Origin of the sequence: Serratia liquefaciens ATCC 27592 (assembly GCF_000422085.1) — a bacterium.
Classification (GTDB): Bacteria; Pseudomonadota; Gammaproteobacteria; order Enterobacterales; family Enterobacteriaceae; genus Serratia; species Serratia liquefaciens.
The window spans coordinates 1,662,473-1,720,143 of sequence record NC_021741.1; the positions used below are offsets into that span (position 1 = coordinate 1,662,473).

At 56.1% G+C, this 57,671-nt stretch carries 46 protein-coding genes and 1 pseudogene (1 of these 47 cut by a window edge); 20 read left to right on the forward strand and 27 right to left on the reverse strand.

All coding sequences use genetic code 11. The features are described 5' to 3' along the window. Positions 1-52: 52 nt before the first annotated feature. Positions 53-1,180 (forward strand): 23S rRNA (uracil(747)-C(5))-methyltransferase RlmC, encoded by a 1,128-nt coding sequence (gene rlmC, locus M495_RS07735; protein WP_020826083.1) that lies wholly within the window; start codon positions 53-55, stop codon positions 1,178-1,180. A 64-nt stretch (positions 1,181-1,244) separates the two neighbouring features. On the opposite strand, the gene artJ (M495_RS07740) is transcribed toward rlmC, so the two are convergent. From artJ (M495_RS07740) to M495_RS07765, 6 genes are all read right to left on the reverse strand, one after another. After that, positions 1,245-1,979 carry an arginine ABC transporter substrate-binding protein gene (gene artJ / locus M495_RS07740; RefSeq protein WP_020826084.1) on the reverse strand — a complete coding sequence of 245 codons (735 nt, stop codon included), beginning with the start codon at positions 1,977-1,979 and terminating at the stop codon, positions 1,245-1,247. A gap of 207 nt (positions 1,980-2,186) precedes the next feature. Then, positions 2,187-2,855: an arginine ABC transporter permease ArtM gene (gene artM, locus M495_RS07745; protein WP_020826085.1), complete on the reverse strand. Its 669-nt coding sequence runs from the start codon at positions 2,853-2,855 to the stop codon at positions 2,187-2,189. Next, positions 2,855-3,571: an arginine ABC transporter permease ArtQ gene (gene artQ, locus M495_RS07750; protein WP_041414381.1), complete on the reverse strand. Its 717-nt coding sequence runs from the start codon at positions 3,569-3,571 to the stop codon at positions 2,855-2,857. Before artQ ends, artM begins: the two co-directional genes overlap by 1 nt. Positions 3,572-3,580: 9 nt before the next feature. After that, positions 3,581-4,312, reverse strand: a complete 732-nt coding sequence (gene artJ / locus M495_RS07755; RefSeq protein WP_020826087.1) for an arginine ABC transporter substrate-binding protein — start codon at positions 4,310-4,312, stop codon at positions 3,581-3,583. A gap of 33 nt (positions 4,313-4,345) precedes the next feature. After that, positions 4,346-5,074: an arginine ABC transporter ATP-binding protein ArtP gene (gene artP / locus M495_RS07760; protein WP_020826088.1), complete on the reverse strand. Its 729-nt coding sequence runs from the start codon at positions 5,072-5,074 to the stop codon at positions 4,346-4,348. 263 nt (positions 5,075-5,337) lie between these two features. Further along, positions 5,338-5,886 carry a lipoprotein gene (locus M495_RS07765; RefSeq protein ID WP_020826089.1) on the reverse strand — a complete coding sequence of 183 codons (549 nt, stop codon included), beginning with the start codon at positions 5,884-5,886 and terminating at the stop codon, positions 5,338-5,340. 161 nt (positions 5,887-6,047) lie between these two features. Here M495_RS07765 and M495_RS07770 point away from each other — a divergent pair, with 161 nt between their 5' ends. After that, positions 6,048-6,371 carry a heavy metal-binding domain-containing protein gene (locus tag M495_RS07770; protein ID WP_020826090.1) on the forward strand — a complete coding sequence of 108 codons (324 nt, stop codon included), beginning with the start codon at positions 6,048-6,050 and terminating at the stop codon, positions 6,369-6,371. Between the two features lie 38 nt (positions 6,372-6,409). Here the strand turns inward: M495_RS07770 and M495_RS07775 are convergent, their stop codons facing one another. Further along, complete coding sequence (locus M495_RS07775) at positions 6,410-7,927, reverse strand: DUF3300 domain-containing protein (protein WP_020826091.1); 1,518 nt, start codon at positions 7,925-7,927, stop codon at positions 6,410-6,412. Positions 7,928-8,116: 189 nt separating this feature from the next. Between M495_RS07775 and M495_RS07780 the strand changes: the two genes are divergently transcribed. Beyond that, complete coding sequence (locus tag M495_RS07780) at positions 8,117-8,953, forward strand: N-acetylmuramoyl-L-alanine amidase (protein WP_020826092.1); 837 nt, start codon at positions 8,117-8,119, stop codon at positions 8,951-8,953. Here the strand turns inward: M495_RS07780 and M495_RS07785 are convergent, their stop codons facing one another. Next, entirely contained in the window at positions 8,954-9,964 is a 1,011-nt protein-coding gene (locus tag M495_RS07785) for an NAD-dependent epimerase/dehydratase family protein (RefSeq protein ID WP_020826093.1), read from the reverse strand. It lies immediately after the preceding gene. 157 nt (positions 9,965-10,121) lie between these two features. Then, positions 10,122-11,561: a DUF2867 domain-containing protein gene (locus M495_RS07790; RefSeq protein WP_020826094.1), complete on the reverse strand. Its 1,440-nt coding sequence runs from the start codon at positions 11,559-11,561 to the stop codon at positions 10,122-10,124. A 145-nt stretch (positions 11,562-11,706) separates the two neighbouring features. Between M495_RS07790 and M495_RS07795 the strand changes: the two genes are divergently transcribed. Next, positions 11,707-12,054: a DUF1294 domain-containing protein gene (locus tag M495_RS07795; RefSeq protein ID WP_020826095.1), complete on the forward strand. Its 348-nt coding sequence runs from the start codon at positions 11,707-11,709 to the stop codon at positions 12,052-12,054. Between the two features lie 36 nt (positions 12,055-12,090). Here the strand turns inward: M495_RS07795 and ltaE are convergent, their stop codons facing one another. The 5 genes from ltaE to M495_RS07820 form a co-directional block, all read right to left on the reverse strand. Then, positions 12,091-13,107, reverse strand: a complete 1,017-nt coding sequence (ltaE, locus tag M495_RS07800; RefSeq protein ID WP_020826096.1) for a low-specificity L-threonine aldolase — start codon at positions 13,105-13,107, stop codon at positions 12,091-12,093. A 172-nt stretch (positions 13,108-13,279) separates the two neighbouring features. Continuing rightward, positions 13,280-15,001: a ubiquinone-dependent pyruvate dehydrogenase gene (gene poxB, locus M495_RS07805; RefSeq protein WP_020826097.1), complete on the reverse strand. Its 1,722-nt coding sequence runs from the start codon at positions 14,999-15,001 to the stop codon at positions 13,280-13,282. Between the two features lie 180 nt (positions 15,002-15,181). Continuing rightward, a complete protein-coding gene (hcr, locus tag M495_RS07810) occupies positions 15,182-16,186 on the reverse strand; it encodes an NADH oxidoreductase (RefSeq protein WP_020826098.1) in 1,005 nt (334 codons plus the stop codon). Between the two features lie 51 nt (positions 16,187-16,237). Beyond that, positions 16,238-17,887, reverse strand: a complete 1,650-nt coding sequence (gene hcp / locus M495_RS07815) for a hydroxylamine reductase (RefSeq protein ID WP_020826099.1) — start codon at positions 17,885-17,887, stop codon at positions 16,238-16,240. A 174-nt stretch (positions 17,888-18,061) separates the two neighbouring features. Beyond that, positions 18,062-18,958 carry a lysine exporter LysO family protein gene (locus M495_RS07820; RefSeq protein ID WP_020826100.1) on the reverse strand — a complete coding sequence of 299 codons (897 nt, stop codon included), beginning with the start codon at positions 18,956-18,958 and terminating at the stop codon, positions 18,062-18,064. Between the two features lie 191 nt (positions 18,959-19,149). On the opposite strand from M495_RS07820, the gene M495_RS07825 reads away from it, so the two are divergent. Beyond that, complete coding sequence (locus tag M495_RS07825) at positions 19,150-20,814, forward strand: ATP-dependent endonuclease (RefSeq protein WP_020826101.1); 1,665 nt, start codon at positions 19,150-19,152, stop codon at positions 20,812-20,814. Here the strand turns inward: M495_RS07825 and M495_RS07830 are convergent. Continuing rightward, positions 20,811-21,779, reverse strand: coding sequence for a VirK/YbjX family protein (locus M495_RS07830; protein ID WP_020826102.1), 969 nt, complete (start codon positions 21,777-21,779; stop codon positions 20,811-20,813). The two genes, M495_RS07825 and M495_RS07830, sit on opposite strands and share 4 nt — an antisense overlap. Before the next feature lie 192 nt (positions 21,780-21,971). Here M495_RS07830 and macA point away from each other — a divergent pair, with 192 nt between their 5' ends. Both macA and macB read left to right on the forward strand, forming a co-directional pair. Beyond that, positions 21,972-23,087, forward strand: coding sequence for a macrolide transporter subunit MacA (gene macA / locus M495_RS07835; protein WP_258557338.1), 1,116 nt, complete (start codon positions 21,972-21,974; stop codon positions 23,085-23,087). Next, positions 23,087-25,033, forward strand: coding sequence for a macrolide ABC transporter ATP-binding protein/permease MacB (gene macB, locus M495_RS07840; protein WP_020826104.1), 1,947 nt, complete (start codon positions 23,087-23,089; stop codon positions 25,031-25,033). The genes macA and macB overlap by 1 nt, the downstream gene beginning before the upstream one ends. A gap of 79 nt (positions 25,034-25,112) precedes the next feature. Here macB and cspD read toward each other — a convergent pair whose 3' ends face one another. Beyond that, entirely contained in the window at positions 25,113-25,334 is a 222-nt protein-coding gene (gene cspD / locus M495_RS07845) for a cold shock-like protein CspD (RefSeq protein WP_004942590.1), read from the reverse strand. A gap of 359 nt (positions 25,335-25,693) precedes the next feature. Between cspD and clpS the strand changes: the two genes are divergently transcribed. Both clpS and clpA read left to right on the forward strand, forming a co-directional pair. Beyond that, on the forward strand, positions 25,694-26,014 hold the full coding sequence (gene clpS / locus M495_RS07850) for an ATP-dependent Clp protease adapter ClpS (protein WP_020826105.1): 321 nt from the start codon (positions 25,694-25,696) through the stop codon (positions 26,012-26,014). A 27-nt stretch (positions 26,015-26,041) separates the two neighbouring features. After that, the gene (gene clpA / locus M495_RS07855; RefSeq protein WP_020826106.1) at positions 26,042-28,321 is read left to right on the forward strand and encodes an ATP-dependent Clp protease ATP-binding subunit ClpA; all 2,280 of its coding nucleotides are present in this window, start codon (positions 26,042-26,044) and stop codon (positions 28,319-28,321) included. Between the two features lie 202 nt (positions 28,322-28,523). Here clpA and infA read toward each other — a convergent pair whose 3' ends face one another. From infA to trxB, 7 genes are all read right to left on the reverse strand, one after another. Next, on the reverse strand, positions 28,524-28,742 hold the full coding sequence (gene infA / locus M495_RS07860) for a translation initiation factor IF-1 (protein WP_002211347.1): 219 nt from the start codon (positions 28,740-28,742) through the stop codon (positions 28,524-28,526). A 106-nt stretch (positions 28,743-28,848) separates the two neighbouring features. Beyond that, positions 28,849-29,574 carry a leucyl/phenylalanyl-tRNA--protein transferase gene (gene aat, locus M495_RS07865; protein ID WP_020826107.1) on the reverse strand — a complete coding sequence of 242 codons (726 nt, stop codon included), beginning with the start codon at positions 29,572-29,574 and terminating at the stop codon, positions 28,849-28,851. A gap of 30 nt (positions 29,575-29,604) precedes the next feature. Then, positions 29,605-31,341 carry a heme ABC transporter ATP-binding protein/permease CydC gene (gene cydC / locus M495_RS07870; RefSeq protein WP_020826108.1) on the reverse strand — a complete coding sequence of 579 codons (1,737 nt, stop codon included), beginning with the start codon at positions 31,339-31,341 and terminating at the stop codon, positions 29,605-29,607. A 2-nt stretch (positions 31,342-31,343) separates the two neighbouring features. Beyond that, the gene (gene cydD, locus M495_RS07875) at positions 31,344-33,110 is read right to left on the reverse strand and encodes a heme ABC transporter permease/ATP-binding protein CydD (protein ID WP_020826109.1); all 1,767 of its coding nucleotides are present in this window, start codon (positions 33,108-33,110) and stop codon (positions 31,344-31,346) included. 176 nt (positions 33,111-33,286) lie between these two features. Then, a complete protein-coding gene (gene gstA / locus M495_RS07880; RefSeq protein WP_020826110.1) occupies positions 33,287-33,904 on the reverse strand; it encodes a glutathione transferase GstA in 618 nt (205 codons plus the stop codon). A gap of 98 nt (positions 33,905-34,002) precedes the next feature. Beyond that, the gene (locus tag M495_RS07885; RefSeq protein ID WP_020826111.1) at positions 34,003-34,890 is read right to left on the reverse strand and encodes a LysR family transcriptional regulator; all 888 of its coding nucleotides are present in this window, start codon (positions 34,888-34,890) and stop codon (positions 34,003-34,005) included. 81 nt (positions 34,891-34,971) lie between these two features. Next, positions 34,972-35,943: a thioredoxin-disulfide reductase gene (gene trxB, locus M495_RS07890; protein WP_020826112.1), complete on the reverse strand. Its 972-nt coding sequence runs from the start codon at positions 35,941-35,943 to the stop codon at positions 34,972-34,974. A 660-nt stretch (positions 35,944-36,603) separates the two neighbouring features. Here trxB and lrp point away from each other — a divergent pair. The 10 genes and pseudogenes from lrp to M495_RS07940 all read left to right on the forward strand — a co-directional run bounded on the left by lrp (position 36,604) and on the right by M495_RS07940 (position 50,687). Further along, positions 36,604-37,098, forward strand: coding sequence for a leucine-responsive transcriptional regulator Lrp (gene lrp / locus M495_RS07895; protein WP_004928318.1), 495 nt, complete (start codon positions 36,604-36,606; stop codon positions 37,096-37,098). A gap of 120 nt (positions 37,099-37,218) precedes the next feature. After that, entirely contained in the window at positions 37,219-40,794 is a 3,576-nt protein-coding gene (locus M495_RS07900) for a DNA translocase FtsK 4TM domain-containing protein (RefSeq protein WP_020826113.1), read from the forward strand. Between the two features lie 197 nt (positions 40,795-40,991). Next, positions 40,992-41,603, forward strand: coding sequence for an outer membrane lipoprotein chaperone LolA (lolA, locus tag M495_RS07905; RefSeq protein ID WP_020826114.1), 612 nt, complete (start codon positions 40,992-40,994; stop codon positions 41,601-41,603). A 7-nt stretch (positions 41,604-41,610) separates the two neighbouring features. Further along, positions 41,611-42,954, forward strand: coding sequence for a replication-associated recombination protein A (locus M495_RS07910; protein ID WP_041414384.1), 1,344 nt, complete (start codon positions 41,611-41,613; stop codon positions 42,952-42,954). Between the two features lie 109 nt (positions 42,955-43,063). Further along, entirely contained in the window at positions 43,064-44,356 is a 1,293-nt protein-coding gene (serS, locus tag M495_RS07915; RefSeq protein ID WP_020826116.1) for a serine--tRNA ligase, read from the forward strand. Positions 44,357-44,626: 270 nt separating this feature from the next. Further along, positions 44,627-47,080, forward strand: a complete 2,454-nt coding sequence (ynfE, locus tag M495_RS07920; protein ID WP_020826117.1) for a selenate/tellurate reductase subunit YnfE — start codon at positions 44,627-44,629, stop codon at positions 47,078-47,080. A 137-nt stretch (positions 47,081-47,217) separates the two neighbouring features. Further along, positions 47,218-47,836: pseudogene (locus M495_RS07925) on the forward strand (DMSO/selenate family reductase complex B subunit). Position 47,837: 1 nt separating this feature from the next. Then, entirely contained in the window at positions 47,838-48,698 is an 861-nt protein-coding gene (locus M495_RS07930; RefSeq protein WP_020826118.1) for a dimethyl sulfoxide reductase anchor subunit family protein, read from the forward strand. A gap of 52 nt (positions 48,699-48,750) precedes the next feature. Then, complete coding sequence (gene dmsD, locus M495_RS07935; protein WP_020826119.1) at positions 48,751-49,368, forward strand: Tat proofreading chaperone DmsD; 618 nt, start codon at positions 48,751-48,753, stop codon at positions 49,366-49,368. A gap of 173 nt (positions 49,369-49,541) precedes the next feature. After that, positions 49,542-50,687, forward strand: a complete 1,146-nt coding sequence (locus tag M495_RS07940) for an MFS transporter (RefSeq protein ID WP_041414385.1) — start codon at positions 49,542-49,544, stop codon at positions 50,685-50,687. A 53-nt stretch (positions 50,688-50,740) separates the two neighbouring features. On the opposite strand, the gene pflA is transcribed toward M495_RS07940, so the two are convergent. From pflA to ycaO, 4 genes are all read right to left on the reverse strand, one after another. Further along, the gene (gene pflA, locus M495_RS07945; protein WP_020826121.1) at positions 50,741-51,481 is read right to left on the reverse strand and encodes a pyruvate formate lyase 1-activating protein; all 741 of its coding nucleotides are present in this window, start codon (positions 51,479-51,481) and stop codon (positions 50,741-50,743) included. 304 nt (positions 51,482-51,785) lie between these two features. After that, positions 51,786-54,068 (reverse strand): formate C-acetyltransferase, encoded by a 2,283-nt coding sequence (gene pflB, locus M495_RS07950; RefSeq protein WP_020826122.1) that lies wholly within the window; start codon positions 54,066-54,068, stop codon positions 51,786-51,788. A 54-nt stretch (positions 54,069-54,122) separates the two neighbouring features. Further along, complete coding sequence (gene focA, locus M495_RS07955) at positions 54,123-54,983, reverse strand: formate transporter FocA (RefSeq protein ID WP_020826123.1); 861 nt, start codon at positions 54,981-54,983, stop codon at positions 54,123-54,125. Positions 54,984-55,434: 451 nt separating this feature from the next. Then, positions 55,435-57,198, reverse strand: a complete 1,764-nt coding sequence (gene ycaO, locus M495_RS07960) for a 30S ribosomal protein S12 methylthiotransferase accessory factor YcaO (RefSeq protein ID WP_020826124.1) — start codon at positions 57,196-57,198, stop codon at positions 55,435-55,437. Between the two features lie 148 nt (positions 57,199-57,346). Here ycaO and ansB point away from each other — a divergent pair, with 148 nt between their 5' ends. Then, positions 57,347-57,671 carry the beginning of an L-asparaginase 2 gene (ansB, locus tag M495_RS07965; RefSeq protein ID WP_020826125.1) on the forward strand. The gene runs 722 nt beyond the window's last position, so only the first 325 of its 1,047 coding nucleotides appear in the window; the start codon lies at positions 57,347-57,349; the stop codon falls past the right edge of the window.

Sequence of the window (57,671 nt, forward strand, 5' to 3'; positions counted from 1 at the left end):
AGTGATAAACTCTGCGCCCTTAATTATTCACCCCGAACTCAGAGTCAACTTAATGCATTGCGCCTTGTATACGGCGGGCACCTGCCGTTCTTGTCAGTGGCTGGAAAAACCTTACCCGCAGCAGCTGACAGACAAACAGCATCACCTGCAATCCCTGCTGGCCGAACGCGACGTCGCGCATTGGCTGGCGCCGATTGCCGGCGAGCAGAGCGCATTTCGCAATAAGGCCAAAATGGTGGTCAGCGGCAGCGTAGAGCGCCCGTTGCTCGGCATGCTGCACCGCGATGGCACGCCGGTTGATCTGAGTGGCTGTCCACTGTATCCCGCCAGTTTTGCGCCCATGTTCGCGGTGTTGAAAAGTTTTATCGCCCGCGCCGGTTTGACGCCCTATAACGTGGCGCGTAAGCGCGGGGAACTGAAGTATCTGCTGTTGACCGAAAGCACCTACAGCGGCGGCGTGATGCTGCGCTTTGTACTGCGCTCGGAGAGTAAATTGGCACAGCTGCGGGCGGCGTTGCCGTGGTTACAGCAGCAATTGCCACAACTCAGGGTGATCTCCGCCAATATTCAGCCGGTGCATATGGCGATTATGGAAGGAGAGCTGGAGATCCCACTGACCGAACAGCAGGCGCTGGAAGAGCAATTTAATCAGGTGCCGTTGTATATCCGCCCACAAAGTTTTTTCCAGACCAACCCAAAGGTGGCGGCGGAACTGTACGCTACCGCTCGTGACTGGGTTCGTGCATTGGGTATTGAAAGCATGTGGGACCTGTTCTGCGGTGTGGGGGGATTTGGCCTGCACTGTGCGCAGACGGATACCCGCCTGACCGGTATTGAGATCAGCGCCGAGGCGATTGCCTGTGCGCGTCAGTCAGCGAAAACGCTCGGTCTGCAACAGGTTAACTTCCAGGCGCTGGATTCCACGAAATTTGCCACCGCTGAGGGTAGCGTCCCCCAATTAGTGCTGGTTAATCCGCCACGGCGCGGCATCGGCAAGGATTTGTGCGACTATCTGAATCAGATGGCGCCCGGCTATATTCTCTATTCGAGTTGTAACGCCGAGACGATGGCGAAAGACATTGGGATGTTGCCGGATTACCGCATTGAACGCGTGCAACTGTTTGATATGTTCCCTCATACCGCCCATTACGAAGTGCTGACTCTGCTGGTACGCCACTAAAGGCGTTTTGGGCAATAAGCATACAGTTTGAAATAGGGCGTGCATAACCACGCCCTGGAGAGACTTACTGCGGGAACCACTTGTCGTTGATGGCTTTGTAGGTGCCGTTAGCCTTGATGGCGTCCAGAGCGGCATTCAGCTTGGCCAGCAGCGCCTGGTTGTCCGGACGCACAGCAATGCCCAGGCCAGTACCGAAGTATTGAGCATCGGTAACGTGCTCGCCGACCGGCGCCAATTGCGGGTTATTCTTCAGCCACTCGTTGACCACCGCGGTATCACCGAACACGCCGTCAATACGGCCATTTTTCAGTTCGAGAATGGCGTTCTGGTAGCTGTCGTAAGAGACGGTATTAATCTCCGGGTGCTTATCCTGCATGTATTTTTGATGGGTGGTGCCGTTCTCCATGCCGATCTTTTTGCCTTTCAGATCCGCCAGCGAGCTGAATTTGCCTTTCTGCGCGATGACGATTGCCGAGTTGGCGTAGTAAGGCTGGGTAAAGGAAACCTGCTTGCTGCGCTCTGGCGTGATGTCCATACCGGAAATCACCGCGTCGTATTTTTTGAATTTCAGGGCGGCGATCAGGCTGTCGAACGCCTGGTTGGTAAAGGTGCATTCGGCTTTCATTTGCTTGCACAGCGCGGTAGCCAGATCGATATCAAACCCGACAATCTTGTTGCTGGCATCCAGCGATTCGAAGGGTGGATAGGTGGCGGAAGAGGCGAAGCGAATGGTCTCAGCTGCACTGGCGTTGAAGGCGATGCCCGCCAATACCGTAGCGGCAAGTAATAGTTTTTTCATGCGTAAAGCTCCTGTCTGCAAGTCTGCGTGTTTTTATCTCTTCACCGCTTGATTTTACTGACAATAACCCAAAGGTTTAGGCGGCTGTTTATCGACGTTTACCCTGACATTTAATGCATTAATATGCAATATAAATGATTAAAAAATTACGGCGAAAATAAAAAAGCCCTGCACGATGGCAGGGCTCCGAGACCTGAGGGGGCGGGCTCAGTTGCGGCGCTCGAATGCCAGCGCCCGACGCTCGACCACGCGCATCAACAACGTCAGCAGGCCGTTGACGCACAGATAGACCAACCCGGCAGCACCAAACACCATCACGTCGTAGGTACGGCCATACATCAGCTGGCTGTATCCCATCACTTCCATCAGGGTAATGGTGTAGGCCAGCGAGGTGCTCTTGAACACCAACACCACTTCGTTGGAGTAAGACGACAGTGCACGCTTGAAGGCAAAGGGCAGCAGGATACGCAACGACTGGGCACGCGACATGCCAAGCGCTTCGCAAGATTGCCACTGACCGGCGGGGATCGCCCGCACCGCACCGTAAAACAGCTGGGTAGTGTAGGCCGCGCTGTTCAGCGCCAATGCGATCATCGCACACAGCCACGGCTGCGACAGCAGATCCCACAACCACGGATATTCGCGGATCGCCGGGAACTGGCCGGGGCCGTAGTAGATCAGGAAGATCTGCACCAGCAGCGGCGTACCGGTGAACAGGGTGATATAGATTTTCACCAGCGGCGTCAGGATCGGCGTTTTCAGCGTCAGGATCACCGTCAGCACCAATGACAGCAGCAGTGCCACGATCAGCGCGGTAACGGTCAGCGTCAGACTGGTGTGCAGCCCTTTGATAATTTCCGGCAAGAACTCAAACATCAGGCTGGCCCCCGCTCAAAACGCGTGGTGCGCAGTTCAATGCGTTTGATGATGTACTGGCTGAACAGGGTCACCACCAAATAGATGGCCGCCGCGATCACATACCAGGTAAAAGGCTCCTGGGTGCGAGTGGCGATGCTCTTGGTCTGCAGCATCAGATCGTTAACGCTGATCAGCGACACCAGCGCGGTATCCTTCAGTAAAACCAGCCACTGGTTGCCCAGCCCTGGTAGGGCGTGGCGCCACATCTGCGGCATGATCAGGCGAAAGAAAATCGCTGCGGTACTCATCCCCAGTGCCTGGCCGGATTCCCATTGCCCCTGTGGCACCGCTTTGAGTGCCCCGCGCAATGTTTGTGACGCATAGGCGGAATAGAGCAGGGCGAGGGCAATTACGCCACACAGGAACGGGCTGACTTCAAAATTATCAATCGCCAGCTGGACGGGCAGTTGGAACAGGCCAAAGTTCAGGGTGAAGCCGTCGGACAGCATCAACAGCAGCTGCGATGAGCCGAAATAGATGAACAGCACCACCAGAATTTCCGGCAGGCCGCGCAACAGCGTAACCCAGGCGGTGCCGAGCCAGCTGACCACTTTCCAGCGCGATGACTCCCAGACGGCAAACAGCATCGCCAGGATCAACCCGAGGATAAGGGCACAAACGGCAAGGCCGACGGTCATCCCGGCGGCGCTTGCTAGAGGTTGAATTTCATTCATGGGGATAGATTACTGCTGGAACCATTTTTTGTAGATGGTTTCGTAAGTCCCATCCTGTTTGATCTTGTCGAGGGCGGCATTGAACTTGCCCTGCAGATCGGTGTTTTTCTGGCGAACGGCAATGCCCAGTCCGGTACCGAAGTAGTCTTTGTCGGTCACCTTATCGCCTACCGCGGCCAGAGCGGCATTCTGTTTCAGCCATTCGTTGACCACTGCGGTGTCACCAAATACCGCGTCAACGCGGCCATTCTTCAGATCCAAAATGGCGTTCTGATAGCTGTCGTAAGGCACGGTGGTGATTTCAGGGTGCTTATCGGTCAGGTATTTCTGGTGTGTCGTACCGTTCTGCACGCCCACTTTTTTGCCTTTCAGCGCCGCTACGTCGGCAACTTTGCCCTTCTGGGCGACAAACAGCGCGGAGTTGTCGTAATACGGTTTGGTAAACAGCACCTGTTTTTCACGTTCAGGCGTGATGTCCATACCGGCCATGACCGCGTCAAAGCGCTTGAACTTCAGGCTCGGGATCAGGCTGTCAAAAGCCTGATTGGTGAAGCTGCACTCGGCCTGCATCTCTTTACACAGGGCATTGGCCAGATCGACGTCAAACCCCTGGATCTTGTTGCCGGCGTCAATAAATTCAAACGGAGGATAAGAAGCTTCGGTAGCGAAACGGATCGTTTCGGCTGCAGAGGCGGAAACGCTGATGCCAGCCAGAACGGCGGCGATTATTAGTTTTTTCATCGCAAACTCCCCAAATTACAGCAAGTAAAATTGTTAGTGTGATAAGTAATTGGCAAACTCGGTGGTCTGCGGCTGCGCAAAGTGGCTGGCATCGCCTTGTTCCACTACGTGGCCGTTTTCCATGTAGACCACGCGGCTGGCGGTTTTGCGCGCCACTTCCACTTCGTGGGTGACGATCACCTGGGTGATCCCAGTGCCAGCCAGCTCGCGAATTATACTGACGATTTGGGCGGTGATTTCAGGATCCAGCGCGGCGGTTGGTTCGTCGAACAGCAGCACCTGCGGCTCCATCATCAGCGCACGGGCAATGGCCACGCGTTGCTGCTGGCCGCCGGAAAGGTGCAGCGGGAAACGGTCGGCAAAATCGGTCAGGCGCAAACGCTTCAGCAACTTGTCGGCACGCTCCATCGCCTGAGCCTTGGTCAGGCCAAGCACACGACACGGCGCTTCGATCAGGTTTTGCACCACGGTAAGGTGAGGCCAGAGATTATATTGTTGGAATACCATGCCGACGTTCTGACGCAGCTCACGAATGGCTTTCTCGCCAGGGGCCTGCTTGAAGTCGAATTGATTGCCGGCGATCTGCAACTGACCCGAGCGCGGCATTTCCAGCAGGTTCAACACCCGCAGCAATGAACTTTTCCCCGCGCCGCTTGGACCCAGCAGCACTAAAGTTTCCCCTGCTGGGCAATCCAGCGTGATGTCAAACAGCGCCTGATGTGCGCCGTAATAGCAGTTGATACCGTTAAGTTGAATGCTCATGCGCCAGAATTGAATAGATATTGATGCCGCGAATGTTAACTTCCACAGAATACTTATGCAATCTTTGTGCGTTAAAATTTATTACTGCGCGGCAGGATAGTAAAAGAATAGCACAAGATACCGCGAGTCAGGTTCGAAGGGGGGATTTGTCGTGCACGCTGTGAGGTATGTAGCGAAAATTCTCAAAGTGAACGAATGTTGAGCGGAATCAAGGCATTTTTTTACCCACCGACATCAAGCAGATGACGGTGGGGCGTGTGAGCTTACTGGTTTTCCAATACCTGACGCAGCGTCCCGCTGGCGGCATGCGGCGGCACGTTCAGATAGCGGATATCATCCACCACCCAACAGGTGCCTTCACGTACCATCAGCACCTCATCCTGCCAGTTGACCGCGCTGCCGCCGTCCTTCTGGTAGCTGAGCTGTACGCGCAATGGAATATTTTTTGCGTCGGTATTCGGGATGGTAGAAGCGCTGGCGACGGTGGCGCTGGTCGGTCCCTGCGCGTTGCCGGTAAACAGATCGCCAGTGACCTGATGTTTGCCCGGGTTCTGGTTGGCGGTCACCAGATCCTGATACAGCACTTTACTCAGGTAAGGTTGCAACTGCGCCAGACGGTTGCTGTCGGGCAGGGTGGTAGCGGCGCCCTGTTGCAGGCGCAGATCGTAAAATTTCTGTGCGACCGTATCCGGGCCGCCTTCCACACAACCGCCGGTACGGGAGCCGATATCCTTGAATGCCGGTTCGACGGTGGTGCAGGCACTCAGTAACAGCGCTAAGGGCAAAACAGCCGCAATCGTTTTTGTTTTCATCTCATTACCTTATGTGAAAGTCTCTACCATGAAGACCATTAGCCTACAGTATAAATGCGATTTCTGGCCTTGCATTCGTACTGCGTGCCATTTCAATACAGAACATAATGCCAAATCAATGGTCAGATAAGTGCGATGAATCAATCAAGCAAGGAGTTTTCATGCAGCTTTCCACTACCCCGACCCTGGAAGGGTTTACTATTACCGAGTACTGCGGCGTTGTCACCGGCGAGGCCATTTTGGGCGCGAATATTTTCCGCGATTTTTTTGCCGGCGTGCGCGACATCGTGGGCGGCCGTTCGGGCGCTTATGAGAAAGAGCTGCGTAAAGCGCGCCTGATTGCCTTCCGGGAGTTGGAAGAGCAGGCAAAAGAATTGGGCGCCAATGCGGTGGTCGGCATTGATATCGATTACGAAACCGTGGGTAAAGACAGCAGCATGTTAATGGTGACCGTCAGCGGTACCGCGGTGAAAGTCAGCCGCTAATCCTTTCTTTGCCCCCGGCCAAGGCCGGGGGCATTCGTTTATCCTACTTTGTGTTCTTCCACTTTTAGCGGGCGATGTTCCTGCGGTTTGGCCGCTGGAGCAGGGTGATGCTGTGCCTGTTGAATCTGTGGCTGATGGAACGGCGTTGGTGCGCTATGTGACATCATGGCATTTGGCCGTGGTTGAACCGGCTGTGGGCGAATAACGTTAGCCTTGGGCGCGACGTGTTCGACAGGTTTAACGGCCGGCAACTGCGCCCTTTGCTGTACGCTGACAGGTGTCGGTAGATGTTGTTCAGGCGTACGAGCCGGTCGCATCTCGGCCTGATGAACGGGGGCCGTGACTGTCGCTGGGTGCGGGCGCACGGCTGCCGGTGTTGAATGAGCGAAACTCGGCAGGGTCATTGGCTGCTGAACATGGGCGACCGGTGTCATCGCATGGGGCGCTGGCGTAGCTGCATGGGCAAAGTTCGGCGCCGTCATCGGCTGGCGTTCATTGGCTGCGACGGGTGGCGTAAAATGTGGCTGTTGCAGGTTGGCAACCTTAGGGGCTGCATAAGGCGTTGGTGCGGCAAAATGCGGCACCTGATTGACTGGCGCATTGTGATAGTTATTCACCGTGGTGCTGCGATTCACATTATTGTATTGGTTGATATTGGTGACACGGTTAATCACCGTGGTGGAGTGCGAGATATAAGGCGCATTGTTATAGACCACCGGTTGACGCCGATCATTCCAGCGCACGTCCCAGCTATGCCAGTTGTCATGATGCTGATTGATCAATGCCCCGACCGCGACACCCACGCCAAAACTGATCACGCCTGCCGCCAGCATATCGCCACTGCTATAGCCTGAGGCACTCTGATAGTGATAGCTCGGGTAGGCCGGGACAGGTTCGCCATAGGCCACCCAGGGATCGTAACGCGGCACGTAAACCACATCCGGTTGGCTGGGCTCGATGACAATGGTTTGCGCCGGCGCAACCACGACGCTTTGCGGATAGGGTTGCGGTTCAACGTAACGGGTTGCAGGCGTGATGACCACCCTTTGCTGCGGCGACGTTTTCAGCGTGCCTTTGGCGGCGGCACGTTGGCGCATGACCTGAATGGCGTTCATCACGTCGGTAGGGTCGTTGAGATAAGCGCTGCCCAGCGCGGTGGTCCAGGGAATATTTTTAGCCATCTGATCCAGCACGTCAGGAAATTGTACCAAACCGCGTACGCTGGGGTCCCAGGGTTGAGCGCCAGCGGCTGCGGTGAGCGCGGCCGGTTGCACCCCCCGGTTTTGCGCCAGCCAGTTATCCGCCGCGCTGATTTGATCGGGGTAACCCGCACCGGCCAGCACCTGCGCCAACAGTTTGTCAGGAAAAAGCGCCACCGGGCTGACCAGTTGATACAATTGATCGGCACTCAGTGGCGTATAGGTTGATGTTGCCGCGGGCGTGGCCACAGCAGGCGCGGTTCCCCCCATGGTATTGGCCACCGTTTTTTGGTCACAGCCGCTGAGCGGCAGCATGGCGATGCAGATCAGCCAGGCGACAGGGTTGAGCTTGAACATGAGCGACTCACTTTTATCAGCGCAGGTAATACTATGAAGCTATCATCTGCCATGGAGTCCGCCAGCGCGGCGCAACACTCACTTGCACATCTGGCCTCTCTGTCATCATTTATTGATTAACTTGATTATTGGATACAGATTAATCAATTTGAGTTACAAATTTGAGCCGCTCGACGGCAGGAGGGATTCGTGAAAATTTGGCCAGGGATATTTGCTGCCGCATTGCTTACCGGCTGCCAAAGCGCACCGCAAAGCACCACCATAGACCGGGGCGACTATCAGTTGGAAACCCTGCATCAGGCGCAGGGAGCAGACCAGCGCATTCGTTTTCTGGTGATGCATTACACCGCAGAAGATTTCCATTCCTCGCTTAAAACCCTGACGGATGAACACGTCAGCGCGCACTATCTGCTGCCCGCGCACCCGCCATTGGTACAGGGCAAACCGGTGGCGTTTCAACTGGTGCCTGAAGCCCTGCGCGCATGGCATGCCGGGGCAAGCACCTGGCGCGGCAGAACCAACCTGAACGATACCTCGATAGGGATTGAAATAGTCAATCGCGGGTTCAACCGCACCCTGCTGTTTACCCATTGGCAGCCCTATACGCCACAGCAAATAGCCCTGTTGATCCCGCTGAGCCGCGATATCATCCAACGCTATGGCATTCAGCCGACGGACGTAGTGGGGCACAGCGACATAGCGCCCCAACGCAAGCAGGACCCGGGGCCGTTATTCCCCTGGCGGCAACTGGCGCAGGCCGGTATTGGCGCCTGGCCGGACGAGCAGCAGGTGCAGAAGCTACTGGCCGGCCGCGACAAGCAGGCGGCCGTGCCCCTGGCCCCCTTGATCGAAAAGCTGGCGCGTTACGGTTATGGTATTGACGCTCGGTGGGATGTCAGGCAGCAGAAGAACGTGCTGGCGGCGTTTCAGATGCATTTCCGGCCCAGCGATTATCGCGGTGAGCCGGATGCGGAGACGGGGGCGATCGTTGATGCCTTGCTGTTGAAGTACGGGGCAGCTCGCTAATTAAAGGCCGTGCAGTTTACCGTGTTCTTTTAGCCAGCGAGCGGTGCGGGAAATGCCTTCATCGAGCGAAACTATCGGCCGGTAATCCAACTCCTGCTGGGCACGAGTGGTGTCCAGCGTCAGATCAAAATTGAGCTTGGCGACCCCATAGTGGGTCAGTACCGGCTCTTTCTCGCTTTTGCTCCCGAGTTTCTCCATGCCGCGCGCCATCATATCGAGCATGGGATAGGGCACAGAGCGGATCCGGCACTTCATCCCCAACTCGTCAATTAACTGCTGCACCACGCTGTGCAACTGACGTGGCTGCTGATTGGTGATGTTATAAGCGCGGCCGGATGGGGTATTTTCTTTCTGAGTGGCCAGCCACATGGCGTGCACCGCGTTTTCCAGATAGGTCATGTCCACCAGTGCCGCGCCGCCGCGTGGCAGCAGCAGGTTGCCGTAGCGTTTGATCATCTGCAACAGGCGCGGCAACATCACTTTGTCATGTGGCCCGAACAACCCCTGAGGACGCAGGATGGTGAAGTGGGTTTGCGGGTTGGACATCGCCAACTGCTGGATCACCTGTTCACCGGCGGCTTTGCTGCGCGCAAACTCGTTGGCATAGCGCGCGGGGCGGAAGTCTTCGGTAATGTTGCGATGGTGATGATAATCGAAGTAGATCGCCGGCGAAGAGATATGGATAAACTGCGAAACGCCGTAGGCCGCTGCCCATTCGCCCAAGCGACGGGTAGCGCGCACGTTGGCCAGTTCGAAGGCTTCTTCGGTGCCCCATGGCGAGGTGAAGCTGGAACAGTGCCACAGCACGTCCACGTCGGCCAGCATGGCTTTGGCCTGCGATGAGATCAGGTTGGTGAGATCGGCATGAATGAATTCCGCGCCCATTTTTTCCAGCAGACTGCCCATGGCCTGGTTGCGGCCGGTGGCACGCACTTTAATGCCCTGGCGGCGGAGATATTCAACGGCGTTACGGCCTAACCCACTGGTTGCACCGGTGACCAATACCTTCATAACGAACTCTATTCTCACCAAAAATCAGAATGCTGACGGCCTTCAGCGGCGTTCCAGCAAATAAGATGCCATTCTTCCGTTATTTCGTGCGCTATGCAATCGGAAAGGCCCTAACCGCAGCAGTAAACTGTGCGGTTGATCGACAAATAAGCGATGGTCAGGACATATTGCGCGGGTTCTCTTCGGCCAGCCTGGCGATACGGCGCGCCATACCGCGAAAAATGAACAGGTGAGCGGGCATCATGGCGAACCAATACAGTAGTCCGCTGAAACCGGCAGGGTGCCACCAGGCACGCACATCCAGGGTGCGGTGGTCGCCATGATCTTTGATGGTGAAAACCAGCCGGCCCAGCCCCGGCGCTTTCATGCCGAACAGCAACGCCAACTGCCGCAGCGGTTTAATGGTGATGACCTTCCAGCCATCGACCAGGTCGCCAATGGCCAACGTCTCACGCTGGGGGCGGCCATAAACCACGCGATTGCCAATCATATCGTCCATGCGGGCACGGATTTTCCACAGGATATTGGCGTAAAAATAGCCCTCTTTCCCGCCCAGTTGCTGCACCGTATGCCACAGCGCCTGGCTGGATGCCTGGGTTTCCAGCGAACAGCCCGCCTGTTTCGGGTAGAAGCCATAGCCTGGTCGCCAGCGGGCTCGCGCTTCCGGATCGTAGCCCCAGTCGGCGGAGTCGACCACTTCTTCCTCGCGCCGCAGGGTAGCCGTCACCGCCTGATCGAAGGTTTGCAGCGTCTGCGGAATCAGAGCCTGTAGCGGTTTACCGTCGGCGGGAAGATCGTGGTTCAACCCCTGGATCAACGCATTGGCGATCGAGGTGGGCACCGAGGTGATCATGCTGATGAACCATACCGAGATAAACCGGGTGGGCAAGGGGATGGGGATCAGCCAACGTTTTTTTCCGCTGATGGCAATGAAGCGTTCAAACATTGTTTGATAACTGATGTACTCCGGGCCGGCGACGTCAAAAATGCGGTTTTCTTCCGCCGGGTGCGCCAGCAGATCGGCCAGATACACCAGCAGATTTTCCAACGCGACCGGCGAAGATTTGGAACGCACCCAGCGCGGCGGGGTTAGCACCGGCAGGTTGTAGACCATATCGCGCATAATTTCGAAGGCCGCCGAACCGGGGCCGACAATGATGCTGGCGCGCAGTTCGGTGACCGGTACGCCGCTCTGGCGCAAGATCTCCCCGGTCAGCTTGCGTGCCACCAGGTGCGGTGAACTCTCGCCTTCCGGTTGCAGTGCACCGAGAAAAATGACCTGTTTTACGCTGGCGTTGCGTAGCGCATCGCGCAGGTTTTCCGCCGCCTGGCGTTCTTTTTCGATAAAGTCATCACCGTCGCCCATACCGTGGATCAGATAATAAACGGCGTCGATCTCCCACAGCGCGGCGGTCAGGGTTTCTGGTTGGTAGACATCCACGTACTGGCAGTTGACCTGCGGCCAATGCTGCTCCTGAAGCCATTCAAGGCGGCGCGCGGCGGCGGTAATGCTGTGTCCCTGTTCGATCAGGTGGGGGATCAGGTTCTGGCCAATATAGCCGCTGGCTCCAAGAACCAATACGCGTTGAGGTGTCATTAGCGCTGCCTTATGCAGTGGAAGTCGATGACAGCATGCCAAACTCAGGGTTTAAATGCACTTTTTGTGTGGTTATGCGGGCATTGCATCCACCTTAAGGCAGCGTCACACTACGCACCGTTTGTTTGTGCTAAGCCGAAAAAATATGAAACTCAATGCCGTTTGTTATGCCCTGTTAGGTCTGGCGCTGATCGCCAGTTTATTTTTCCTGCATCCGATTTGGATGTGGTGGCTGTTGGCTAACCTGCTGACGTTATTGGTGTACGGTGTCGATAAACTGGCCGCGTGCAAGGGTTGGCGTCGGGTGCCTGAAATCACGCTATGGGTGTTCGGGCTGGTGGGTGGCTGGATTGGGGCGATCGTTGCGCAGCAATTGTTCCGTCACAAAACCCAGAAACAGCCGTTCAAAAGTTGGTTTATCTTCAGCGTGGTGTTGAACGTCGTGGCGACGTTGGCGATCTGGTACTGGGTTTACGGCCGTTGGATCCTCTAAAACACGGGGCGTGTTAGCGCCCCGTTGAGGCATGCATCAAGCGTGCTGCTTGAGGAACTGTTGCCACAAATCGACCACGTGCTGTAAATCCTGACGGCTGACGTCGAGGTGGGTCAAAATGCGCGTCAGCGGCCCGCTGCTGATCAGTACGCCGCGCTCGCGCATCCAGGGGCCCAGTTTTGCCGCTAATTCAGGGGACTGACGCAGGTACAGCACGTTGGTTTGCGCGCCCGGCTCGGCGATCTCCACGCCAATGTTTTGCAACTGCTGTTCCAGCCACTTGGCGTTATCGTGATCTTCCCGCAACCGTTCGACATTATGCTCCAGCGCATAGAGTCCCGCGGCGGCCAGAATACCGGCCTGACGCAGGCCGCCGCCGGTCATTTTGCGCCAGCGTATCGCCTGCTGAATAAAGGCCTCGCTGCCGCACAGCAACGAGCCTACCGGCGCGCCCAGCCCTTTCGACAGGCAAATGGTGAAGGTGTCGCAATACTGCACGATCTCTTTCAGCGGCACATTCAGCGCGACTGCGGCGTTGAAGATGCGTGCCCCGTCGATATGCAGTGCCAGCTTGTGTTCACGGCTGAATTGCCAGGCCTGTTGCAGGTACGCCAGCGGTAACACGCGGCCGCTGATGGTGTTTTCCAGGCTCAGCAGACGGGTTCTGGCAAAGTGAATATCATCGGGTTTAATTGCCGCCGCAACCTTGTCCAGCGGCAGGGTACCGTCCGGGTTGGCTTCAATCGGTTGCGGTTGGATGCTACCCAGTACCGCGGCACCGCCGGCTTCGTATTTATAGTTATGCGCCTGCTGGCCGACGATGTATTCGTCACCGCGCTGGCAATGGCTCAGCAGCGCTACCAGGTTTGCCTGGGTGCCGCTTGGCAAGAACAGCGCCGCCTCTTTACCGGACAGGCGAACCGCTTCCGCTTCCAGTGCGTTGACCGTGGGGTCATCGCCATAAACGTCGTCACCGACTTCGGCCTGGGCCATGGCTTCACGCATAGCGGCGCTGGGGCGGGTTACTGTGTCGCTGCGTAGATCAATAAGCATAAAAATTCCTTATCCCCTTGATCTTTCAAGCCGCAGCGTTGTTGGCTGCAACTTAAAATCTATTGGGGATAGCTAATGTGAAAGAGAATGCGGTTTTCATCATAGCCAGATTTTCTGATGACAAAAGAGAAAAAATACCGGGAACAGTGATCGTTGTTCCCGGGGTGGGTCATTAACGCAACCAGTTGGTTTTTGCCAGTTCGACCACTTCGTCGCCGCGGCCGTTGATGATCGCCCGCAGCATATACAGGCTAAAGCCTTTGGCCTGCTCGAATTTGATCTGCGGCGGCATCGCCAGTTCCTGCTTGGCGGTGACGACATCGAGCAATGCCGGGCCGGGGTGCGCCAGCATTTCCTGCAGTGCGCCGTCCAGATCCGACGCTTTCTCCACGCGAATGCCCTTGATGCCGGCGGCATTGGCTATCGCCGCAAAGTCAGGGTTATGCAGGTCAGTGCCGTCGGTCAGGTAGCCCCCGGCCTTCATTTCCATGGCCACGAAGCCCAAAACGCTGTTGTTGAAGATCACAATCTTGACCGGCAGTTTTAGCTGGGCCAACGACAGGAAGTCGCCCATCAGCATAGTGAAACCGCCGTCGCCGCACATGGCGATCACCTGCTTGTTCGGTTCGGTTGCCTGTGCGCCAATCGCCTGCGGCATGGCGTTGGCCATCGAACCGTGGTTGAACGAACCGAGCAGGCGGCGCTTGCCGTTCATTTTCAGATAGCGGGCCGCCCATACCGTCGGCGTGCCGACGTCACAGGTGAAGATGGCGTCGTCGCTGGCGTACTGGCTGAGCTGTTGCGCCAGATACTGCGGGTGAATAGGCTGATCGTCATTGGCGGTGGCCAGGCCGTCCAGATCTTTGCGCGCGTTGCGGTAGTGCTCCAGGGCCTTGTCGAGAAAGGCACTGTCGCTCTTGGGTTCCAACTGCGGCAGCAGGGCGGTCAGGGTGGTGTTGATGTCGCCCACCAGCGCCATATTGACCGGGCAGTGCGCCCCGATACTGCCTGGGTTGATGTCGATCTGAATGATATTGGCGTTGGTAGGATAGAAGGCGCGGTACGGGAACTGGGTGCCGAGCAGCACCAGGGTATCGGCGTTCATCATGGCGTGATAGCCAGAAGAGAAACCGATCAGACCGGTCATGCCGACGCTATAGGGGTTGTCCCACTCGATATGCTCTTTACCGCGCAAAGCATGCACCACCGGTGCCTGCAACAGTTCGGCCAGCTTGACCACTTCATCATGAGAACCTGCACAGCCGCTGCCGCACATCAGCGTAATATTTTTTGCCTTGTTAAGGGTTGCGGCCAGCTTGTTCAACTCGCTCATGGGCGGCTGCACCAGCGGCAATGCCGGAGTGTGCCACACCATGCTGGCGTCTTCCGGTGCCATGCGCAGCGCCACGTCCCCCGGCAGCACAATCACCGACACCCCGCGATTGAGGATCGCTTTGCGCATGGCAATCTCCAGCACTCGCGGCAGCTGTTCCGGGTTGGAAACCAGCTCGCAGTAGTGGCTGCATTCGCGGAACAGTTCTTGTGGGTGAGTTTCCTGGAAATAACCGCTGCCAATCTCGCTGGAGGGAATATGGGCGGCAATGGCCAGTACCGGTACGTGGTTGCGGTGACAGTCGAACAGACCGTTGATCAGATGCAGGTTACCTGGCCCACAAGATCCGGCGCAGACCGCCAGTTGGCCGGTAAGCTGGGCTTCTGCACCGGCGGCAAAGGCAGCGACTTCTTCGTGGCGCGTGCCCAGCCATTCGATGGTGCCCATACGGTGCAGGCTGTCGCTGAGGCCGTTAAGTGAATCGCCGGTGACGCCCCAAATGCGTTTCACACCGGCCTGTTCCAGAGTTTTGGCGATCAGCGTGGCTACGGTTTGCTTCATACTTCCCCCAAACATGATAGAAATACCCTTGATTTTCAATCGTCTGAATTCCTCGGGTATGGCTTATTGATTATTGAGCAGATGAACGTAATAAAAGCGCGCAACCGGGAAAGTGTAGAAGGGGAGTGCCAAGCCTGCTTGCCGATAAATGCCCCATCATTGGCGATGGGGCGGCAAGCGTCAGGCGAGGGTAACGTCGCCCTGCAGTTGGCAACTGCAGGCCAGCACATAGCCCTGGGCGATTTCAGCCGGTGTGAGCGTCATGCTGCTGGTGGTGGTGTAGTCGCCTTCGAGAATGCGCGTTTTGCACGAGCCGCATACCCCGGCGCGACAGGCCGCGTTGACCGGCAATGCGTTGGCTTCCATCGCTGCCAGCAGCGTGCTGCCTACCGGGACGCGGTATTCACCCAACGGCCGGGCGGAGCGCAGCATTAAAGTTGCACCTTGCCCGCTATCGGTTTCCGCCGGGGTATGAAACTGTTCTTTATGGAAGCGGGAAGCCGGCACACCAAGCTGCAGGCACAGTTGCTCCGCCTGGGTCATATAAGGCGCAGGGCCGCAGGTCATCACCCTGCGTTCGGTGATATCCGGCGCGACCTGGCGCAGCACTTCGGCACTGATCCGCCCGCTGAGATACCCTGGCTGGATATCTTGTTCGGCCATCAGCGTCAGCCGCAGTTGCGGATGAGCGGCACAAAGCTCGCGCCACTGCTCGGCGAAAATGGTATCGGCAGGGGTACGTACGTTAAAGATTACGGCGACATCACAGGCCGGACGATTGGCCACCAGCCAGCGACACATGGAGATGATTGGCGTGACGCCACAACCGGCAGCCAACATCAGGTAGCTGTCGGCCGGGTGTTGTTCACAGCTGAACTCGCCTTGGGCGTCAGACAGCCACAGGGTGTTGCCGGGTTTAACCTCACGCGTCAGCCAACGGGAGCCGATGCCGTCCGGCAGGCAACGTACGCTGATGCTGAGAAAACGGCTTTGGCCGGGGGAAGAAGACAGGGTATAGGCGCGCAGCGTCTCTTCGCTATTGCGAATGCTGACCAGCGCAAACTGGCCGGCTTGATAAGGGTAAAAAACGTCGCAGATCAGGTTTAACGTCCAGACGTCGGCGGTTTCCTGTCGGATCGAATGGACCTGCATACGGTTAGGGCAAAGTGGGCTGGGTTGGGTCATAGGGCACCTCAAAAGCAAAGGGGCCGGCATCTGCGGCCCCAAAAAACGGGATCAACCAAGCAGGGCGTGCAGGTCCTGCTCAACGGTAGTAATCGGACGCATGCCGAACTTGTCGTTGAGGATCGCCATCAGGTTATCGGTCAGGAAACCCGGTGCCGTCGGGCCGGTGACAATATTTTTCACCCCTAACGACAGCAGCGTCAGCAGGATGACGATCGCTTTCTGCTCAAACCAAGACAGGACCAGGCTGAGTGGCAGTTCGTTGACGGTACAACCGAGCGTATCGGCGAGTTTGACCGCCAGCATGATGGCAGAATAGGCGTCGTTGCACTGGCCGACATCCAGCAGGCGCGGCAAGCCTTCCAGGGTGCCGAAATCCAGTTTGTTGAAGCGGTATTTGCCGCAGGCCAACGTCATGATCAGGCAGTCTTGCGGGACGCTGCGGGCAAAATCGGTGAAATAGCTGCGTTCATCGCGGCTGCCGTCACAGCCTCCCACCAGGAAGACGTGACGCAGTTTCTTTTGCGCCACCAAATCGATCACCGTATCGGCAGCGTTGAGCAGCGTCTGACGGCCAAAGCCGACGGTGATCATATGTTCGATTTCGGTATACGGGAACCCCTTCATGCCTTGTGCCTGGGCGATCACCTGGGTGAAGTCATCCCCTTCCAGATGGTTGACGCCCGGCCAGCCGACGATGCTGCGCGTCCAGATGCGATCGCCGTAGTTGCCGACGTTAGGATCGATAATGCAGTTGGAGGTCATCACGATAGGACCGGGGAATTTGGCAAACTCGGTCTGCTGGTTCTGCCAGCCGCTGCCGTAGTTCCCCACCAGATGTTTGAATTTTTTCAGCTCCGGGTAGCCGTGTGCCGGCAACATTTCGCCGTGGGTATAGACATTCACGTCCTGCCCTTCGGTTTGCTCGAGCAGCATGCGGAGATCTTTCAGATCGTGACCGGAGATCAAAATGGCTTTACCCGCCACCGGACGGACGTTAACCGCGCTGGGCAGCGGATCGCCATAGGCCTGTGTCTCGCCGTGATCGAGAATGGCCATCACGTTGAAGTTCATCTTGCCGATGCCCATCGCGTTGTTGAGCAGGGTATCCACATCACGCGGATGGGTGCCGAGCCAGGCCATAAAGGCGTGATAGTCGGCGTAAATCTGGTCGTCATATTGACCCAATACGTGGGCGTGCTCCATATAGGCCGCCGCGCCTTTCAGGCCGTACAGGCAGAGCATGCGCAGGCCGTGCACGTCGTCGCCGACCTCGGCTTTATCGGTATTCAGAGCGAACTGAGCCGCCTGTTGCAGCAGAGTAGGCATATCGTCACCGGCCAACTGCAACGTGGCTAGTGGATGATCGACGCTTACGCCGGCATCCAGCAGGCGGCAACGTGCCGCCAGTGATTCGCGCAGGGTGATAGTTTCGCGTGCATAACCGATGATGCGGTCAGAATCGAAGTTGACGTTGGTCAGGGTGGAGAAGAAGGCGCGCGGGGCAAAACTGTCGATATCATGATCGACGATCCCGAGAGCCCGTGCCTGCAGCGCCCAGGCTGACAGCCCTTGTAATGACGCTACCAGCAGATCCTGCAGGTCCGAAGTTTCCGCCGTTTTACCACACATGCCCTGGGCATAAGAGCAGCCGTTGCCGGCCGGGGTACGAATGGTTTGTTCACATTGCACACAGAACATAATCGCTTCCTTTTTTAAAGTTGCATTTTAAATGCTTGTTTAAGAGCATAGATCGGCAACCGAGGCTTAAAAAGGTTTTTATGGCGTAACCAAAGGGAAGTTTGATTTAGCGCAATTTCGCTGTGCGGATGGGAATTATTACGCTTTCCGGGGGCGGTGCCCCCGGAAAAGAGGTCAGGAGAACAGGGCGATCAGTACCGGTGCCAGCAGGCTTAGCAGGAAGCCATGCACAATCGCCGGTGGCACCATTTCCAACCCGCCGCTGCGCTGCAACACCGGCAGGGTAAAGTCCATGGAGGTGGCACCGCACAGGCCCAGCGCAGAGGAGCGGCTGCGTCGTACCAGGCTTGGGATCAGCATAATTGCCACCAGCTCGCGTGCCAGATCGTTAAAGAAGGCTGCGCTGCCCAATACCGGACCGTAGGCATCGGTGATCAGAATGCCGGAAAGCGAATACCAGCCAAAACCGGAGGCCATGGCCAGCCCGGCTTTGATCGGCAACCCCAGCAGTTGCGCTGCCAGCGCACCGCCGGCCAGCGCACTGACCGTCACGACCATGGCCACCATCATGCCGCGTCGGTTAAGTACGATTTGGCGCAGGGTCATGCCGCTGTTGCGCAATTGGATGCCGACCAGCAACAGCAGGAAAATTAACGCGTATTCGCTGCCTTTATTGGCAAACTGCAACCATTGCCACTGGGTCAGGCCGAGCAGGAAGCCGCCGAGTACCACACCGCAGAGTTTGAGCGATTCCAGCGCCATATGCAGGCGCGAGGGCAGCTTTTCCTGTTTATGGCTGTTCCGCCACGGCATTTTATGTTCCAGCAGCGCCAGCATCAGCAGGCTGGCAGCGAGAATGCACAGGAAGAACACCGAGGCATACTGGAAAATCAGCACCAGATTACTGCTCAGATCTTCCAAAAACGCCAGGCTGATACCCATGAAAAACAGGATCACGTAAACCATCCAGCTCAGCAGACGGTTAATGGTTTGCAGTAACGTTCTGCTGCGTAATGGAACCAGGTAACCGGCAATCAGCGGTAAGAGAATAATCAGCAGTCCTGAATACATGGTGAAGCTTATGTCCTTTGTTCGGCAGATGGCGCCAGGATGACGGCGAGGCCCCACACGCTAACCAAAACGGCGACCGGAGTAAAGCGGCAGATTTGACGTCGTCCTCTTGACCTGCAAGGGGTTTTTTGACCATGCTCAGAGAAGGTCACCCCATTAAGGACGGTGGCAGCGCGCACGGGAGGCGACAGATGTTCTTAGAGCGTATCGAGATTGCAGGTTTTCGCGGCATTAACCGGCTGTCGCTGATGTTGGACGACAACACGCTGCTGCTGGGTGAAAACGCCTGGGGTAAATCCAGCTTGTTGGACGCCTTGACCCTGCTGCTGGCGCCGGAGCAAAAGCTGTACCGTTTTGAAGGGCATGACTTTCATTTCCCCCCTGGTGAGGAAGAGGCCAAAGAACGGCATTTACAGGTGGTCTTTACCTTCTGTGAGAAAGACATCGGCCATGCTCATCTCCCCCGTTACCGCCACCTTTCGCCGCTGTGGGTCAAAGGCGAGGATAACCTCAACCGAATTTATTACCGCTGCGAAGGTGAACTGGCCGATGACGGCACGGTTTGTACCTGGCGCGGCTTCCTGGATGCCGACGGTAACGCGATGCAGTTGCATCATATTGAGCAACTGGCACATGCCATTATTCGCATCCATCCTGTATTGCGCCTGCGCGATGCGCGTTTCATCCGCCGTCTGCGGCCCAGCACGCTGAACGATGAAAACCCGGCTGATAATAAGGCCCTGTCCCAGCAGTTGGATCAGTTGACGCGAGAATTGGTGCGTAACCCGCAAAAGCTGACTAACGCCGAGCTGCGGCAGGGGTTGGCAGCAATGCAGCAACTGCTGGAGCATTACTTTGCCGAGCAGGGTTCGCAGGTCTCCCGGCCGCGTCGGCAACGGTTGGATCAAGATCAGGATCAGCAGGCATGGCGCTCCCTGGACAGCATCAACCGTATGGTGGCAGAACCTAACAGCCGTAGCATGCGGCTTATCTTGCTGGGAATGTTTTCTACGCTGCTGCAGGCCAAGGGCAGCATCAAGCTGGATCCGCACGCCCGGCCGCTGCTGCTGGTGGAGGACCCGGAAACCCGTCTGCATCCGATTATGCTGTCGGTGGCCTGGGGGCTGCTTAACCAGTTGCCGTTGCAACGGATCACCACCACCAATTCCAGTGAACTGGTGTCGCTGGTGCCCGTAGAGCATGTTTGTCGGTTGGTGCGTGAGTCCGGGCGCGTCGCCACTTACCGCCTGGGACCGCGTGGGCTGAGCCCGGAGGATGGGCGCCGCATTGCTTTTCATATTCGTTTTAATCGGCCATCTTCGCTGTTTGCCCGCTGCTGGTTGCTGGTGGAAGGCGAGACCGAGGTCTGGCTGTTGAGCGAGCTGGCGCGCCAGTGCGGATATCACTTTGAGGCAGAGGGCGTACGCGTGATCGAGTTCGCCCAATGCGGATTAAAACCTTTGCTGAAGTTCGCCCGTCGCATGGGCATTGAATGGCATGCTTTGGTGGACGGTGATGAAGCGGGGAAAAAGTACGCCAATACTGTACGCAGCATGTTGGATAACCACGACGATAACGAGCGTGACCGACTGACCGCGTTACCGGCACCGGATATGGAGCATTTTATGTTCCGCGAAGGCTTCAGCCCGGTCTACTACCGGGTGGCCTCGGTGCCGAAGAATACGCAGATGCCGGTGCGTAAGGTGATCCTCAAGGCGGTGCATCACTCCTCGAAACCCGATTTGGCGATCGAAGTAGCGATGCAAGCCGGCCAGTGGGGCACGGACTCGGTGCCGCCACTGCTGAAGAAAATGTTTTCGCGTGTGACCTGGCTGGCGCGTGGCCGCGCCGATTAGACCGAAGTAAAACGGGGCTGGGCACGAAAGTGCTCTGCCATTCCCAGTTCCAACTCGTCCAGCAGTTGATAGCGACGGCGGTATTCAGCGCGTTTCTTGCTGGCCACTTCTTCGATCGGTTTGCGGGTGATGTTCTTCGGCAATAAAAAATAGCCGCTTTCAAGCATCTGGCCGCCCATGGATACCCAAAACTGATCGTAATCGGCATGCAGCTTGTCTTTCTTTTTACTGTGATAACGCCAGTTCTGGTAGATATGGGTGGCGTTGCCGACCGCCACGATTTGCTGAATGCCCAAATGGTGGGCCAGAGCGCAAATCCCTTCCAGTGCCAGGCGTTTCGGGAACAATCCGTGACACTCCTTGGTGGCCTGCTGGATTTCAGCATGCGGTACCTGATGATTAGCTCCCTGTAACCCGCCGATAAACAGCGTCGGTTTCTGCTGATAGTGCATCAGCGAAAAGGTGATTTCCGCCAACATAATGCCGTTGGCGTTACGCAGCAGCAGGGTGGCTTCGCCTTCCTTGTTCAGGTTGTCGATGGCCGCCAGTTCGAGTGACACTGCGGCGCCACTCTTGCCTTCGGCGCTGGCGAGCACAAAAGGCTTTTTCAGATGACCGAGCAGCATTTTCATTGGCATGCGTTGGGTGCTGAGATCGTAGTGGTCGCGCAGGGCAAATAAGCACTCGATTTTACTCATGTTGGCTGCCAGATACGGACGATGCAGTTTGCACGGCAGATTGGGTTGCGCGTTCAGGATCTCATCCAGCAGGGGATTGGACGCCAGCGTGCTGAGCAGGCCGCTGGTGGTGCGCCAGCAAAATAACGAACGGCCGATAAACTTCAAGCGGAATGACGTTTTTTTCCAGGCTTTACTCGGCGTCTTTTCGCCATTGATCAGCGCCGTCATCAGTTGCCAGCTGTTAAGCGGACGTGCAGATACGAGTGGGTAGCTGAGCTGTGACATGATGAAATCCTTGACTGTATTGAATGGTGCTATTTCATCAAGGCTTCACTAAACGAGAGGTCAATGCCCAACTGTAACCAAGCGTGTCTCCACATTGTGTTGAGCTAAGGTTTAGTTATTCCGCACCGTGCGTGATAATTTAGCCCCGCTGCCGCTATTGGCAGTATGAATTGCAACAGGCAGGAACCTATTTTGACGTGGTTTAAAGGACACAAACGACGCTGGATAATGGCGCTGATCGTAGCGGCGGTTATCGCTGTGCCGGCGGTCTGGCACTTTGGGCACCCGACGCCAACCCAGTTTAAAACGGTGAAGGTCACCCAGGGCAGTCTGCAGCAAAACGTACTGGCGACCGGTCAGCTCGACGCGGTTCGCAAGGTGGACGTGGGTGCGCAGGTCAGCGGGCAGTTGGAAAGCCTGTACGTCGAAATTGGCGACCGGGTGAAGAAAGGCCAGTTGCTCGGCGTGATTGATCCGCAGCAGGCGAAAAACAGCATCCGCGAGGGCGAGGCGACGCTGCGCGAGCTGCATGCCCAGTTACAGCAGGCGCAAGCGGAACAACAGCTGGCGGCGGTTACGCTGCAGCGCAATCAAGCCTTGGCCAAACTGCAAGCCGTCTCGCGTCAGGATCTGGATCAGGCCGCCACACAACTGGCAGTGAAGAAGGCGCAGGTAGGCACCATTCATGCGCAAATCGCCAAAAACCAGGCCAGCCTGGACACGGCAAAAATCAATCTGGCGTTTACCCGCATTGAAGCGCCGATGGATGGCGACGTGGTGCAAATCACCACGCTTCAAGGCCAGACGGTGATCGCGGCGCAACAGGCGCCGAATATTTTGACGCTGGCAGATCTCAGCACCATGTTGGTAAAAGCCCAGGTGTCGGAAGCGGACGTCATCAGCCTGAAGCCGGGGCAAAAAGCTTGGTTTACCGTACTGGGCGATCCTAATCGACGCTTTGATGGCGTGCTGAAAGATATCCAACCAACGCCGGAAAAGGTCAATAACGCTATCTTCTACTACGCGCGCTTTGAAGTGCCGAACCCCGAGGGGTTACTGCGTTTGCAAATGACGGCGCAGGTGCATATTCAACTGGCGGGGGTCAATCAGGCGCAAATTATCCCTTTGGCGGCCCTGGGCGATCAAATTGCGGATAACCGCTATCAAGTTTCGATCCTCAAGCAGGGCAAGGAGGAAAAGCGCGAAGTGGCGATTGGCCTGCGTAATAATATTGACGTGCAAATCCTCAGCGGACTGAATATCGGCGACGAAGTGATCGTCAGCCGCGGCGGCGCGGAGCCTCTCTGATGGCCGCATTGTTGGAACTGAGCGGCATCAGCCGTAGCTATCAGTCGGGCGATCAGACGGTGGCGGTGCTGAAGAACGTGAGCCTGAGCATCGAGGCCGGCGAAATGGTGGCCATTATGGGCGCCTCCGGCTCCGGTAAATCGACGCTGATGAATATTCTCGGCTGCCTGGATAAGCCCAGCGCCGGCGTGTATCGGGTGGCAGGGCAGGACGTGGCGACGCTCGATAGCGACGCGTTGGCTCGGCTTCGGCGTGAACATTTCGGTTTTATTTTCCAGCGGTATCATTTGTTGCCGCATTTGAGCGCGGCGCATAACGTCGAAGTGCCTGCGGTATATGCCGGGTTGGGCAAGGCGGCACGACGTGAGCGTGCGGTGGCGCTGTTACAGCGCCTGGGGCTAAGCGAGCGCGTCAGTTACCGACCTAGCCAGCTTTCCGGCGGTCAGCAGCAGCGGGTCAGTATCGCTCGTGCGCTGATGAATGGCGGTCAGGTGATCCTGGCGGATGAACCGACAGGTGCCCTCGACAGCCATTCCGGTGAAGAGGTGATGACCATCCTCAAGCAGCTGCGCGAGCAGGGGCATACGGTGATTATCGTGACCCACGATCCGGCCGTGGCCCAGCAGGCTGAGCGGATCATTGAAATCCGCGACGGCGAAATCATTGCCGATTCACGCCCTGATGGGCAGAGCAACCCGAACGCCAAACCGTTGGAGATGGTTACGCCGGCGCCGTCCTGGCAGCAAACTATCAGTCGTTTCCGCGAAGCCTTGGTGATGGCCTGGCGGGCAATGGCGGCAAGTAAAATGCGCACTGCGCTGACCATGCTCGGTATTATTATCGGCATCGCCTCGGTGGTTTCGATCCTGGTGATCGGCGACGCAGCCAAACAGATGGTGCTGGCAGATATCAAATCCATCGGCACCAATACGGTAGATATCTATCCCGGCAAGGACTTTGGTGACGACGATCCGACTTTCCGCCAGGCATTGAAGTACGACGATCTTGCCGCGTTGCGCGAGCAGCCTTACGTCAGCGCATTGTCGCCTAGCATCGCCAGCAGTATGCGGCTGCGGCTGGGTAACGTTGATGTTGCAGCCAACGTTAACGGCGTCAGCGAACAGTTTTTCCGCGTGTACGGCATGACCTTTACTGAGGGCGTCGGCATTGATCAACTGCAGGTGCAATCACAGTCGCAGACGGTGGTGATCGACGCCAATACCCAGCGCCGCCTGTTCCCGAATCAGAAAGAGGTGGTAGGCCGGGTGATCCTGGTGGGCAATATGCCAGCGACGGTAGTGGGGGTAGCGAAGGAAAAGCAATCTATGTTCGGCAGCAGCAAGACGCTGAACGTCTGGGTGCCCTACAGCACCATGGCCAATCGGCTGATGGGGAACGCCTATTTTGATTCGATTACCGTGCGCATCCGTGATGGTTACAACAGCCAGGAGGCGGAGCAACAGCTGACGCGCTTGCTGACGCTGCTCCACGGCAAGAAAGACGTCTTCACCTATAACATGGACAGCCTGGTGCAGACCGCAGAGAAAACCACGCGTACGCTGCAGCTGTTTTTGACGCTGGTGGCGGTGATTTCACTGGTGGTCGGCGGTATCGGCGTGATGAACATCATGCTGGTGTCGGTGACGGAGCGCACGCGTGAGATCGGCATCCGCATGGCGGTGGGGGCACGTTCCGGCGACGTACTACAGCAGTTTTTGATTGAAGCGGTGCTGGTGTGTCTGGTCGGCGGTGCTTTGGGGATTACGCTGTCCTTTGCCATCGGCCTGTTGGTGCAGTTGGTGTTGCCGGGTTGGCAAATCAGCTTCCCTCCGGCGGCCTTGTTGAGTGCGTTTGTCTGTTCCACCGCTATCGGCGTGGTGTTCGGTTATCTTCCGGCCCGCAGCGCGGCGCGGCTTAACCCGATTGACGCGCTGGCACGCGAATAATCAGCGAATAAAAAATGCCAGTCACACGGCGGCTGGCATTTTTTAGCGGGGTGTTTCAAACTGACTCTGTGGAAGCGCGTTAGGCCAGGGCCTCGCTTTCCAGTGGCACAATAAGACTCGCATGGTTCCCTTTTGGCCCTTGGTGCACATCAAAACTGACCTGCTGGCCGGCTTTGAGTGTCCGGTACCCATCCATCTTAATCGTAGAATAATGGGCGAATATGTCTTCGCCGCCGCCTTCAGGACAGATAAACCCAAACCCTTTGGCGTTGTTGAACCATTTAACAGTACCCGTCTCCATGCTTTTACATCCCTCGCAACGCTATTTTTAGGTGAGATGAATAACTGAATTCGCACCCGCCAGAAGCAGGTAGCAGATGAGCCTGAAAGTGGTTAAAACACCACCAGCTCACGAATTTACACTCTAGAGCAAATGATCATCACGTCAAGGGATCGGCTTTTGTCGGCAGGGAGCAGTTCATCAAAGTTTGAAGCAGGTAACGATCTTGACATTGTTTGGTAACAATTCGTCAGAGATTTTTGCGCACGTTCCAGTGCGGCGGGATGATGGCGAAGATGATAAAATAGTAATGATACCCCACTTTGAATAACCGGAACCTGTCCCCATATTAAAGGACAGAGCAGAGAAGATGAGCAGCGATGGGCAATAACAACGGTTGGCTAAATTTCGAACATTTGGCCGAGGAAAAACAAATCGATGCGGTAAAACCGCCGTCTATGTATAAAGTTATACTTAACAACGACGATTACACACCGATGGAATTTGTGATTGACGTTCTGCAAAAGTTCTTTTCTTATGATATTGAACGCGCAACGCAACTGATGCTCACGGTCCACTATCAAGGCAAGGCGATCTGCGGTGTCTTTACCGCCGAGGTGGCGGAAACCAAGGTCGTCCATGTGAACCGTTATGCGAGGGAGAACGAGCATCCGTTGCTTTGTACGCTAGAAAAAGCCTAGATTTAGGCAACTATTGGGGAGGTGCTTATGCTCAATCAAGAACTGGAACTCAGTCTCAACATGGCTTTCGCCAGAGCGCGTGAGCACAGACACGAGTTTATGACCGTGGAGCACCTGTTGCTGGCGTTACTCAGCAACCCTGCCGCGCGAGAAGCGCTAGAGGCATGTACGGTGGATCTGGCCGCGTTACGCCAGGAGCTGGAAGCCTTTATTGAACAAACCACGCCGACGCTGCCCGCCAGCGAAGAAGAGCGCGACACTCAGCCGACGCTCAGCTTCCAGCGCGTACTGCAGCGTGCGGTATTCCATGTGCAATCTTCCGGCCGCAGCGAAGTCAGCGGCGCCAACGTGCTGGTAGCGATTTTCAGCGAGCAGGAGTCGCAGGCGGCTTACCTGCTGCGCAAACACGACGTCAGCCGTCTCGACGTAGTGAACTTCATTTCACATGGCACACGTAAAGACGAGCCGGGCCAAGCGCCGAATGCGGAAAACCCGGTGAATGAAGAGCAGTCCGGAGGGGAAGACCGTATGGAAAACTTCACCACCAACCTCAACCAGTTGGCACGGGTAGGCGGCATCGATCCTTTGATTGGCCGTGACCCTGAGCTTGAGCGTGCTATTCAGGTACTGTGCCGTCGTCGCAAAAACAACCCGCTGCTGGTGGGGGAATCCGGCGTCGGTAAAACGGCGATTGCCGAAGGCCTGGCCTGGCGCATTGTGCAGGGCGACGTTCCGGAAGTGATGGCGGACTGCACGCTGTATTCATTGGATATCGGGTCATTGCTGGCCGGTACCAAATACCGTGGCGACTTCGAAAAACGGTTTAAAGCGCTGCTGAAACAGTTGGAACAGGATAAGAACAGCATTCTGTTTATCGATGAGATCCACACCATCATCGGCGCCGGTGCAGCTTCCGGTGGGCAGGTAGACGCCGCCAACCTGATTAAACCGCTGCTCTCCAGCGGCAAGATCCGGGTTATCGGTTCCACTACTTACCAGGAATTCAGCAACATTTTTGAAAAAGACCGTGCGCTGGCTCGTCGCTTCCAGAAAATCGACATTACCGAGCCGACGCCGGAAGAGACCATTCAGATCATCAACGGCCTGAAGACCAAGTACGAAGCGCACCACGACGTGCGTTATACCGCCAAAGCGGTGCGTGCGGCGGTTGAGCTGTCGGTGAAATACATCAACGACCGTCATTTGCCGGACAAGGCTATCGACGTGATTGACGAGGCGGGCGCCCGCAGCCGGTTAATGCCGGTAAGCAAACGCAAGAAAACCGTCAACGTGGCCGACATCGAATCTGTGGTGGCGCGTATTGCGCGTATCCCGGAGAAAACCGTGTCGGCGAGCGATCGCGACGTACTGAGAAGTCTGGGCGATCGTCTGAAAATGCTGGTATTCGGGCAGGATCAGGCGATTGAAGCGCTGACTGAAGCGATCAAGATGAGCCGTGCTGGTTTGGGGCACGATCGCAAGCCGGTCGGTTCCTTCCTGTTTGCCGGGCCAACCGGCGTCGGGAAAACCGAGGTGACGGTGCAGCTGGCGAAGGCGATGGATATTCAGCTGCTGCGTTTTGATATGTCCGAGTATATGGAACGTCATACCGTCAGCCGTCTGATTGGCGCGCCTCCGGGCTACGTCGGTTACGATCAGGGCGGTCTGCTGACCGACGCGGTGCTCAAGCATCCGCACTCGGTGGTGCTGCTGGATGAAATCGAGAAGGCGCATCCGGACGTGTTCAACCTGTTATTGCAGGTTATGGACAACGGTACCCTGACCGATAACAACGGCCGCAAAGCGGACTTCCGCAACGTGATCCTGGTGATGACTACTAACGCCGGGGTACGTGAAACCGAACGTAAATCGATTGGTCTGGTGCAGCAGGACAACAGCACCGATGCGATGGAAGAGATCAAGAAAGTGTTCACGCCGGAATTCCGTAACCGTCTGGACAACATTCTTTGGTTCAACCATCTGTCGACCGAGGTGATCCAGCAGGTTGTCGATAAGTTTATCGTCGAACTGCAGGCGCAGCTGGATGCGAAGGGCGTGTCGTTGGAAGTGAGCGATGAAGCGCGTGACTGGCTGTCGGTGAAAGGCTATGACCGTGCAATGGGCGCTCGTCCGATGGCGCGTGTGATGCAGGAAAACCTGAAGAAACCGCTGGCCAATGAATTGCTGTTTGGTTCACTGGTGGACGGCGGCTCGGTGAAAGTCGAGCTGGACAAGGACAATCAGAAACTGACTTACCACTTCCTCAGCGCGTCGATGCGTAAAGCGGATGAAGGTGCGGTGCACTAAGGCCGGGTCAGATAAAGAAAAAGCGATGCTTCGGCATCGCTTTTTTTATGGGTGAATTTCACCACAACAGAAATGATTGAGCCCTCTCAGTTTACCTGCGCTCTCGCAACTCGATGTTGAACGTTGCTACGGGGGTAAACGGAAAGGGCTCCGGAGGCATTACATCCTCGGTGCCGCCATCGGCTGGCGACGAGTGAGCCGATTAACGGCTACGGAAGACAATGCGGCCTTTGCTCAGGTCGTACGGGGTCAGCTCTACAGTGACTTTGTCGCCCGTCAGGATGCGGATGTAGTTCTTACGCATTTTACCGGAGATATGTGCGGTTACCACGTGCCCGTTTTCCAATTCAACGCGGAACATGGTGTTCGGCAGCGTATCAAGAACGGTGCCCTGCATTTCAATATTGTCTTCTTTGGCCATCGAATCCTCTAGGTCTAACTACCTTAGTTTTTAACCGGCAAGATAATGCCGAAAAACCCACATTATGTAAAGAAGTGTCGGCGAACATTGCACCGTTTCCGCAAAATTAGTTTGTTGGGGAGGGTGGTTCAACCTGCTGTGGGGGTAACACTTGCGGTGCCCAACACTCTGGCGCTAATGGCTTGCGTTGAAGTTGGCTGAGCTGCTGCAAAAATTGTCTTCGGGGGATCTCTTTCGCTCCCAGCGTGGCAGTGTGAGCGTTAAGCACCTGACAGTCAATCAATTCTCCGCCATAAGCGGCAAAATGACGGCAAAAAGCCATCAAAGCGCATTTGGACGCGTTGGGGGTACGGCTAAACATCGATTCGCCGCAGAACAGGGCGCCCTGAGCCACGCCGTACATGCCCCCCACCAGCTTGTCATCCTGCCACACCTCTATCGAATGGGCGAAACCGAGGCGGTGCAGGTGCAGATAAGCGCGCTGCACCTCCGGGCCAATCCAGGTGCCTTCGTCCGGCCGATCGGCGCAGGCGGCGATCACCGCCGCAAAGTCGTGATTCAGCGTGATGCGAAAGGGGTTACTGCGCAAAAAGCGTTTCAGACTGCGGCTGATATGGCGTTCGGCAGGGAACAGCACTGCCCGTGGGTCGGGCGACCACCACAAAATGGCTTCCCCGGGGGAAAACCAGGGAAAAATGCCCCGTTCATAGGCGGCAAGCAGGCGAGGTGCCGTCAGGTCACCGCCGATAGCCAGCAAACCGTTAGGATCGCGCAGTGCGCCCTCAGGAGAGGGGAACACCAGCGACTGCGATGACAGCTTAACAATGCGCATATAAGGTCTCAGCGTCCTCTACAGGCCCTTTTACAGCGGTATACCGCTGATACGTTGACGGAACTGGGCATAACGCCCCTGCTGACGCATCAGGTTGAGGTGATCGCCTTGCTCAACGATGCGTCCACCGTCCATCACGCAAATTCGGTCAAGGTGTTCCAACCCATACAGACGGTGGGTCACCAGGATCAGCGTTTTTCCCTGGCAATGTCGGCGCAGCAGCGCCAGGATCTGCTGTTCAGTTTCGGCGTCCAGACCTTCGGTCGGCTCATCGAGCAACAACAGCGGCGCCTGATGCAGCAATGCGCGAGCAATGCCCAGACGGCGCTGCTCGCCGCCGGAAAGCTGTCGGCCGCCGTCTCCCAGCCAGGCGTTGAGCCCCTCGTTTTCCAGCAGCTTGTCCAAACCGACCTGCTGCAACACTTCGCGCAATTGTTCATCGGCCGCCGTTGGGGCGGCGATGCGCAAGTTTTCGCGCAGCGTATCGCTAAAGATGTGCACTCGCTGACTGACGACGGTGGTCATCTGACGCAGCGTGGTTTCATCGTAAGCAGCCAAGGGATGGCCGTTGAGCAGCATCTGCCCGCTGTCGGCGTTCCAGGCGCGGGTGAGCAACTGCAGCAGGGTCGATTTACCGCACCCGGTGCGGCCGAGCAATGCAATATGTTCACCGGCGGTAATCTCCAGCGTGACGTCCTGCAACACCGGCTGCGGCTGGCCGGGATAGGTAAAGGTGACCTGTTGCAGACTTAGCATGGCACCGTTTTCGGCAGTTGGGCCATCGGCAGGGAAGGTCACTTCCGGTTGTCGATCGATGACCTGCTTCACCCGCGTGGCGGAAGCTATCACCTGTCCCAGATGCTGGAAGGCGCCGGCTACCGGCATCAAGGCTTCAAACGAAGCCAGGGCGGCAAACACGAACAACGCAATCAGCGCGCCGGGTTGGCTGTCGCCACCGATACCGGCAGCGGTGAGCCACAACATCAACGTCACGGTCAGGCCGCTGGCCAGGATCATCAAAGCCTGTGCCATGCCGCCCAACGAAGCTTGCTGCCACTGACGGCGCTGCCACTGTTTTTCAGTGGCATCCAGAGCCGCGCGGAAGTGATCCACGGCACCGAATACCACCAGCTCAGCCTGGCCTTGAAGCCAGGCGGTCAGATCGGTACGGTACTGGCCGCGCAGGGCGGTCAACTGGCCGCCAATCGGCTTGCCGGCACCATAAAATACCGGCGGCACCAGCAGCAACAGCAACAGCAGGATACCGCCCAGCGTCAGGGCCAGTGAAACGTCTAGCCAGCTCAGGCCGTAAGTCACCACGACAATTACCACGGCGGCGCTGACCAGCGGTGAAATTACCCGCAGATACAGATGATCCAGCGTATCGACATCCGCCACCAGTCGATTCAGCAGATCGGCCTGTCGGAAGCGGGCAATGCCTCCCGGCGACAGCGGCAGGATCTTTTTAAAGGTGAAGACCCGCAGATGAGACAGCACGCGGAAGGTGGCGTCGTGGCTGACGACCCGTTCGGCATAGCGCCCGGCGGTGCGGAAAATGGCGGCACCACGCACGCCGGCCGCCGGCAGCATGTAGTTGAAGGTAAACAGGCCCGCCAGCCCGGCCAGGGCGGAGGCGGCGAGGAACCAACCGGACAGAGCCAGCAGGCCGATACTGGCCAGTAGCGTAATGATGGCCAGCAGAATGCCCAGACAAATCAGCAGGCTGTGACGACGGTACAGCGCCAGGAACGGCAGCAAAACGCGCATGATTATAGATCCCCGCGGCGGTGAGCGATCAGGTTGGCAAACAGGCCCGGTTGGGCGCTCAGCGTGGCGTAATCACCTTGCTGGACGATGTGTCCGCCTTCCATTACCCAAATCTGGTCGTAATCTTCGGTATCTTCCAACTGGTGAGTCACCAGCAGCGTGGTTTGTTGATGCGAAGCCGCATTCAGCGCCTGCATGACTTGCCGCTCGCTGTGGGCGTCGAGACTTGCGGCCGGTTCATCCAACAGCAACAAACGGCGCGGGCTGATTAACGCTCGAGCGACTGCCACACGTTGCGCTTGCCCGACGGACAGGCGCGCGGCGTTATCGCCGACTTCGGTATCCAGACCCAGCGGCAGATACGGCAGGATCTCGCCGACATAGGCGTCCTCCACAGCCTGTTGCAGTTGGGCTTCGCTGGCCTGCGGATTGCCCAACAGTATGTTGGCACGCAGCGTTTGCGCCGGTAGATGCGGATTTTGTCCTACCCAGCCGAGTTGCTGGCGCCAGCCTTCGGCGGCCAGTTCGCGCAGTTCGATACCATTAATCCGCAGCGAACCGCGATAGGGTAAAAACCCGAGCAGCAGGTTCAGCAACGAACTTTTCCCGGCACCACTTAACCCGACCAAGGCAATGCGCTGGTTGGCGGGCAGAGTGAAGCTCAGCGGCCCGGCCAGCAGCACGCCATTGGGCGACAGGATCTCCAGATCCTGCGCTTGCAGCTCCAGCGGTGCATCGGCATCCAGGATTTGTGTGCCATTGCCCATTTGTTCGCCCTCGGCGCTGAGAAAGGTTTCCAGCGCTTCGGCGGCACCCACGGCTTGCGCCTTGGCGTGGTAGAAAGTCCCCAGGTCGCGCAACGGCTGGAAGAACTCCGGTGACAGGATCAGCACCAGGAAGCCGGCAAACAGCGTGACGCCGGTGCCATAACTGCCGAAATTAAGTTCGCCAAGGAACGAGAAGCCAAAATAGACCGCCACCACGGCGATAGAAATGGAGGCAAAGAACTCCAGCACCGCCGATGACAGGAAAGCCAGACGGAGTACCTCCATGGTGCGGCTACGGAAGTCTTCAGACGATTTGGCAATCTGCTCGGTTTCCGCCTGCGCCCGATTGAATAAGCGCAGCGTGTCTAACCCCCGCAGGCGGTCGAGGAAGTTACCACTCAGCCGTGCCAGCGCCACGAAGTTGCGTCGGTTGGCATCGGCGGCACCCATGCCGACCAGCGCCATAAACATGGGGATCAGCGGCGCGGTGGTCAACAGAATCAGACCGGCGGCCCAGTTGATCGGGAATACGGTGATCAGGATCAGCAGCGGGATAAACACCGCCAGATACATCTGCGGTAAATAACGGGAATAGTAGTCCTGCATATCCTCGATCTGTTCGACGATGATGCTGGCCCAAGTGCCGGCCGGTTTTCCCTGGATCCAGGCGGGGCCGAGTTGTTGCAGTTTATCCAGCACCTGCTGACGCATGCGCTGGCGGATCACTTGTCCGCAGATAAAGCCGACGCGTTCACGCAGCCAACTCAGCACGGCCCGCAGTGCGAAGGTGGCAGCCAACCAGATAAACGACGGAATCAACTGTTCACGTGGCGCCTGTTCGATAATCAGGGCGTGGAGCAGGGCGGCCAACAGCCATGCCTGAGCGACAATAAGCATGCCGCTGATTAGCCCCAACAACATGGAAAGGCGCAACCAACGCTGCGCCAAGGTGCTCTGAGTTTTGAGCCAACGGGTTAATTGCTGCTGTCTGGTTTTTTTCATCAGATATGAGTCTGCGTCGCCGGTGCCTATTGTTACAGGCAAGGTTAACGTACTGTTAAAAAAAGTGTTTGCCCCAACCTGAAGCGAACAAGTGAAGGCCAATGTTACCTCTTCACCCGGCAGACTGAAAATAATAAAGCGGTCAAATATCGCTATAACAGACCGCGACAGCAGGATTAGGGCACCGCTTGACTGGCTGCTTCCGCCGCCAGGGCGGTTTGCACGGATCTGCGCTGGCTAATCAGCGACATATAACGGGTTATCGATGGCCAGCATTTTAGGTCGATGGAAAACTGATCCATCCAGCGCAGTACGGTAAACAGATAGGCATCCGCGACGCTGAAAGTTTCTCCCAATAGAAACGCCGGTTCGTCCAGCGTCTGAGCAACAAAATCGAGGCGGCGTCGCAGCTTGTCGCGAAACAGCATTTTGACCTCTTCCGCCAGGGTTGAGTTGAACAGCGGGCTGGATCCCGCGTGGATCTCGCAGGTAATGAAGTTCAGCCACTCCTGCAAGCGCACCCGTTCGAAGGTCGAGTTTGGTGGGGCCAGCCCGGCCTCAGGGCGCATATCCGCCAGATACTGCACGATGGCAGTGCCTTCGGTGATCACCTGTCCGTCGTCCAGCATCAGCGCGGCGACGTAACCTTTGGGATTAACCCGATAAAAGTCTCCGCCGTCGGCGCTGCGCTTGGTGCGGTTATTGACGCGGATCAGTTCGAACGGCAAATCCAATTCCCGCAGCACGATATGTGGCGAGAGGGAGCAGGTATCGGGCGCAAAATAGAGTTTCATCGACATATTCCTGAGGCAAAAAGCGACATCGCTTGGCCGTCAGAATGCCGTCGGCGCCGCCGACAGAAAAATTAGAATCTCAGAAACCCGGTATCAGCTCAGCTACTGATGGGCAACGGCAAATGATCCTGTAGAAAGTGCAACAGAGTTTGTACTGGCGCGGAGCTTGCACCGGCGAATGAACAAACCAGGCCAAAATGGCGATAAAGTGGCGCGCTCAGCGGCAGGGCGCAAATGCCTGGCGTATCGGCCGGTATCACCGATGCGGGCACCAGCGATACGCCGATCCCTTCACGTACCAGCGTCAGCGCGGTGTTCCAGTCACTGACGGTGACGCGGACATCCGTCAGCGCCAAACCTGCCTGCTGCGCCAGCAACTGAGCATTGAGCTGGCAACCTCCGGTAGCCAAGACAAACGGCTGTTTGACCAGTTCATTGAAATCTATCGGCTGGCGGTTTCTGGCAAGCTTATGATCAGTGGCCGTCACGGTAAGCCATAGGTCTTTTCCCAGCGGGTGGCTTTGCCGTTCCGGTTTCGGATTCAACACTATGCCCACGTCGGCAGCTTCCAATGCCAGCCAGTTTTCGACCTCCAGATCGGTACCTTCCAACTGCACCAGTTCAATGGCGGGAAAGCGGCGGTGAAATTTGCGTAGCAACGGGGGTAACAACAGCGCAAATGCTGAAGGGAAACTGGCAAGGCGTATTTTGCCGGCGTGCGAGCTTTGCGCCTGCTGCGCGCAGTGTTGGATTGCATTGAGTTCGGCCAGCATGGTGCGGGCATGGCTGACAATCTGTTCACCACTTTGCGTTAGCGCAACGCTGTGCGGCAGCCGAACCAACAACGGAGTGTTCAACGCCTCTTCCAACTGAGCGATAGCCTGACTGGCGCCAGACTGTGTCATGCCGCATTGACTTGCCGCCAGGGTGATCTTGCCGCTGTCGGCTACGGCAACCAACAGACGCCAGTGGAGAAGATTCTGCATCGAAGACCCGCCTGATGGTGTTTGAGATACAAAAAAAAGCGGCTAATAAATAGCCGCTTTTCAGGATGACAGTCTGTGCCGTTACAGAACTTCTGCGTCGGCAATACCGTCCAGATAACGCTCTGCGTCCAGCGCAGCCATACAACCGGTTCCGGCGGAAGTGATCGCCTGGCGGTAGATGTGGTCCATCACGTCGCCAGCGGCGAATACGCCCGGAATGGTGGTTTGGGTGGCATTGCCGTGAATGCCGGACTGCACCTTGATATAGCCGTTTTCCAGCTCCAACTGGCCACCGAAAATGCTGGTGTTCGGGCTGTGGCCGATGGCGATAAACACGCCGGCCAGCGCCAGTTCACGCGTTTCATTTTCCGCTTTAGTGCTGCGAATGCGTACGCCGGTAACGCCCATTTCGTCACCCAGCACTTCGTCCAGAGTGTGGTCGGTGTGCAGCACGATATTGCCGTTTTTCACTTTCTCCATCAGCCGGTTGATCAGGATCTTCTCTGAACGGAAGCTGTCGCGACGGTGGATCAGGTGAACTTCGGCCGCGATATTGGACAGATACAGCGCTTCTTCTACCGCCGTATTGCCACCGCCTACAACGGCGACTTTCTGATTACGGTAGAAGAAACCGTCGCAGGTAGCGCAGGCGGAAACGCCTTTGCCTTTGAAGGCTTCTTCTGTCGGCAGGCCAAGATAGCGGGCTGATGCGCCGGTGGCGATAATCAGCGCGTCACAGGTGTATTCGCCACTGTCGCCAAACAGGCGGAATGGACGGTTCTGCAGATCAACGCTGGTGATATGGTCAAACACGATCTCGGTCTGGAATTTTTCTGCATGCTCACGCATACGCTCCATCAGCGCCGGACCGGTCAGGTCTTCGGCATCACCCGGCCAGTTTTCCACTTCGGTGGTGGTGGTCAGCTGACCCCCTTGTTCCATACCGGTAATCAGCACCGGGCTCAGGTTGGCGCGCGCTGCGTAAACCGCGGCGGTGTAGCCAGCCGGGCCGGAGCCCAGAATCAATAATTTGCTGTGTTTAGCCGTGCCCATGAATAACCTCTTTTCCCACAATGGCGGACAATGGATTCGATTGTAGGGAAAATGCGGCATTAAAAAAAGCGTCAGGGGATGTTGTTAACGATTTGTTTGATAGTCATTGCCTATTAATTATTGTTTTGCTGCTTAAGCGAGCGCAAAACGCAGCAATTTAACTTATGGAAGCCGCTTGCGGGCGTTTGGCACTCAAACGGCCGGAAACAGCACATTAAGCGGGTTTAAGTGCCTTGCCCACGGCGTTTTTAAGCCAGCGATTCATAACTAAAAACGGGGTGCTAACTTTTCATGACGGTACGTTCTTCTGATTTTGCTTCTTTTACTTTGACAATCCGCTGCGCATTTGCGAAAACATCATAGGAAGAAGAAATTATCCTCCCACCTGCAGTAAATCGTACGTATTTGCGGCGTTGGCGCAGGATTTTGCGCCGTTGCCGGATCTGCGTGCGGCAGGGGAGGAACATCGCGCAAGCGGATGGCACCTTTCTTCTTGCTTAAAACACCTTGTGCAGAGTTTGACAGACAGGCTGCACAGCGGTGAATGATGGTAGTGAAGCATATGACAGGCATCGGGTCTTCGCTTGGAACGAGCCCTTACACATTGACGTTGGCTAGGGTGTGGCAAGTGCAGGGAAGAAAATAAGAGAGACAATAATAATGGCAGACAATAAGAAACGCCCGGGTAAAGATCTCGATCGTATCGACCGCAACATCCTCAACGAACTGCAAAAGGATGGGCGTATTTCGAACGTTGAACTTTCGAAGCGCGTGGGGTTATCCCCAACCCCATGTTTAGAACGCGTGCGCCGCCTCGAGCGCCAGGGTTTTATTCATGGTTATACCGCGTTGCTCAACCCGCATTATCTGGATGCGTCCCTGTTGGTCTTCGTGGAAATCACGCTGAACCGCGGTGCGCCGGATGTGTTTGAGCAATTCAACTCAGCAGTTCAGAAGCTTGAAGAAATTCAGGAGTGTCATCTGGTGTCCGGTGATTTCGACTATCTGTTGAAAACCCGCGTGCCGGATATGTCCGCTTACCGTAAGTTGCTTGGTGAAACCTTGCTGCGTCTGCCGGGGGTTAACGACACCCGTACGTACGTGGTAATGGAAGAAGTGAAACAGAGCAACCGTCTGGTTATCAAAACACGGTAGGGTGCAGGTGCAAAACCTGATTAAATTGGTTACACTCCTGTTTATCCATACAGTTTCAGCGCCGGGGAAGCTTCTCGGCGCTGTTGCTATGTCAGCTAACAGGAACCTGGAGAGCCTTTCTTGAGCCAGGAATATACAGAAGATAAAGAAGTTACCTTGAGAAAACTCAGCAGCGGTCGCCGTTTGCTCGAAGCTGTGTTGATTGTGGTAGCCATATTTGCCATTTACCTCATGGCTGCCTTGGTCAGTTTCAATCCCTCTGACCCAAGCTGGTCGCAGACCGCGTGGCATGAGCCTATTCATAATCTGGGCGGTGGCGTCGGGGCCTGGTTGGCCGACACGCTGTTCTTCACCTTCGGGGTACTCGCCTATGCGATACCGCCGATCATGCTGGTGTTGTGCTGGGCGGCTTATCGTCAGCGCGGCAGCGGCGAATACATCGATTATTTTGCGCTTTCACTGCGCCTGATCGGCACATTGGCGCTGGTGCTCACTTCGTGTGGCCTGGCGGCTCTGAACGTCGACGATCTCTATTACTTTGCCTCCGGCGGCGTTATCGGCAGTTTGCTGAGCAACGCCATGCTCCCCTGGTTCAACGGCATTGGCGCAACCTTGGCGCTGCTTTGCGTTTGGGCGGCGGGCCTTACGCTGTTTACCGGCTGGTCATGGCTGGTGATTGCCGAGAGGATCGGCGGCGTGGTGCTGGGGACGGCCACCTTTATGACCAACCGTTCGCGCCGTGACGATCGTTATCACGATGATGACGACCGTTACGTCGAAGATCAGCCAGAATCGGCAGAGAAAGGGGCAGCGCTTGCTGCGGCCTCGACGGCGGCTGCGGCCAACGCGGCGGAAGACGACGTCTTGTTCTCAGCGCCTTCGGTGACGGAAACCGCCAAAATTGCGGCGGAAGAGGCTGAGGATCCATTGCTCAGCGGCCTGCGGGCGAATGACGACGAAGATGCCGATGTCGCGCCTGTCGCGCCAGCGGTGGCTCGTGAACCTGTTACCGCAGCCCCGGTTGTGGCACAGGCGCCGTCGGTTACGGTAGCTCCAACGGCTCCGGCCTCGGTGAACCAGAGTCCGATGAGTACGCCAGCGGAAAACAGTGCTCCACCGCTGTATTCATTTGAAATTCCTGAAGAGACGCCGACGCCGAAGGTAACGCGTCCGGCCGATCCTTACCAGGATGATGACGAACCGCGTATGGGGAACTGGGACGCACCGGCAGCATCACCGTCGCACGATCGTTCTCCGTTTGATTTCTCCGCCGCTCAACGCGATAGCGCTGACGTCAGTGCTCCGGCCGGTTTCAGTGCCGGTGAGCCTGCAGTGCCCTCGTTCGGCAGCGTGAAACCTCAGGCGCAGGCTGCAGCAACGGCAGCTGCCGGCGCTGTTGCCGCCAATACCTTTATGCCGGCCTTTACGGCCACCAGCGACGCTAACTCGCAGGTCAAACAAGGCCTGGGGCCTGAGTTGCCGCGTCCGAATCCGGTGCGCATCCCAACCCGGCGTGAACTGGCTTCTTACGGCATCAAGCTGCCTTCGCAGCGAATGGCCGAACAGGAACAGCGTAACCGTGGGGACGACGAGCCATTGCCGAATGCCAATGCTCTTCCGTCAGATCAAGACGATGAAGCTTTGCAGGAAGCGGCGCTGCGTCAGGCGTTTGCCGAGCAGCAAAACCAACGTTATGGCGAGGAGTACGCGCAGGATAACCAGGATGATGAGGCTGCTCTGCAAGAGGCCGAACTGCGTCAGGCGTTTGCCGAACAGCAGAATCAGCGCTATGGGCAGCAAGAGGCTGCGCCTTCGGTACAGCCAACTACGCCAGTAGATACTCGTAATGCGTTCGGCTTCTCGCCGATGGATGATTTGGTTGACGATGGCCCGGTTGAGCCACTGTTCACCCTGTCGCCACAGCTTGAAGATCGCATTGAGCAACAAAGCGAACGCGAGGATGATGTGCCTTTCGGCCAGTTTGAGCCAGCCGCGCCGGCTTATGCGCCGCCAACGCAACCTCAGACTCCGCCGGCGCAAGCTTATCAGCCCGCTCAACCTGCTTATCAGCAACCGGCAGCGCAACAGCAACCACCGGCCTATCAGCAGCCTGTAGCGCAACCGGCGCCGACGGCCCCGCAGCAGCCGGCAATGGACAGCCTGATCCACCCGTTCCTGATGCGCAACGATATGCCGTTGCAAAAACCGACCACGCCTCTACCGACGCTTGATCTGCTGACCGAAGCGCCGAAAGAGGTTGAGCCGGTGGATTCCTTCGCGTTGGAACAGAAGGCGCGTTTGGTCGAAGCCAGCCTGGCCGATTATCGGGTAAAAGCCGACGTGGTAGACATTTTACCAGGCCCGGTCATTACCCGTTTTGAACTGGATCTGGCGCCGGGCGTTAAAGCAGCGCGTATTTCCAACCTGTCGCGTGACCTGGCGCGTTCACTGTCAACTTCCGCGGTGCGTGTGGTTGAAGTGATCCCCGGCAAGCCCTACGTCGGCCTGGAGTTGCCTAACGTTAAACGTCAGACGGTCTATCTGCGAGAAGTGCTGGATTGCCCGGCATTTCGCGATAATCCATCGCCGTTGGCGATCGTTCTGGGTAAAGACATCTCCGGCGAACCGGTGGTGGCCGACTTGGCTAAAATGCCGCACCTGCTGGTGGCGGGGACCACCGGCTCCGGTAAATCGGTTGGGGTCAATGCCATGATCCTGAGCATTCTGTATAAGGCCACGCCGAAAGAAGTGCGCTTTATCATGATTGACCCGAAAATGCTGGAGCTGTCGGTCTATGAAGGTATTCCGCACCTGCTGACGGACGTGGTTACCGACATGAAAGACGCCGCCAATGCCTTGCGTTGGTGCGTCGCCGAGATGGAGCGTCGCTACAAGCTGATGTCTGCGCTCGGCGTGCGTAACCTGGCAGGTTACAACGAACGTGTCGATCAGGCCGAGGCGATGGGACGTCCAATCCCGGATCCGTTCTGGAAACCGACCGACAGCATGGACATCACGCCGCCGGTTCTGGAGAAAGAGCCTTACATCGTAGTGATGGTCGACGAGTTCGCTGACCTGATCATGACGGTTGGTAAAAAGGTTGAGGAGCTGATTGCTCGTCTGGCGCAGAAAGCGCGTGCGGCGGGTATCCACCTGGTGCTGGCAACACAGCGTCCTTCGGTGGATGTGATCACCGGCCTGATCAAGGCCAACATCCCGACCCGTATCGCCTTTACCGTGTCGAGCAAGATTGACTCGCGCACTATCCTCGATCAGGGCGGTGCTGAATCGCTGCTGGGGATGGGCGACATGTTGTATCTGGCCCCTAACTCCTCCATTCCGGTCCGTGTACATGGTGCATTTGTGCGCGATCAGGAAGTGCATGCGGTAGTTAAGGATTGGAAAGCGCGTGAGCGACCTCAATATAAAGAGGGTATCCTCAACGGCGGTGACGACGGTGAGGGTGGTGCTGGCGGCGGTCTGGAAGGTGATGAAGAGCTGGATCCGCTGTTTGACCAGGCGGTGGAGTTTGTGGTGGATAAACGCCGCGCCTCCATTTCCGGCGTACAGCGTCAGTTCCGTATCGGCTATAACCGCGCCGCGCGCATCATCGAACAGATGGAAGCGCAGGGCATCGTCAGCGAGCAGGGGCACAACGGCAACCGCGAGGTGCTGGCACCGCCACGGCATGACTGACGAAGCTTTAGTCGTTGTTATTTAATAATAAAGGGCCGCTTAGCGGCCCTTGTGCAAAGAAGCGTAAACCCTCGGCTTCTCAGAACATTGACCTATCTGCCTGCGGATAGCTTCGGGTAGAGTAAGGGTGTTAAGGGTTAATTTGACCCGCACGGCACCGCCTTGCGGTAAACGCATTTCATAAGGTATCTGGAATAATGAAAAAACTGTTAGTTGCCTGTTGTCTGCTTTCGGGATTCGCTTCCACCTCTGTGCTGGCCGACGCTGCGCAGGATTTGCAAAGTCGCCTGGCGAAAGTGAACAGTTTCCACGCCAGCTTCGCCCAGACCGTGACCAGCAGCGATGGTGCTGCGGTACAGCAGGGGGAAGGTGAACTCTGGGTGAAACGTCCGAACCTGTTTAATTGGCATATGACCTCGCCGGACGAGAGCGTGCTGGTGTCGGATGGCCAAACCTTATGGTTCTACAATCCTTTTGTTGAGCAAGTCACCGCGACCTGGTTGAAAAATGCGACCGGCAATACGCCATTTATGCTGATTACCCGCAATAACGCCAACGACTGGAAACAGTACAACGTTAAACAGAAAGGTGATGATTTTGAGCTGACGCCAAAATCCAGCAGCGGCAACCTGAAGCAGTTCGCCATTACCGTGACCAACAGCGGCACCATCCGCAGTTTTGCTGCGGTTGAGCAGGATGGTCAGCGCAGTTCTTACGCGCTGAAAAGTCAGCAGAACGTTGCTGCTGATGCCAGCAAATTCAAATTTACCCCGCCGAAGGGGGTGACGCTGGACGACCAGCGCCAGTGAGGTCCGCGTGAGTAACATGTCGCTCGATTTTTCCCAGAATGAGTTCCAGCCATTGGCCGCGCGGATGCGGCCAACCACGCTGGCGCAATACATCGGCCAGCAACACCTGCTGGCTGCCGGTAAGCCTTTGCCGCGCGCCATCGAGGCGGGGCAACTGCATTCGATGATTCTGTGGGGGCCGCCCGGCACCGGGAAAACGACGCTGGCGGAGCTGATCGGCCGCTACGGCCAGGCGGACGTCGAGCGAATTTCCGCCGTGACATCGGGCATCAAAGAAATCCGTGAGGCGATTGAGCGGGCACGACAGAATCGTGACGCCGGTCGTCGCACCATTTTGTTTGTCGATGAAGTACACCGTTTCAACAAAAGCCAGCAGGATGCCTTTCTGCCGCATATTGAAGACGGCACCATTACCTTTATCGGCGCGACAACCGAAAACCCGTCCTTTGAGCTTAACTCGGCGCTGTTGTCCCGCGCCCGCGTGTATTTGCTGAAAGCGTTGACGGCAGAAGATATCAGCCAGGTGCTTGATCAGGCGATGCAGGACAACAGCCGGGGGTTTGGCGGCCAGAATATCGAGCTGCCGGAAGAGACTCGCCGCATGCTGTCGGAACTGGTGGGCGGCGATGCGCGCCGGGCGTTGAACAGCCTGGAGATGATGGCGGACATGGCGGAGATCGACGCTAAAGGCATTCGCGTGCTGACGCCGGAATTACTGAAAGAAGTCTCCGGCGAACGCAGCGCGCGCTTCGACAATAAAGGCGATCGTTTTTACGATCTTATTTCGGCGCTGCATAAATCGGTGCGAGGTTCCGCCCCGGATGCTGCGCTGTACTGGTATGCGCGCATTATTACCGCCGGAGGCGATCCGCTGTATGTGGCGCGCCGGCTGCTGGCCATTGCTTCGGAAGATGTCGGCAATGCCGATCCGCGCGGTATGCAGGTGGCGATAGCCGCCTGGGACTGCTTTACACGCGTTGGTCCGGCCGAAGGTGAACGTGCGATTGCTCAAGCGATCGTTTACCTGGCCTGCGCGCCAAAAAGTAATGCCGTTTATACCGCCTTCAAAGCGGCGATGCGCGATGCTAAAGAGCGGGCGGATTATGATGTGCCCGAACATCTGCGCAATGCGCCAACCAAGCTGATGAAGGAAATGGGGCTGGGTGCAGAGTACCGTTACGCTCATGACGAACCCAATGCCTATGCCGCCGGTGAGGACTATTTCCCGGCCGAAATGGCCAGGACGCGTTACTATCATCCAACCTCACGCGGGCTGGAAGGTAAAATCGGCGAAAAGCTGGCATGGCTGGCTGAGCAGGATCAAAATAGCCAGACAAAACGCTACCGCTAGCGTTGCCGTTGCGGTAAGGTTAGCGGGTACCACTCTTCCTTTATGCGGCTTTTAAACAGCCGCATAAAACAACAAATTTTCTTTCAATAACAATAAGCACAGGATTAGCATGCTCGATCCCAATCTGCTGCGTAATGAGCTAGACGCAGTCGCCGTCAAACTGGCTCGCCGAGGCTTTAAACTCGATCTGGATCTGCTGCGTTCTCAAGAAGAGCGTCGCAAAGTTCTGCAGGTAGAAACTGAAATGCTGCAGGCAGAACGTAACTCCCGATCGAAATCCATCGGCGCGGCTAAAGCGCGCGGGGAAGACATTGAGCCGCTGCGTCGCGAAGTCAACGAGCTGGGTGACAAGCTGGATATTGCCAAGGCCGCTCTGGATCAGCTGCAGACTGAAATCCGCGATTATGCGTTGGCGATCCCGAACCTGCCGGATGATGCAGTGCCGGATGGCAAAGACGACAGCGATAACCAGGAAGTCAGCCGCTGGGGTGAGCCGCGCCAGTATGATTTCCAGGTACGCGACCATGTGGATCTGGGCGAAATGGCCGGTGGTCTGGACTTCGCCGCCGCCGTAAAACTGACCGGTTCACGCTTTGTGGTGATGAAAGGGCAAATCGCCCGCATGCACCGTGCGTTATCCCAGTTCATGCTGGATCTGCATACCGAACAGCACGGCTACCAGGAAACCTACGTGCCTTACCTGGTTAACCACGCCACGTTGTACGGTACCGGCCAGTTGCCGAAGTTTGGTGAAGATCTGTTCCACACCAAACCGCTGGAAGAGGAATCCGACAGCAGCAACTACGCGCTGATCCCAACTGCAGAAGTGCCGTTGACCAACCTGGTACGCGACGAGATCCTGGAAGAAGAATCACTGCCGCTGAAGATGACCGCGCATACGCCATGTTTCCGTGCCGAAGCCGGTTCTTATGGTCGCGATACCCGCGGTTTGATCCGCATGCACCAGTTCGACAAGGTCGAGATGGTGCAAATCGTCCGTCCGGAAGACTCTATGGCTACGCTGGAAGAGCTGACCGGTCATGCGGAGAAAGTGCTGCAGCTGCTGAACCTGCCGTACCGTAAAATGTTGCTGTGTACCGGCGACATGGGGGCAGGCTCATGCAAGACCTACGATCTGGAAGTGTGGCTGCCGGCGCAGAACACTTACCGTGAAATCTCATCTTGTTCCAACATGTGGGATTACCAGGCACGCCGCATGCAGGCTCGCTGCCGTAGCAAAACCGAGAAGAAGCCGCGCCTGGTGCATACGCTGAACGGTTCTGGTCTGGCAGTCGGTCGTACACTGGTTGCCGTGCTGGAAAACTACCAGCTGGCCGATGGCCGTGTTCAGGTGCCGGAAGTATTACGTCCGTATATGGGCGGCCTGGAATATATCGGCTAACGTATTGCCAGTTCTATGAAAAGCGCCTGCGGGCGCTTTTTTTATAAGAAAATTATTATCCTTTTGTTCGAAAGGACTTTTTCTTTCATCTCCTTCCCCCGCTTTATTGATAGCAGACAAAGTTCACTACCCACTTCTGAGTAATATCCCTTTATAGAGGAGGGTTTTTACTCAAGCTCATCAGCAGACATCAGTTCTGTCTCCTCTGCTCGCCGCCTTGAGTCAAAGGCATGACGTTTATCAATACCAGGGTAAAACGTGGAGTGAGTTATGTCGGAAAACAAAGAAAACAGCCAAGTGTCTGCAGGCGTCAGCCGTCGCGCCTTGGTAAAGTCCGGTGGTATCGTCGGGCTGGCTATGGCCGTGGGGGGTATAGCCCTACCGTTTAGTCGCCGCGCATTGGCGGATTCAATCAGCGAAGGTGTGCAAAAAACCGCGCAGGATAAAGTGGTTTGGGGGGCTTGCTCGGTCAACTGCGGCAGCCGCTGCGCCTTGCGTTTGCACGTGCGTGATAACGAAGTCTATTGGGTCGAAACCGATAACACCGGGCTGGACGCATATGGCGACCACCAGGTTCGGGCCTGTTTGCGTGGCCGTTCTATTCGCCGCCGCATGAATCATCCCGATCGTCTGAATTACCCGATGAAACGCGTTGGCAAGCGGGGTGAAGGCAAGTTCAAGCGCATCAGTTGGGAAGAAGCTTTTGATAGCATTGCCGACAACCTAAAACGCATCGTCGAACAGTACGGTAACGAAGCAGTATATATCAATTACACCTCGGGCATCGTCGGCGGCAATATTACCCGTTCGTCACCGAATGCGTCGCTGGTCGCTCGGCTGATGAACTGCTATGGCGGTTACCTCAGCCAGTATGGCACCTACAGCACAGCGCAAATCGCCTGCGCCATGCCCTATACCTATGGCAGCAACGAAGGCAACAGCACGTCTGACATCGAAAACAGCAAGCTGGTGGTGATGTTCGGTAACAACCCGGCGGAAACGCGGATGAGCGGCGGCGGCATTACCTATTATCTGGAGCAGGCGCGTGAACGTTCTCATGCGCGCATGATCGTTATCGATCCGCGTTATACCGATACGGCCGCCGGACGTGAGGACGAATGGATCCCTATTCGTCCCGGCACGGATGCGGCATTGGTTGCCGGGCTGGCGCATGTATTGATCAGTGAACAGTTGGTCGACCAACCGTTTCTGGATCGGTATTGCATCGGCTATGACGAAAAAACCTTGCCAGCCGATGCGCCGGTAAATGGGCATTATAAGGCTTACATTCTTGGGCAAGGTGAAGACGGCGTTGAAAAAACGCCGCAGTGGGCAGCGAAAATTACCGGCATTCCGGCCGAACGTATTATCAAACTGGCGCGGGAAATAGGCACGGCGAAACCAGCCTACATCTGCCAGGGCTGGGGGCCACAGCGACAGGCCAATGGCGAACTGACCTCGCGTGCAATCGCCATGCTGCCTATCCTGACCGGCAATGTTGGCATCAATGGCGGCAACAGCGGGGCGCGTGAATCAACCTACACCATTACCATTGAGCGGATGCCGGTATTGGCAAACCCGGTCAAAGCGCAAATCTCCTGTTTTAGCTGGACCGATGCCATAGTGCGCGGCCCGGAAATGACCGCCAAACGCGACGGGGTACGTGGGCAGGACAAACTGAATGTGCCGATCAAGTTCATCTGGAACTATGCCGGCAACACCATCACCAACCAGCATTCCGACATCAACAAAACCCACGATATTTTGCAGGATGAATCCCAGTGCGAAATGATCGTGGTGCTCGAAAACTTTATGACCTCGTCGGCCAAATATGCCGACATTTTACTGCCGGATCTGATGACCGTCGAACAGGAAGACATTATTCCCAACGACTATGCCGGCAACATGGGGTACCTGATCTTTATCCAGCCTGCAACCCCCGCCAAATTTGAACGCAAGGGCATCTATGAGGTGCTGAGTGAAGTGGCGCGTCGGCTGGGGCCTGAGGTGCATCAGAAGTTCACCGAAGGGCGCACTCAGGCACAGTGGTTGCAACATTTGTACGTCAAAATGCAAGACAGGGATCCGCTGCTGCCGGGTTATGAAGAGTTGCGCAGTATGGGGATTTATAAGCGTAAAGATCCCAATGGGCATTTTGTCGCCTACAAAAAATTTCGCCAGGATCCCGAAGCGAATCCATTAAAAACGCCGTCCGGCAAGATAGAAATCTATTCCTCCAGGCTGGCTGAGATCGCCGACAGCTGGCAGTTGGAAAAAGATGAAACCATCAGCCCGTTGCCAATTTACGCCTCTACTTTTGAAGGTTGGGACGATCCTCTGCGCAACACCTACCCATTGCAAATGTTTGGCTTCCATTGCAAGGCCCGTACCCACTCGACCTACGGCAACATCGATGTGTTGCAGGCGGCCTGTCGTCAGGAGGTGTGGATCAACCCACTGGACGCCCAGTCGCGCGGCATTATCGGCGGCGACAAGGTGCGGGTATTTAATGGGCGTGGCGAAGTGCGTGTCGAAGCCAAAGTGACGCCGCGGATCATGCCTGGCGTTGTCGCGATGGGGCAGGGAGCCTGGCATCAGGCCGATATGCGCGGTGACCGTGTCGACCATGGTGCCTGTATGAATACCCTGACCACCCACCGGCCTTCGCCGTTGGCCAAGGGTAATCCGCAGCATACCAACCTGATTCAAATCGAAAAGGTATAACCCTGCGTACTTGAAGCCGCATCTTTGTTGGCCGCCTGCGCTTACCCCAGTCACGTACTACCTGTACGCATCCTGGGGATGCGCTTAGTTGCCGCCGCGATGCAACTCCAACTACCTCGGGTGTAAGGGAGGACCAAATGACTCAGCAATATGGATTCTTTATCGATTCAAGTCGTTGCACTGGCTGCAAAACCTGCGAACTGGCTTGCAAAGACTATAAAAATTTGACGCCGGACGTCAGTTTCCGCCGCATCTATGAATATGCCGGAGGAGATTGGTTCCAGGATGGCGACGGCTGGCAACAAAACGTGTTCGCCTATTATCTGTCGATTGCCTGCAACCACTGTGAAGATCCCGCCTGCACCAAAGTGTGTCCGACCGGCGCGATGCACAAGCGGGAAGACGGCTTTGTAGTGGTGAATGAAAAGGTGTGTATCGGCTGTCGCTACTGCCATATGGCCTGCCCATACGGCGCACCTCAGTACAATTCAACCAAGGGCCACATGACCAAGTGCGATGGCTGTTATAAGCGGGTAGCCGAAGGCCATAAACCTATCTGCGTGGAATCTTGTCCACTGCGGGCCCTGGATTTTGGCCCGATTGAGCAACTGCGGCAGCAGCATGGTTCTCTGGCGCAGGTGGCCCCCCTTGCCGGCGGCGCATTTTACCCGACCGTGCCTGGTGGTAAAACCCAATGCCAACAGCCGCCCAAGTGGCGACACCACTGGCTATTTGGCCAATCCAAAGGAGGTTTGATATGGGCATGGGATGGCAAGAATGGCCGCTGATGTTGTTTACCGTATTGGGACAATGTGTGGTAGGGGGGGTTATCGTCATGGGGCTCGCCATAATTGGCGGTAACCTGAACGAGCAGCAGCGCAGGGCAGTTCATCGCGCGATGTTCTTCCTGTGGTTGTTGATGGGCATCGCTTTCATTGCTTCCACGCTGCACCTCGGTTCGCCGTGGCGGGCGTTTAACTCGTTGAACCGCATTGGCGCTTCGGCATTGAGTAACGAAATAGCCGCTGGCGCCTTGTTCTTCGCCGTCGGCGGTTGTTATTGGCTGTTGGCGGTATTGGGCAAAATACCGCCGTTATTGGGTCGGGTGTGGTTGTGGGTGACCATGGCACTGGGCCTGGTCTTTGTTTACATGATGACGCGGGTATATCAAATCGATACGGTGCCAACCTGGCATAACGGTTACACTACGCTGAGCTTTTTCCTGACGGTACCGATCGGGGGGCCGATGCTGGGCGTTTTGTTGCTGCGTTTTGCGGGGCTGGACGTTACAACCCGGCATTCACTGGCTACCCTGAGCGTGGTGGCGCTGCTGGTCAGTCTGGGGAGCGTTATGATGCAAGGCTACGAACTGGCCAGCATCAGCAGTTCGGTACAGCAGGCATCAGCGCTGATCCCACAGTACGGCCAATTAATGGTTGGGCGTTTGGTGCTGGTGGTGCTGGGGTTGGGCTGCTGGATCTGCCCGCTACTGCGCCGTGGTAACGCTAGCGTGATGGGAATGGCTTTAGGTTTGATTCTGGTTATCGCCGGTGAGCTGGTTGGGCGGGGCGTGTTCTACGGCCTGCATATGACCGTCGGCATGGCGGTGGCCGGTTAATATTGTAGTGAGGCGCAGTGATAAACTGCGCCCTTAAAAGGATCCTTGATTTATGACGCTTGAAAATATCGCTTTAACGGGGCGGGTACTGGGTGTGTTGCTGTACGCGCCGCCAGAAAGTGAAGACGGCCAACAGCTCTTGGCAACCCTGTCTGAATCTGAGTGGGTCAAAGAGTGGCCGTACGGCGATGCTGATCGGTTACAGAAGGCGGCTGCGCTGATTGCGACCGGTATTGAAGATCAACAGGATGAATCCCTGGCGGAAGCTTACCAACGTCTGTTTGTGGGGCCTGATACCTTACCGGCGCCATTATGGGGTTCGGTGTATCTGGACAAAGAGAACGTGCTGTTTGGTCATTCGACCCTGCGGTTGCGCAAGTGGTTACGGGCCAACGGCATAGAAGCTCAGCACGATCGCAATGAGCCGGAAGATCATATTGGCACTTTGCTGATGATGGTGGCGTGGCTGGCCGAAGAACGTCAGGGCGGGTTGGTCGAGCAACTGCTGACGAAACATTTGTTGCCATGGGCACCACGCTATCTGGAACTGCTGGAAGCCAATGCGCAGCATCCTTTCTATCAGGGACTGGCCCAATTAGCGCAAATCACCCTGGGTGCCTGGGGTGCGGAATGCACGGCTGAAGTTGAATCTTTAGAACTGTATTTCTGATAAAAAATGAATGGCCGTCAGGTGCCTAACATCGCAGGCGCCGGCGGCCACTCCGCCGTTAAATAGACCGCGTAATACAAATTGTGCGGTATACATATAAGAGCTGATTGACTTTTTTATCGCCAGTGGCATGATGCGCGCACTCTCATTGCGCGTTCGGTTTCAATCTCACTATGTCCGCATACTCCCGCCCAGTGCTCCTGCTGCTCTGTGGCTTGTTGCTGCTCACGGTCTCTATCGCCGTATTGAATACGCTAGTCCCTCTTTGGTTGACTCATGCTCAGTTGTCAACCTGGCAGGTAGGAATGGTAAGTTCCTCTTACTTTACCGGCAATCTGGTCGGCACGCTGATTGCGGGCAAACTCATCCAGCGCATTGGTTTTACCCGCAGCTATCATCTTGCCTGTGTGGTATTCGCCGTGGCGACTGCCGGTATGGCATTGTCGCTCGATTTTTGGAGTTGGATGGGCTGGCGTTTCTTTGCCGGCATCGGCTGCGCCTGGATCTGGGTGATCGTCGAAAGCGCCTTGCTGCGGAGCGGTAATCTGTCTAACCGTGGGCAATTGCTGGCGGCTTATATGATGGTTTATTACCTGGGTACGGTTGTCGGCCAACTGCTGTTAAGTATGGTATCGACCGAACTGTTGAATGTGGTGCCATGGGTCACGGCCATTGTGCTCAGTGCCACGCTGCCGATGCTGTTTGCCCGGGTTAACAGTCGGCACGACGAACCCCAACAGGCTGCGGTTTGGCCAATGTTGAAGCGCCGTAGCGCGCGGTTGGGGATTAATGGCTGTATCATTTCCGGCATTGTACTCGGCTCGCTATACGGCCTGATGCCGCTGTACCTGTCCCATCAGGGCATGAGTGACGCCAACGTGGGTTACTGGATGGCATTGCTGGTCAGCTCAGGCATTGTCGGGCAATGGCCGGTCGGGCGTCTGGCAGACCGCTATGGTCGTTTGCTGGTGCTGCGCATTCAGGTGTTTGTGGTGATCCTTGCCAGCATCGCCATGCTTGGTAACTATGCGATGGCACCGGCGTTGTTTATTCTCGGTTGTGCCGGGTTCACCTTATATCCGGTGGCGATGTCCTGGGCTTGTGAAAAGGCGTTGCCGCATGAGCTGGTGGCGATGAACCAGGCATTGTTGATGAGCTATACCATTGGCAGTCTGCTTGGCCCGTCGATGACGGCGCTGCTGATGCAAAATTATTCCGACCGCCTGTTGTTTGTGATGATTGCCGCCGTTGCCCTGGTCTATCTGATGATGCTGCTGAGAAAGCCGGATCGTCACCACACTCCGTTGGCTGCCGCCTGAGCATAAAAAACCCGGCCATCGTGTGCCGGGTTTTTTTGTTGTAGCTAACGGGCTCAGTAAATGACTTTGTGGCCGTAGCTTTCCAGAATGCTTTTCACGCGATCCATGGTTTCCGCTTTCGGCGGATGGACGCCGTCCAGCTTGTACTCTTCACCCATCGCCACCCATTTGTGCTTACCCAGTTCGTGATAGGGCAGCAGTTCGATTTTCTCGATGTTGGTCATGTCTTTAGTGAACTCACCCAGCATATGCGTTGACTTGTCATCATCGGACCAGCCCGGCACTACCACATAACGGATCCAGGTGCGTTGATTACGTTTCGCCAGATAGCGGGCGAAATCCAGCGTGCGGTGGTTGGAAACGCCGACCAGATTCTGATGAATGTCGTCGTTCATCTGTTTGAGATCCAGCATCACCAAATCGGTGGCATCCAGCAGCTCATCGATCACCGGATCGTAGCGGCGTACAAAGCCGTTGGTGTCCAGACAGGTATTGATCCCTTCTTCATGGCAGGCGCGGAACCAATCGCGGACGAATTCTGCCTGCAGTATGGCTTCACCACCGGAGGCCGTTACGCCACCGCCGGAGGCATTCATAAAGTGACGATAAGAGACGGCATCTTTCATCAATTCTTCAACGGTCACTTCTTTCCCGCCGTGGGTATCCCAGGTGTCACGGTTATGGCAATACAGGCAGCGCATCAGGCAGCCCTGGAAGAAGACGATAAAACGGATCCCCGGACCGTCTACGGTGCCACAGGATTCGAAGGAGTGGATGCGACCTTTCACTGACATTGCGGGGTTTTCTCCAATATTGACTGTCAAACGCAGTCTAAAAGTAGGCTCATAACCGCCAGCCAGGGATCAGCGATGCAGCAACCGGGCAAGGCCCGACGACTGGGGTGAAACGATGCCTGTTGGCCGGTTATTACGCCGGATAACTGTTTTGCCGGATATCCACCAATTCCATTCAGTATAGCTATCTGGCAAAACAGACTCTGAGTGAGTCAGGGTAGTGCATTTGCTAAAAAGGCCGGAAAGATCCGGCCCCGAATTTCAGCTTGACTACCGGGCGGGAAACCCCGCCCGGATGGGGCAATTACATCGACTGAGTGAAAGTACGAGTAATGACGTCTTGCTGTTGTTCTTTGGTCAGCGAGTTGAAGCGAACAGCATAACCAGATACGCGGATGGTCAGCTGAGGGTATTTCTCAGGGTTTTCCATCGCGTCCAGCAGCATTTCACGGTTCATCACGTTAACGTTCAGGTGTTGACCACCTTCGATAGACGCTTCGTGGTGGAAGTAACCGTCCATCAGACCCGCCAGGTTGGCTTTACGCACGTCGTCGTCTTTACCCAGCGCGTTTGGCACGATGGAGAAGGTGTAGGAGATCCCGTCTTTCGCGTAAGCAAACGGCAGTTTGGCTACGGAGGTCAGGGAGGCTACAGCACCTTTCTGGTCGCGACCGTGCATTGGGTTAGCACCTGGACCGAATGGCGCGCCAGCGCGGCGACCGTCTGGAGTGTTACCGGTTTTCTTGCCGTAGACCACGTTAGAAGTGATGGTCAGTACGGACTGAGTCGGTACCGCATTACGGTAGGTACGCAGTTTCTGAATTTTCTTCATGAAACGTTCTACCAGGTCACAGGCGATGTCATCAACGCGAGCATCGTTGTTACCGAACTGCGGATATTCACCTTCGATTTTGAAGTCGATAGCCAGACCGTCTTCGTCACGGATGGTGGAGACTTTAGCGTACTTGATGGCGGACAGGGAGTCAGCCGCAACCGACAGACCGGCGATGCCGCAGGCCATGGTGCGATAAACGTCACGGTCGTGCAGTGCCATCAGCGCAGCTTCATAGCTGTACTTGTCGTGCATGTAGTGAATGATGTTCAGCGCGGTCACGTACTGTTTGGCCAGCCAATCCATAAAGTGGTCCATGCGTTCCATGACTTTGTCATAGTCCAGCACGGTGTCCATCATTGGCGCTTCTTTCGGGCCTACCTGCATTTTCAGTTTTTCATCAACGCCGCCGTTGATAGCGTACAACATGGTTTTCGCCAGGTTGGCACGGGCACCGAAGAACTGCATTTGTTTACCGACAATCATCGGGCTGACGCAACAGGCGATGGCATAGTCATCGTTGTTGAAGTCTGGGCGCATCAGGTCGTCATTTTCATACTGTACGGAAGAGGTGTCGATAGACACTTTCGCCGCGTATTTTTTGAAGTTCAGAGGCAGTTTTTCAGACCACAGGATGGTCATGTTCGGTTCCGGAGACGGCCCCATGGTGTACAGGGTGTTCAGGAAGCGGAAGCTGTTTTTGGTTACCAGAGTACGGCCGTCAACGCCCATACCTGCCAGGGACTCGGTCGCCCAGATTGGGTCACCGGAGAACAGCTCATCATACTCAGGTGTACGCAGGAAGCGCACCATACGCAGTTTCATTACCAGGTGGTCAATCAGTTCCTGCGCTTGTTCTTCAGTCAGTTTGCCTGCATCGATGTCGCGTTGAATGAACACGTCAAGGAAGGTAGACACGCGGCCGAAGGACATTGCTGCGCCGTTCTGAGATTTCACCGCGGCCAGGTAGCCGAAGTAAGTCCACTGTACAGCTTCTTGTGCGGTGGTAGCAGGACCGGAGATATCGCAGCCGTATTTGGCAGCCATTTCTTTGATCTGACCCAGAGCGCGATGCTGTTCAGCAATTTCTTCACGCAGTTGGATGGTCATTTCCAGATCTTCGCCGTTTTCCAGCTTGGTCTGCAGTGACTTGAACTGGTTCAGTTTGTCGGCCATCAGGAAATCGATGCCGTACAGCGCTACGCGGCGGTAGTCACCGATGATACGACCACGGCCGTATGCATCTGGCAGACCGGTCAGCACGCCGGATTTACGGCAGTTCAGGATGTCTTTGGTGTAAACATCGAATACGCCCTGGTTGTGGGTTTTGCGGTATTCGGTGAACACTTTTTTCAGCTGTGGATCCAGTTCGCGGCCATAAACCTTACAAGAACCTTCGACCATTTTGATGCCGCCGAATGGGATCAGCGCGCGTTTCAGAGGGGCGTCAGTCTGCAGACCTACGATGGTTTCCAGCTCTTTAGCGATGTAGCCAGCGTCATGGGAAGTGATGGTCGCGGCAACGTTGGTGTCGAAATCAACTGGCGCATGGGTGCGGTTTTCCAGTTTGATCCCTTCCATAACCTTTTCCCACAGGGTGGAGGTGGCCTGAGTTGCGCCAGCCAGGAAGGATTCATCACCCTCGTAAGGAGTGTAGTTTTTCTGGATGAAGTCACGAACGTTGACTTCGTTCTGCCAGTCACCTTTGCTGAAACCTTCCCAAGCTTTGGCTAACTTCTCGTTAAGTTCGGTCATTATACACCTACCTTTAATTGTGGAGTTCTAACTCGGCGCGCGATAACTAACAGCTTAGTGCTGTTGTTCACCACCGCGCAGATAAATTACCCAGTAAGTCAACCCAACCAGTAAACCGCCGCCAATGATGTTGCCAATGGTGACTGGGATCAGATTGTCGATGATAAAGTTGCTTACGGTCAGATGAGCAAACTGCTCGGGTGCTGCCCCTATGGCTTGCCAGAATTCCGGCGTGGCGAAGTTTTTAACCACGATACCCATAGGGATCATAAACATGTTGGCGATGCTGTGTTCGAAACCGCTGGCGACGAACATGCCGACCGGCAGGATCATGGCGAACATTTTGTCCATCAGGCTGCGGCCTGAGTAACTCATCCACACGGCCAGGCAAACCATCAGGTTAGCCAGGATGCCGAGGCAGACGGCCTCAACAAAGGTGTGATGCAGCTTGTGGTCAGCGGTTTGCAGGACGTTCAGTCCCCATTGGCCGTTGGCCACCATGTGTTCGCCGGAGAACCAGATGAGCGCGACGAAGAACAGGGCGCCGATCAGGTTGCCGATATAGACATTTAGCCAGTTGGCAGCCAACTGGTACCAGCTGATGCGGCCGCTGGCTTTGGCGATGACAATCAGCACGGTGGAAGTGAACAGGTCGGCGCCTGAAACCACGACCAGCATTAACCCCAGAGAGAAGCAGATGCCGCCGACCAGTTTTGCCAGGCCGAAAGGCACACCGGCAGTGCCGGTAGTCGCAGTGATATAAAATACGAATGCGATTGAAATAAAGACGCCGGCAGTGATCGCCAAATAAAACGTTTTCAGCGGGTGCTTGGTGGCTTTATACACACCTGCATCTTCAGCGATTTTCGCCGTTGCTGCAGGTAATATCAGATCGAAGGGGTTGTCAGCTTTCACACTAACTCTCGCTTTTAAGGGTTAAAACAACGCAATGAGATACTAGCAAAGCAGTATAGGGTAAAAATTGATTTGGATCATAAGGCGGGAAACTAAAACGGCCAAAAACCAGATAAATCGCAAGGTTTATTTGGTTAATTTATTGATTTTTAAATAAAAACATTTTTTTAATGTTTGCAAATAATTTTGAATTTGCGACCGCGCCAACCTTGAATAGGTTAAATTTTAGCGCATTTTGTCACTTTCAGAGCGGCAAGGTTTAATTATCGGTTAATTATTATTTTACCGGTCCGTAACAACTGCTGTTTTATTTATCTTGTTTACCGTTAAGTGCGTAATTAGGCGAAAAAATAAAACAAAAAAACGTCTATTTAACCGTCAAATAATTCTTTGTTATTTTTCTATCTTGGTGTTGCGCCGGCAGAAGGCCGCCGGCGCACAGATACTGAGATTATGCCTGCGCCCAATGGCGACGTTTGGCGGTCTGCAGTTTTTCATAGGCCGCTAGCAGCGCCTGATGTGCCGGTAAGGCTTTCAGATCGCTATCGACAGCGAACAGGCCGTTAAAGCGTTCTTCACCGCTGATGGCCGCAGAGGCGGCATCCACCGTTTCCTGGCCGTACATTTTCACGAAGGCGGAATAGTATTGCGCCGGATCGCGTTCAGGCTCCTGCGTCAGCAGCAACAGGGTTTGCAAACAACGGTAGTAGTTGCTGCGCGCCGGGCTCAACACGGAAGAGTTGAAGTCCTGCGTCCATTCGGCCCAGATCAGCGCCTGATCCAGATCGCCGCCGGCCAGGGCCAGCATTGACTTCAACTCGCCGATACGCAGGGTAGACCAGGCGTTGTCTTTGCCGGAAGCAATTCCCAGCAGCTCGCGCACGCGGGTGAAGTCGTCCAGGCCTTCGTCGTCCAGGCGCTCTAACAGCGCCAGATACTCTTGCGGTTCCCACTCGCTGCCCGGCAGTGCCAGCAGCGTATCGCGCAGGTGCGCCCCCATGCTGTTGTTGGCCAGCAGCAGGTCTTCCGCCGGGTAGATGTCGGACATGCCCGGTACGATGATGCGGCAGGCGTAGACATCCAAATGTTCATAGTCGGCGATATACACTTCAGCGCCTTCTTTGTCGAAGATGCTCATCAGCGTCGCGAATTCTTCCTGCGTGTTGCCGCTGAAGCTCCAGTCGACAAACGGGTAATCCGCGTCCTGCTTGAACATATCCCAGGAGATCAAACCGCTGGAGTCGATAAAGTGGGTTTCCAGGTTAGTGTGCTCCGCCACTTCTTCGTCGTCGAAGGTCGGTGCGGTGAACACGTCCAGATCTTTCAGGCTACGGCCCTGCAGCAGCTCAGTGACGGTACGCTCAAGCGCCACGCCAAAATCAGGATGGGCACCGAACGAGGCAAAACAGGTGCCGTTAGCCGGGTTAAACAGCACCACGCAGATCACCGGGTAATTACCGCCCAGCGACGCGTCGTAAGACAGGATCGGGAAGCCTTCTTCTTCAAGCTTGGCAATGGCTTCTACCACGCCAGGATAGCGGTTCAGCACCTCGGCCGGGATCTCTGGCAGGCTGATGGATTCGGCGATGATGCGATTTTTCACATAACGCTCAAACACTTCGGACAGGCCTTGTACGCGCGCTTCGTTGGCGGTATTACCAGCGGACATGCCGTTGGACACGTACAGGTTACCGATGATGTTCATCGGAATGTAAACGGTCTGCTGGTCAGACTGGCGAGAGAACGGCAGGGCGCAAATGCCGCGATCGCCATTACCGGACTGCAGATCGATCAGATCGCTTGCGTTGACTTCCTGATCCGGATTGTAGAAAGCATGCAGACGCTCATCGAGAATACCGGCCGGCAACGAGTCATCGGCTGGGATCGGGAACCACTTCTCGTTCGGGTAATGCACGAAGTCACCTTCGGCAATCTGTTTCCCCAGATAGAAGTCGGCAAAGAAGTAGTTGGTGGAAAGGCGTTCGAAGTATTCGCCCAAAGCGGAGGCCAGGGCAGCTTTTTTGCTGGCGCCTTTGCCGTTGGTGAAGCACAGCGGGCAATCGCGATCGCGGATATGAACCGACCATACATGAGGTACCGGATTCAGCCAGGAGGCCTCTTCGATATTAAAACCCAGGTCGCTTAATTTCTGTTGGAAACGGGCGATAGAGTCTTCCAGCGCGGCGTCTTTGCCAGGGATAAAAGTTTGCGTCATTGTCTTCACTTTTTGAGCGTACTAAAAACGCGCAATGATACGGGGTTTTACGCTCCAGCTCCATGTATTCCTAAAGCGGTGGCAAAGTCACAGTTTTTTTAGGGATAAGGGCCATAATTCAGCGGGTTATCTATCATGGAGAAACTCAATGAAATCAGTGAAACTCAGCGCCGTGGCGCTACTGTTGGCGGGGGCGAGCGGTTCGGCGTTGGCTTTGCCTACCATTACTTTGTTGGCGACCGGCGGCACCATTGCTGGCGGTGGCGAATCGGCGACGAAATCCAACTATACGGCGGGGAAACTGGGCGTTGACGCTTTAGTGAGTGCCGTGCCTGAGCTAAAAAACCTCGCCAACGTGCAGGGCGAGCAGGTGGTGAACATCGGGTCGCAGGACATGAACGATGAGGTGTGGCTGAAGCTGGCGAAGAAAATCAACGCCGACTGCGCCAAAACGGATGGCTTTGTCGTTACCC

Coding starts and splice junctions, on each gene's coding strand:
- M495_RS07825 (WP_020826101.1), top strand. CDS start 19,150: ATGTTCTTAGAGCGTATCGAGATTGCAGGTTTTCGCGGCATTAACCGG.
- M495_RS07830 (WP_020826102.1), bottom strand. CDS start 21,779: ATGTCACAGCTCAGCTACCCACTCGTATCTGCACGTCCGCTTAACAGC.
- dmsD (WP_020826119.1), top strand. CDS start 48,751: ATGACGCTTGAAAATATCGCTTTAACGGGGCGGGTACTGGGTGTGTTG.
- hcp (WP_020826099.1), bottom strand. CDS start 17,887: ATGTTCTGTGTGCAATGTGAACAAACCATTCGTACCCCGGCCGGCAAC.
- M495_RS07820 (WP_020826100.1), bottom strand. CDS start 18,958: ATGTATTCAGGACTGCTGATTATTCTCTTACCGCTGATTGCCGGTTAC.
- trxB (WP_020826112.1), bottom strand. CDS start 35,943: ATGGGCACGGCTAAACACAGCAAATTATTGATTCTGGGCTCCGGCCCG.
- hcr (WP_020826098.1), bottom strand. CDS start 16,186: ATGACCCAACCCAGCCCACTTTGCCCTAACCGTATGCAGGTCCATTCG.
- M495_RS07790 (WP_020826094.1), bottom strand. CDS start 11,561: ATGACACCTCAACGCGTATTGGTTCTTGGAGCCAGCGGCTATATTGGC.
- aat (WP_020826107.1), bottom strand. CDS start 29,574: ATGCGCATTGTTAAGCTGTCATCGCAGTCGCTGGTGTTCCCCTCTCCT.
- clpS (WP_020826105.1), top strand. CDS start 25,694: ATGGGCAATAACAACGGTTGGCTAAATTTCGAACATTTGGCCGAGGAA.
- rlmC (WP_020826083.1), top strand. CDS start 53: ATGCATTGCGCCTTGTATACGGCGGGCACCTGCCGTTCTTGTCAGTGG.
- M495_RS07785 (WP_020826093.1), bottom strand. CDS start 9,964: ATGAAGGTATTGGTCACCGGTGCAACCAGTGGGTTAGGCCGTAACGCC.
- infA (WP_002211347.1), bottom strand. CDS start 28,742: ATGGCCAAAGAAGACAATATTGAAATGCAGGGCACCGTTCTTGATACG.
- M495_RS07770 (WP_020826090.1), top strand. CDS start 6,048: ATGCAGCTTTCCACTACCCCGACCCTGGAAGGGTTTACTATTACCGAG.
- serS (WP_020826116.1), top strand. CDS start 43,064: ATGCTCGATCCCAATCTGCTGCGTAATGAGCTAGACGCAGTCGCCGTC.
- poxB (WP_020826097.1), bottom strand. CDS start 15,001: ATGAAGCAAACCGTAGCCACGCTGATCGCCAAAACTCTGGAACAGGCC.
- M495_RS07775 (WP_020826091.1), bottom strand. CDS start 7,927: ATGTTCAAGCTCAACCCTGTCGCCTGGCTGATCTGCATCGCCATGCTG.
- ycaO (WP_020826124.1), bottom strand. CDS start 57,198: ATGACGCAAACTTTTATCCCTGGCAAAGACGCCGCGCTGGAAGACTCT.
- M495_RS07765 (WP_020826089.1), bottom strand. CDS start 5,886: ATGAAAACAAAAACGATTGCGGCTGTTTTGCCCTTAGCGCTGTTACTG.
- pflA (WP_020826121.1), bottom strand. CDS start 51,481: ATGTCAGTGAAAGGTCGCATCCACTCCTTCGAATCCTGTGGCACCGTA.
- lolA (WP_020826114.1), top strand. CDS start 40,992: ATGAAAAAACTGTTAGTTGCCTGTTGTCTGCTTTCGGGATTCGCTTCC.
- artJ (WP_020826084.1), bottom strand. CDS start 1,979: ATGAAAAAACTATTACTTGCCGCTACGGTATTGGCGGGCATCGCCTTC.
- M495_RS07940 (WP_041414385.1), top strand. CDS start 49,542: ATGTCCGCATACTCCCGCCCAGTGCTCCTGCTGCTCTGTGGCTTGTTG.
- cydC (WP_020826108.1), bottom strand. CDS start 31,341: ATGCGCGTTTTGCTGCCGTTCCTGGCGCTGTACCGTCGTCACAGCCTG.
- pflB (WP_020826122.1), bottom strand. CDS start 54,068: ATGACCGAACTTAACGAGAAGTTAGCCAAAGCTTGGGAAGGTTTCAGC.
- artQ (WP_041414381.1), bottom strand. CDS start 3,571: ATGAATGAAATTCAACCTCTAGCAAGCGCCGCCGGGATGACCGTCGGC.
- lrp (WP_004928318.1), top strand. CDS start 36,604: ATGGCAGACAATAAGAAACGCCCGGGTAAAGATCTCGATCGTATCGAC.
- cydD (WP_020826109.1), bottom strand. CDS start 33,110: ATGAAAAAAACCAGACAGCAGCAATTAACCCGTTGGCTCAAAACTCAG.
- cspD (WP_004942590.1), bottom strand. CDS start 25,334: ATGGAGACGGGTACTGTTAAATGGTTCAACAACGCCAAAGGGTTTGGG.
- clpA (WP_020826106.1), top strand. CDS start 26,042: ATGCTCAATCAAGAACTGGAACTCAGTCTCAACATGGCTTTCGCCAGA.
- ynfE (WP_020826117.1), top strand. CDS start 44,627: ATGTCGGAAAACAAAGAAAACAGCCAAGTGTCTGCAGGCGTCAGCCGT.
- M495_RS07885 (WP_020826111.1), bottom strand. CDS start 34,890: ATGCAGAATCTTCTCCACTGGCGTCTGTTGGTTGCCGTAGCCGACAGC.
- gstA (WP_020826110.1), bottom strand. CDS start 33,904: ATGAAACTCTATTTTGCGCCCGATACCTGCTCCCTCTCGCCACATATC.
- artJ (WP_020826087.1), bottom strand. CDS start 4,312: ATGAAAAAACTAATAATCGCCGCCGTTCTGGCTGGCATCAGCGTTTCC.
- M495_RS07795 (WP_020826095.1), top strand. CDS start 11,707: ATGAAACTCAATGCCGTTTGTTATGCCCTGTTAGGTCTGGCGCTGATC.
- macB (WP_020826104.1), top strand. CDS start 23,087: ATGGCCGCATTGTTGGAACTGAGCGGCATCAGCCGTAGCTATCAGTCG.
- artP (WP_020826088.1), bottom strand. CDS start 5,074: ATGAGCATTCAACTTAACGGTATCAACTGCTATTACGGCGCACATCAG.
- M495_RS07930 (WP_020826118.1), top strand. CDS start 47,838: ATGGGCATGGGATGGCAAGAATGGCCGCTGATGTTGTTTACCGTATTG.
- ltaE (WP_020826096.1), bottom strand. CDS start 13,107: ATGCTTATTGATCTACGCAGCGACACAGTAACCCGCCCCAGCGCCGCT.
- artM (WP_020826085.1), bottom strand. CDS start 2,855: ATGTTTGAGTTCTTGCCGGAAATTATCAAAGGGCTGCACACCAGTCTG.